Source organism: Streptomyces sp. NPDC127129 (genome assembly GCF_042671585.1).
In the GTDB taxonomy this organism is placed as follows: domain Bacteria; phylum Actinomycetota; class Actinomycetes; order Streptomycetales; family Streptomycetaceae; genus Streptomyces.
This window is the reverse complement of record NZ_JBHXTV010000025.1, coordinates 1-57,274: the sequence shown is the minus strand read 5'-3', so window position 1 is coordinate 57,274 and position 57,274 is coordinate 1. Positions and strand designations below refer to the sequence as shown.

At 73.7% G+C, this 57,274-nt stretch carries 47 protein-coding genes and 1 riboswitch (1 of these 48 cut by a window edge); of the genes, 21 read left to right on the top strand and 26 right to left on the bottom strand.

Annotated elements, in window-relative coordinates; translation table 11 throughout:
- From ACFVGW_RS34395 to ACFVGW_RS34380, 4 genes are all read right to left on the bottom strand, one after another.
- On the bottom strand, positions 1-316 hold the 5' portion of the coding sequence (locus tag ACFVGW_RS34395; RefSeq protein WP_385854752.1) for a transglycosylase SLT domain-containing protein. The gene continues 548 nt to the left of window position 1, outside the view; only the first 316 of its 864 coding nucleotides appear in the window; its start codon is at positions 314-316; its stop codon lies beyond the left edge, outside the window.
- Between the two features lie 4 nt (positions 317-320).
- A riboswitch (cyclic di-AMP (ydaO/yuaA leader) is annotated at positions 321-507 on the bottom strand.
- A 285-nt stretch (positions 508-792) separates the two neighbouring features.
- Positions 793-2,817: a phosphocholine-specific phospholipase C gene (locus ACFVGW_RS34390; protein WP_385854751.1), complete on the bottom strand. Its 2,025-nt coding sequence runs from the start codon at positions 2,815-2,817 to the stop codon at positions 793-795.
- Between the two features lie 184 nt (positions 2,818-3,001).
- Positions 3,002-4,648, bottom strand: a complete 1,647-nt coding sequence (locus tag ACFVGW_RS34385; protein WP_385854750.1) for a SpoIIE family protein phosphatase — start codon at positions 4,646-4,648, stop codon at positions 3,002-3,004.
- 11 nt (positions 4,649-4,659) lie between these two features.
- Positions 4,660-4,914, bottom strand: a complete 255-nt coding sequence (locus ACFVGW_RS34380) for a LapA family protein (protein ID WP_385854749.1) — start codon at positions 4,912-4,914, stop codon at positions 4,660-4,662.
- Positions 4,915-5,078: 164 nt separating this feature from the next.
- Between ACFVGW_RS34380 and ACFVGW_RS34375 the strand changes: the two genes are divergently transcribed.
- Both ACFVGW_RS34375 and ACFVGW_RS34370 read left to right on the top strand, forming a co-directional pair.
- Positions 5,079-6,695: a PAS domain-containing protein gene (locus ACFVGW_RS34375; protein ID WP_385854748.1), complete on the top strand. Its 1,617-nt coding sequence runs from the start codon at positions 5,079-5,081 to the stop codon at positions 6,693-6,695.
- A 93-nt stretch (positions 6,696-6,788) separates the two neighbouring features.
- Positions 6,789-7,331, top strand: a complete 543-nt coding sequence (locus ACFVGW_RS34370; RefSeq protein ID WP_385854747.1) for an ATP-binding protein — start codon at positions 6,789-6,791, stop codon at positions 7,329-7,331.
- 52 nt (positions 7,332-7,383) lie between these two features.
- Here the strand turns inward: ACFVGW_RS34370 and ACFVGW_RS34365 are convergent, their stop codons facing one another.
- From ACFVGW_RS34365 to ACFVGW_RS34330, 8 genes are all read right to left on the bottom strand, one after another.
- A complete protein-coding gene (locus tag ACFVGW_RS34365) occupies positions 7,384-8,112 on the bottom strand; it encodes a GntR family transcriptional regulator (RefSeq protein WP_385854762.1) in 729 nt (242 codons plus the stop codon).
- 125 nt (positions 8,113-8,237) lie between these two features.
- The gene (locus tag ACFVGW_RS34360; RefSeq protein WP_385854746.1) at positions 8,238-9,665 is read right to left on the bottom strand and encodes an FAD-dependent oxidoreductase; all 1,428 of its coding nucleotides are present in this window, start codon (positions 9,663-9,665) and stop codon (positions 8,238-8,240) included.
- Between the two features lie 108 nt (positions 9,666-9,773).
- Entirely contained in the window at positions 9,774-10,916 is a 1,143-nt protein-coding gene (locus ACFVGW_RS34355) for a PP2C family protein-serine/threonine phosphatase (protein ID WP_385854745.1), read from the bottom strand.
- Between the two features lie 64 nt (positions 10,917-10,980).
- Positions 10,981-11,889 carry an NAD-dependent epimerase/dehydratase family protein gene (locus tag ACFVGW_RS34350; RefSeq protein ID WP_385854744.1) on the bottom strand — a complete coding sequence of 303 codons (909 nt, stop codon included), beginning with the start codon at positions 11,887-11,889 and terminating at the stop codon, positions 10,981-10,983.
- Positions 11,886-13,256, bottom strand: coding sequence for a cytochrome P450 (locus ACFVGW_RS34345; protein ID WP_385854743.1), 1,371 nt, complete (start codon positions 13,254-13,256; stop codon positions 11,886-11,888). Before ACFVGW_RS34345 ends, ACFVGW_RS34350 begins: the two co-directional genes overlap by 4 nt.
- Positions 13,253-14,734, bottom strand: coding sequence for a class I adenylate-forming enzyme family protein (locus ACFVGW_RS34340; RefSeq protein WP_385854742.1), 1,482 nt, complete (start codon positions 14,732-14,734; stop codon positions 13,253-13,255). The genes ACFVGW_RS34345 and ACFVGW_RS34340 overlap by 4 nt, the downstream gene beginning before the upstream one ends.
- Entirely contained in the window at positions 14,734-15,477 is a 744-nt protein-coding gene (locus ACFVGW_RS34335; RefSeq protein WP_385854741.1) for a glycosyltransferase, read from the bottom strand. The genes ACFVGW_RS34340 and ACFVGW_RS34335 overlap by 1 nt, the downstream gene beginning before the upstream one ends.
- Entirely contained in the window at positions 15,474-16,502 is a 1,029-nt protein-coding gene (locus ACFVGW_RS34330) for a 3-oxoacyl-ACP synthase III family protein (RefSeq protein ID WP_385854740.1), read from the bottom strand. Before ACFVGW_RS34330 ends, ACFVGW_RS34335 begins: the two co-directional genes overlap by 4 nt.
- 182 nt (positions 16,503-16,684) lie before the next feature.
- Between ACFVGW_RS34330 and ACFVGW_RS34325 the strand changes: the two genes are divergently transcribed.
- From ACFVGW_RS34325 to ACFVGW_RS34310, 4 genes are all read left to right on the top strand, one after another.
- Positions 16,685-17,770, top strand: a complete 1,086-nt coding sequence (locus ACFVGW_RS34325; protein ID WP_383221667.1) for an enoyl-CoA hydratase/isomerase family protein — start codon at positions 16,685-16,687, stop codon at positions 17,768-17,770.
- Positions 17,771-18,195: 425 nt separating this feature from the next.
- Positions 18,196-20,280 (top strand): elongation factor G, encoded by a 2,085-nt coding sequence (gene fusA, locus ACFVGW_RS34320; protein WP_385854739.1) that lies wholly within the window; start codon positions 18,196-18,198, stop codon positions 20,278-20,280.
- Between the two features lie 92 nt (positions 20,281-20,372).
- Positions 20,373-20,807: a membrane protein insertion efficiency factor YidD gene (yidD, locus tag ACFVGW_RS34315; protein ID WP_385854738.1), complete on the top strand. Its 435-nt coding sequence runs from the start codon at positions 20,373-20,375 to the stop codon at positions 20,805-20,807.
- Positions 20,808-21,082: 275 nt separating this feature from the next.
- The gene (locus ACFVGW_RS34310) at positions 21,083-23,245 is read left to right on the top strand and encodes a SpoIIE family protein phosphatase (RefSeq protein ID WP_385854737.1); all 2,163 of its coding nucleotides are present in this window, start codon (positions 21,083-21,085) and stop codon (positions 23,243-23,245) included.
- A gap of 27 nt (positions 23,246-23,272) precedes the next feature.
- Here ACFVGW_RS34310 and ACFVGW_RS34305 read toward each other — a convergent pair whose 3' ends face one another.
- Together ACFVGW_RS34305 and ACFVGW_RS34300 are read right to left on the bottom strand one after the other, a co-directional pair.
- A complete protein-coding gene (locus ACFVGW_RS34305) occupies positions 23,273-23,998 on the bottom strand; it encodes a transporter substrate-binding domain-containing protein (protein WP_385854736.1) in 726 nt (241 codons plus the stop codon).
- Positions 23,999-24,070: 72 nt separating this feature from the next.
- Complete coding sequence (locus ACFVGW_RS34300) at positions 24,071-24,526, bottom strand: MarR family winged helix-turn-helix transcriptional regulator (RefSeq protein WP_385854735.1); 456 nt, start codon at positions 24,524-24,526, stop codon at positions 24,071-24,073.
- A 145-nt stretch (positions 24,527-24,671) separates the two neighbouring features.
- Between ACFVGW_RS34300 and ACFVGW_RS34295 the strand changes: the two genes are divergently transcribed.
- Both ACFVGW_RS34295 and ACFVGW_RS34290 read left to right on the top strand, forming a co-directional pair.
- Positions 24,672-26,129, top strand: coding sequence for an MFS transporter (locus tag ACFVGW_RS34295; protein ID WP_385854734.1), 1,458 nt, complete (start codon positions 24,672-24,674; stop codon positions 26,127-26,129).
- 215 nt (positions 26,130-26,344) lie between these two features.
- Positions 26,345-27,112: an NPP1 family protein gene (locus ACFVGW_RS34290; RefSeq protein WP_352191333.1), complete on the top strand. Its 768-nt coding sequence runs from the start codon at positions 26,345-26,347 to the stop codon at positions 27,110-27,112.
- Between the two features lie 38 nt (positions 27,113-27,150).
- Here the strand turns inward: ACFVGW_RS34290 and ACFVGW_RS34285 are convergent, their stop codons facing one another.
- Positions 27,151-27,369 (bottom strand): DUF6296 family protein, encoded by a 219-nt coding sequence (locus tag ACFVGW_RS34285; RefSeq protein WP_352191332.1) that lies wholly within the window; start codon positions 27,367-27,369, stop codon positions 27,151-27,153.
- Between the two features lie 78 nt (positions 27,370-27,447).
- Entirely contained in the window at positions 27,448-28,425 is a 978-nt protein-coding gene (locus ACFVGW_RS34280; RefSeq protein WP_385854733.1) for an oxidoreductase, read from the bottom strand.
- Positions 28,426-28,486: 61 nt separating this feature from the next.
- On the opposite strand from ACFVGW_RS34280, the gene ACFVGW_RS34275 reads away from it, so the two are divergent.
- Positions 28,487-29,143: a TetR family transcriptional regulator gene (locus ACFVGW_RS34275; RefSeq protein WP_385854732.1), complete on the top strand. Its 657-nt coding sequence runs from the start codon at positions 28,487-28,489 to the stop codon at positions 29,141-29,143.
- Positions 29,144-29,150: 7 nt separating this feature from the next.
- Entirely contained in the window at positions 29,151-31,250 is a 2,100-nt protein-coding gene (locus ACFVGW_RS34270; RefSeq protein WP_385854731.1) for a hypothetical protein, read from the top strand.
- Here ACFVGW_RS34270 and ACFVGW_RS34265 read toward each other — a convergent pair.
- Positions 31,177-31,833 (bottom strand): TetR/AcrR family transcriptional regulator, encoded by a 657-nt coding sequence (locus tag ACFVGW_RS34265; protein ID WP_385854730.1) that lies wholly within the window; start codon positions 31,831-31,833, stop codon positions 31,177-31,179. The two genes, ACFVGW_RS34270 and ACFVGW_RS34265, sit on opposite strands and share 74 nt — an antisense overlap.
- A 92-nt stretch (positions 31,834-31,925) precedes the next feature.
- A complete protein-coding gene (locus tag ACFVGW_RS34260) occupies positions 31,926-34,004 on the bottom strand; it encodes a discoidin domain-containing protein (RefSeq protein ID WP_385854729.1) in 2,079 nt (692 codons plus the stop codon).
- A gap of 221 nt (positions 34,005-34,225) precedes the next feature.
- On the opposite strand from ACFVGW_RS34260, the gene ACFVGW_RS34255 reads away from it, so the two are divergent.
- The 3 genes from ACFVGW_RS34255 (at position 34,226) to ACFVGW_RS34245 (ending at position 37,521) form a co-directional block, all read left to right on the top strand.
- Positions 34,226-35,449, top strand: a complete 1,224-nt coding sequence (locus tag ACFVGW_RS34255) for a cytochrome P450 (protein ID WP_385854728.1) — start codon at positions 34,226-34,228, stop codon at positions 35,447-35,449.
- A gap of 177 nt (positions 35,450-35,626) precedes the next feature.
- Entirely contained in the window at positions 35,627-36,361 is a 735-nt protein-coding gene (locus ACFVGW_RS34250; protein WP_385854727.1) for a VOC family protein, read from the top strand.
- Positions 36,362-36,465: 104 nt separating this feature from the next.
- On the top strand, positions 36,466-37,521 hold the full coding sequence (locus ACFVGW_RS34245) for an NAD-dependent epimerase/dehydratase family protein (protein WP_385854726.1): 1,056 nt from the start codon (positions 36,466-36,468) through the stop codon (positions 37,519-37,521).
- Here the strand turns inward: ACFVGW_RS34245 and ACFVGW_RS34240 are convergent.
- Positions 37,496-38,608 (bottom strand): sensor histidine kinase, encoded by a 1,113-nt coding sequence (locus ACFVGW_RS34240; RefSeq protein WP_385854725.1) that lies wholly within the window; start codon positions 38,606-38,608, stop codon positions 37,496-37,498. The genes ACFVGW_RS34245 and ACFVGW_RS34240 overlap by 26 nt on opposite strands.
- A 3-nt stretch (positions 38,609-38,611) precedes the next feature.
- Positions 38,612-39,358 (bottom strand): response regulator transcription factor, encoded by a 747-nt coding sequence (locus ACFVGW_RS34235; RefSeq protein ID WP_385854724.1) that lies wholly within the window; start codon positions 39,356-39,358, stop codon positions 38,612-38,614.
- Positions 39,359-39,474: 116 nt separating this feature from the next.
- Between ACFVGW_RS34235 and ACFVGW_RS34230 the strand changes: the two genes are divergently transcribed.
- From ACFVGW_RS34230 to ACFVGW_RS34220, 3 genes are read left to right on the top strand one after another with little or no spacing between them, the layout of a single operon-like run.
- Positions 39,475-40,215: a glycosyltransferase family 2 protein gene (locus tag ACFVGW_RS34230; protein WP_385854723.1), complete on the top strand. Its 741-nt coding sequence runs from the start codon at positions 39,475-39,477 to the stop codon at positions 40,213-40,215.
- On the top strand, positions 40,212-40,853 hold the full coding sequence (locus tag ACFVGW_RS34225) for a DUF2064 domain-containing protein (protein WP_385854722.1): 642 nt from the start codon (positions 40,212-40,214) through the stop codon (positions 40,851-40,853). The genes ACFVGW_RS34230 and ACFVGW_RS34225 overlap by 4 nt, the downstream gene beginning before the upstream one ends.
- A complete protein-coding gene (locus ACFVGW_RS34220) occupies positions 40,850-41,677 on the top strand; it encodes a methyltransferase domain-containing protein (protein ID WP_385854721.1) in 828 nt (275 codons plus the stop codon). The genes ACFVGW_RS34225 and ACFVGW_RS34220 overlap by 4 nt, the downstream gene beginning before the upstream one ends.
- Here the strand turns inward: ACFVGW_RS34220 and ACFVGW_RS34215 are convergent.
- Positions 41,653-42,048, bottom strand: coding sequence for a hypothetical protein (locus ACFVGW_RS34215; RefSeq protein WP_385854720.1), 396 nt, complete (start codon positions 42,046-42,048; stop codon positions 41,653-41,655). The genes ACFVGW_RS34220 and ACFVGW_RS34215 overlap by 25 nt on opposite strands.
- Before the next feature lie 2 nt (positions 42,049-42,050).
- The gene (locus ACFVGW_RS34210) at positions 42,051-43,193 is read right to left on the bottom strand and encodes a molybdopterin-dependent oxidoreductase (protein ID WP_385854719.1); all 1,143 of its coding nucleotides are present in this window, start codon (positions 43,191-43,193) and stop codon (positions 42,051-42,053) included.
- A 113-nt stretch (positions 43,194-43,306) separates the two neighbouring features.
- On the opposite strand from ACFVGW_RS34210, the gene ACFVGW_RS34205 reads away from it, so the two are divergent.
- Both ACFVGW_RS34205 and ACFVGW_RS34200 read left to right on the top strand, forming a co-directional pair.
- Positions 43,307-44,848: a glycosyltransferase 87 family protein gene (locus tag ACFVGW_RS34205; RefSeq protein WP_385854718.1), complete on the top strand. Its 1,542-nt coding sequence runs from the start codon at positions 43,307-43,309 to the stop codon at positions 44,846-44,848.
- A complete protein-coding gene (locus tag ACFVGW_RS34200) occupies positions 44,832-45,374 on the top strand; it encodes a DM13 domain-containing protein (RefSeq protein WP_385854717.1) in 543 nt (180 codons plus the stop codon). The genes ACFVGW_RS34205 and ACFVGW_RS34200 overlap by 17 nt, the downstream gene beginning before the upstream one ends.
- A 40-nt stretch (positions 45,375-45,414) precedes the next feature.
- Here ACFVGW_RS34200 and ACFVGW_RS34195 read toward each other — a convergent pair whose 3' ends face one another.
- From ACFVGW_RS34195 to ACFVGW_RS34185, 3 genes are all read right to left on the bottom strand, one after another.
- A complete protein-coding gene (locus tag ACFVGW_RS34195) occupies positions 45,415-45,900 on the bottom strand; it encodes an SRPBCC family protein (RefSeq protein ID WP_385854716.1) in 486 nt (161 codons plus the stop codon).
- 83 nt (positions 45,901-45,983) lie between these two features.
- The gene (locus tag ACFVGW_RS34190; RefSeq protein ID WP_385854715.1) at positions 45,984-47,201 is read right to left on the bottom strand and encodes an MFS transporter; all 1,218 of its coding nucleotides are present in this window, start codon (positions 47,199-47,201) and stop codon (positions 45,984-45,986) included.
- Positions 47,198-48,631: a purine-cytosine permease family protein gene (locus tag ACFVGW_RS34185; protein WP_385854714.1), complete on the bottom strand. Its 1,434-nt coding sequence runs from the start codon at positions 48,629-48,631 to the stop codon at positions 47,198-47,200. Before ACFVGW_RS34185 ends, ACFVGW_RS34190 begins: the two co-directional genes overlap by 4 nt.
- Positions 48,632-48,700: 69 nt before the next feature.
- Here ACFVGW_RS34185 and ACFVGW_RS34180 point away from each other — a divergent pair, with 69 nt between their 5' ends.
- The gene (locus ACFVGW_RS34180; protein ID WP_385854713.1) at positions 48,701-49,444 is read left to right on the top strand and encodes a TetR/AcrR family transcriptional regulator; all 744 of its coding nucleotides are present in this window, start codon (positions 48,701-48,703) and stop codon (positions 49,442-49,444) included.
- 127 nt (positions 49,445-49,571) lie between these two features.
- Positions 49,572-51,197, top strand: a complete 1,626-nt coding sequence (locus ACFVGW_RS34175; RefSeq protein WP_385854712.1) for an amidohydrolase — start codon at positions 49,572-49,574, stop codon at positions 51,195-51,197.
- 3 nt (positions 51,198-51,200) lie between these two features.
- Here the strand turns inward: ACFVGW_RS34175 and bla are convergent, their stop codons facing one another.
- Positions 51,201-52,133 (bottom strand): class A beta-lactamase, encoded by a 933-nt coding sequence (gene bla, locus ACFVGW_RS34170; protein ID WP_385854711.1) that lies wholly within the window; start codon positions 52,131-52,133, stop codon positions 51,201-51,203.
- 191 nt (positions 52,134-52,324) lie between these two features.
- On the opposite strand from bla, the gene ACFVGW_RS34165 reads away from it, so the two are divergent.
- Entirely contained in the window at positions 52,325-57,148 is a 4,824-nt protein-coding gene (locus ACFVGW_RS34165; RefSeq protein ID WP_385854710.1) for a hypothetical protein, read from the top strand.
- The last annotated feature ends 126 nt before the right edge of the window (positions 57,149-57,274 follow it).

Genomic DNA, 57,274 nt, shown 5'->3' with positions numbered 1-57,274 from the left:
GATTCGCCTTGTACAGGGCCTTCCAGCCGCCCCGCACACCCTGTTCGTGCGCGATCACGGAAAGGGAGTCACCACGGACGACGGTATAGATCTTGGCGGAATTCCCGGCGGTGGGAACGGATTCCGCGATCTTCGCCGGGCTGTTGAAGACGGTCTTCTCGATGGGTGCGACCGTGGGCGCGGCGTTCGGCGCCGCGTGCGCGGTGGCCGTGGCGACGAGGGGGAGAGCCAGTGCGGCTCCACCCGTGCTCGCCAGGGCGATACCGCGGCTGAGGGGACGTCGCTTGGGGCGCCGGTGCTTACCGTGAGCGGACATGCAGGATTCCTCTCCGGCGCCTGCGGGGTGAGCTGTCGGGTTCGGGCTGGAGCTGCCCGGCCGCACACGTGCGGCTTCACCCCAAGCCGCTCCGGAAATCCGGGCCGGCGAAAAAACTGGGTCCCCCGCTCCTGCCGACGGGTGAATGGCTGGTCTTTTCGGACGGTGGCAGGATTCGGCGATCCGTCCGGGTCGAGGTGACCGTAGGCGAGGAATGTCGGAGGGAACAAGGTGGGGCATGGATGCGAAATGAACAGGAAATTCAGAAATGCGTTCCCGGTGATCACGGCCGCGCCGAACTGCCGTGCGGCGTAAGGGGAGGGGCTCGTTCCGCGGAGGTTGCCTCCCGCTCGCGTGATTCATGTCACCCGGGCCCCCAAAACGGTCATACGGGCAATTTCGATCCAGCCGAGAAAAGGGACACAAGGGCATGAAATTGCCCTTGTGTCCCTTTTGGTCGGAAGTGGTGGTGCGCGTCAGCCCGTGACGCTGGGGGCGCCGGTCTCGATGTGGCCGGTGTACCGGCGCGACCAGGTGCCGTCGACGTCTGCCGTGATCGTGAAGTCGTACCAGCCGTTGCTGTACGCCACCGCGTTGAAGAAGTCCTCACGCGAGGAGTTCGCCGGGACCGTGTACGTCCACGGCCCGTCCGTGCGGTAGGCGTTCGAGCGGATCGTGAAGGTGACCGGACCGGCGGAGGCGTTGGTCATCCTGAGGTAGAGCGCCGTCTTCCCGGTGCCCGGCTCGGTCGCGTACCGCGCCGCCACCTCGATCGCCTTGCCGGCCTTCGACGCGTCCCCGATGAAGCGCCGCAGGAAGCGGTTCGGGCCCATCATCGAGATGTCGTACTTGCCCGACCCGGACCCGAGCCCGATGTTGAAGTAGTCCGTGGCGGTCGCGCCCGGGTCCACGGTGTACTGCCAGGCCGCGGTGTCCCGGTGCTGGTGCGGGTGGATCGTGAAGTGGGCGGCCCGCTTCGCCTCCGCGCCCTGGTTCGTCATCGAGAACCAGGCGAGGATCTTGCCCGCAGCGCCGAACTCGAACCGGTCGAGGTTCCCGTTGACCTGGTACGGCACGGCGCGCGCCGGACGGGTGCCGGCCTCCTGTGCCGGCAGGGCGTTGTCCTGCGGCACCGGGTTCGGCAGCGGGCCGCAGGTGGACTGCCCGATGACCTTGGCGGTGGAGGGGAGGCCCGTGGGGACTCCGTACACCGGGCGCGCGAAGTCGAACACGCCCGTCAGGTCGCCCGTGACCTTCCGGCGCCAGGCGCTGATGTTCGGGCAGGTCGCCGGGGTGCCGAGGGCGGCCGTCCAGGTCTCCATGAAGCGCAGGACCGAGGTGTGGTCGAAGACCTCGGAGCTGACCCAGCCGCCGCGCGTCCAGGGCGACATGACGAGCATCGGGACGCGGAAACCCAGGCCGATCGGCACGCCGTCGATGTATTCGCCCGGGGTGCCGGGCGGGGCGACCGGCGGCGGCACGTGGTCGAAGAACCCGTCGTTCTCGTCGTAGTTGAGGAACAGCACGGTCGAGTCGAAGACCTCGGGGTTCGCGGCCAGCGCGCGGTGGACCAGGTCGACGAAGTGCGCGCCGTCGCCCGGAGGGGCGTAGGGGTGCTCGGAGAACGCCTCGCTCGCCACCACCCAGGAGACCTGCGGGAGCGTCCCGGCGACCGCGTCGGCGCGGATCGCGGCGGCGATGTCGTCCGGGGTGGACCCGGTGACCTTCGGCACGGAGTCCATGCCGCGGTCGTACAACGGGTCACCCGGCCGCGCGTCGGTGAACTTCTTGAAGTACGCGAGGCCGTTGTCGCCGTAGTTGTCCTGGGCGTTCTGGTAGACCTTCCAGCTCACCCCGGCCCGCTGGAGCGCCTCGGCGTACGTCTCCCAGGTGAGCCCGGACTCCTCGCCGCCGTCCTTGCTGGAGGGGTCGATCCTGCCGCTCCAGAGGAAGGTGCGGTTCGGTCCCGTGGCGCTGAGCGCCGAGCAGAAGTACGCGTCGCAGACGGTGTAGTTGTCGGCGAGGGCGTAGTGGAACGGGATGTCGCCGCGGTCGAGGTAGCCGAGGGTGCGGGTGTTGCCGACACCCATGACCCAGTTGTCCATCCGGCCCTTGTTCCACGCCGCGTGCTGCGAGGTCCAGCTGTGCGGCAGGTCTCCGTTGCACTGCGCCAGGGTCTCCCCGTCGACGCCGCCCGCCGGCGGGGTGGCGCTCAGCTTCCAGGGGTACTGCCGGCCGCCCCAGTTGGGCTGGTTGAACATGCCCCAGCCGCCCGGGATGTTTCCCGCCGCCCGGTCGGCGAAGCCGCGGACGCCGCGGAGCCTGCCGAAGTAGTGGTCGAAGCTGCGGTTCTCCTGCATGAGGATCACGACGTGCTTGACGTCGGTGATGGTGCCGGTCGCGCCGGTGGCGGCGGCCGACGCCGTTCCCGCGGGCAGCGTCGCACCCGCCACGAGCCCTGCCCCGATCCCGACGAATCCCCTGCGGCTGATGGGAGTCATGCCCCGCCTCTCGTGTCACCGCGTGCCCGCTTGGCACACGGTGGACAGGATGAGGGAGGTGAACCTAAAGGTATACATCCGCGCAGTAATTCTTTGGTGAACTTCAGAAGGTCAGCGGTTCGTGCGGATTTGATTGGTCCCGAATCGAACCAAAGAGGTGGGGCGCGGGTCTGGGGCGGGCCGTCTAGGTGAGGATGTCGGTGCCGTCCCGGCGCAGCATCAGCAGCGCCGCGTCGTCCTCCGCGAGCGGTCCGCCCGCGAGGGAGCCGAGGAGGTGGTCGGCCAGCTCCTCCAGGTCGGGCGGTCCGGCGGAGAAGGCGGCGGCCAGCCGCGAGAGCCCGACGTCGAAGTCCTCACCCGGCTTCTCGACCAGCCCGTCGGAGTAGAGCAGCAGTGTCTCGCCCGGCGCCAGATGAGCCGTCGTGTACGGATACGCGGCGAGCCCCCAGGCCGAGGGGAGTCCCAGCGGCGGGCCGCCCGCGAGGCGCAGGCATTCGACGGTGCCGTCCGCGTGGCGGAGCAGCGGCGGCGGATGGCCCGCGTTCGCCGCGCGCACCTCGCCCGTGGCGAGCGCGACCCGGAGATAGGCGCAGGTCGCGAAGCGGTCGGCGTCCAGGTCGGCGAGGAACGCCGACGCCTTCCCCAGGACGCTGTCGCACCCGTGGCCCTCCGCCGCGTACGCGGTCATCGCGACGCGCACCTGGCCCATGAGCGCCGCGGCCTCGATGTCGTGCCCCTGCACGTCACCGATCGCGAGCCCCAGGCCCCCGTCGGGCAGCACCACCGCGTCGTACCAGTCGCCACCGACCCGTACCCCCTGGCGCGCGGTCCGGTAGCGCACCGCGATCCGGCCCCCGGGCGTCACCGGGATCCGGCGGGGCAGCATGGAGTTCTGCAGACCCGAAGCGATCTCCCGCGACCGGTCGAGCGCCAGCACGCGGTGCACCGCCCGGGCGACCGCCTTCGCCCAGGCCTTCATCAGGGTGTGGTCCGCGAGGGTGAAGACGGACCGGTCGTCGTAGAAGATGCCCAGGGCGCCGAGCGGATCCCCGTCGTCGACCAGCGGCAGGAACGCGCCGGCCGTCGCCTCGAAACCGTGCCGATGGCGGGCCAGCCGTGGATAGCGGTCGAGGAAGGCGTGGACCGAGGTGAAGAAGAGCGGACTGCTCGTGCGTACGGCGTCGTTCAACGGCCAGGAGTCCGCGAGCCGCGACTTCCGCGGGAACCCGGCCGCGTCCGGGGCGAGGACGGTGCGGACCATCTGAAGGCGCCCCTGCTCCAGCACCCCGAGCGACATCGCCTTCGCGCCGAGCGGGCGCAGACCCACCTCGTCGCCGAGGACCGCGGAGACCTCGCGCACGCTCATGGCCCGGGCGAGCGCGAGCGCGCCCTCGCCCAGAGCGCGCAGCGGATCCTGAGCCTCCTCGCCCGGCAGCCGCAACGCGGAGTGCGCCAGGTCCGGCGTGGCGTCCCCGACCACCCCCACGACCCGGATCCCGCCGCCCCGGGGCTCCCGGACGACGCTGCCCCGGGCGTGCGTCCAGCGGCTGCGCCCGTCCCGGGGAAGCACGCGGAAGAAGGCGCTGTACGTGTCGCGCCGGCCGGCCAGGAGATCCGCCGAGAGGCCGGAGAGCAGCGCCCAGTCCGCCGGGTGGATCCGCGGGCGCAGATCGTCGGCGCGGCCGGTGAGCTCTTCCGGGAGCAGATCGAACACCGTCCGGGCGACCGCGTCCAGGGCCAGGCGCCCGCTGGCCGGATCCCATGCGAAACAGCCCACGCCGTTCGCCGTGAGCGCCTCGCCGGGCTCCAGCCTCGGGCCCCTGCCGCCCATGCGGGTGCCGGTCAGCGCCGGGCGCGCCGACGGGCGATGAACAGGCCGAGGACGATCCCCACGAGCAGCGTGACCGTGAGGACGCTCCAGAGCGGCAGTGTGACCTCCGGGATCCACAGGCGGATCGTGACCGAGCCGGTGTTCGCGGCGATGAACCAGATGGCGAGCGCCGCGAGTACCAGGAAACCGATCGTGCGCAGCCGCATGTCCCGGCCCTTGACGGTCACGGTCGGGGGCGGATGAGGCGCTGATTCCTTACGGGCCATGAGGCCTATTATCGGACGTTTCGGTCGAATGTGCTGGCTGTCGTGGGCCCGCCGCGGCCGGGATGCCCCGGTCCGCGCCGAGGGTTAGGCTGCCTCGACGACCGCGGATGTCCGCCGGCGCATGCCCGCCGGCCGACGTCAGTCGACGCCGAGTGCGAGGCGCGATGGCAGAGCGTGAGGAACGAGCCGGGCAGCAACCCCACGAGGTGACCGCGGGCCCCGAGGGACGGGAAGCCTCCGGGCTGCGTGGTGTGCCCGATCGGGAAGCCGTCGCCGTCTTCGACGAGTCCGGTCTGGTCGTCGTCTGGACCCGGGCGGCCGAACGCCTCCTGGGCGTCGAGCGGGCCGCCATCCTCGGCCGCTCCGTGACCGAACTGCTCGCGCTCGTCGACGTCAAGGACCTGACCGAGGGGGTGACGGTCGGCCCCGTGGGGGAGGGGGACCCTCCCGGCCGCTGGGGTCTGTGGCCCGCCGGTCCGCTCCCCGGGGGGATCCGGTCCGGGGTCCTCGACGCCGTCTTCACCCAGTCCCCGGTCGGCCTGCACGTGCTCGACGCCGACATGCGCGTCCTCCGGATCAACTCGGCGGCCGCCGGGATGCGCGGGACCTCCGAGCGGGACATCGTCGGCCGGCCGTTCTCCGAGGTCTACTCCCGCTTCGGCTCGGGAGGGATGGAGGACGCCCTCCGTGAGGTCTTGGCCTCGGGTGTGCCCCTCTTCGAACAGCGGGTCGCGGGCTACCCCCTCGTGGATCCCGCACGCGAGCACGTCTTCTCCGTCTCCGTCTTCCGGCTCGAGGACGACCTCGGCCGCCCTCTCGGCCTCGTCGCCTCCTCCGTCGACGTCACCGCTCGCGACCGGGCCCGCGACCGCCTGGCCGTGCTGCACCGCGTCCACGCACGGATGGGGCTCCGTCTGGACCCCGTACAGTGCGCCCGGGAACTCGTCCGGGCCGTCGTGCCCACCTTCGCCGATGTCGCCACCGTTGCCCTCACCTCCGCGGAGCTCCAGAGCCCCGGCACGGACGCGGCATCGGGGGACGCGACGCTGCGCTGCGTCGCCGGGTGGCCTCCCGAGAACGACGAGGCGCCCGAGGTGGGTTCCGCCCAGGACCCGCCCGACTGCGACGCACGAGGGTCCGCTCCGTACGTCGAGGAGCCGGACGGGGCCGGGCCCACCCTCGTCGTGCCCCTCACCGCGCGCGGCGTCCTCCTCGGCGTCGCCCGTCTCTCCCGGCCGCGCAGGCCCGACCCCTTCGAGGAGGACGATCTGCGGCTCGCGGCGGATCTCGCCGCGCACACCGCCGTCTGCGTCGACAACGCGCGGCGCTACGAACACGACCACGCGGTGGCTCTCGCCCTCAAGGGCAACCTCGTCCGGGGCGGCCGCACCGGGCGAGGCGCGATGGAGACGGCACACCGCTACCTCCCCACCGGCCTCGGCACCGGCGCCTGGTTCGACGTCATCCCGCTGTCCGCCAGCCGAGTCGCCCTGACGGTCGGCCATGTCGCCGGCGTCGGACCGGAGGCCATGGCGGCCATGGTCCAGCTCCGGTCGGCCGTCCAGGTGTTGTCCACCCTCGACCTCGATCCGCACGACCTGCTCGCACGACTGGACGACACCACCCGCCGCCTCGGCGAGGAACGCTCGGCCGCCGGTACGGGCGGACCGCTGACGGCCCGATGCGTGTACGCGGTGCACGATCCGGTCACCGAGACCTGCGCGATCGCCCGCGCCGGTGATCAGACCGTCCTCGTCGGCCACCCCGGCGGAAGCGGGTAGAGCGGTCTCCTGGAGGAGGCCACCGCGCTGGGCGGGGAAGGGCCGCCGTTCACCGCCGACGAGATCCCCGCGCCACCGGGCAGCACCTTCGTCATGCTCTCCGGCCGGGCCGATCCCGACGACCCGGAGCTGGCCGCGCTGCGCGCCCGGCTGGCCGGTGCGGACCCGCCCCGGCCGCTCAGCGCATCGGACCTCCACGACCTGCCGCTCGACCAGGCGGCCGTCCTCGTCGCCCGTACCCGGGCCCTCGACGCGGAGGACGTCGCGAGCTGGGAGATCACCCCCGCGCTGAACGCCGTCTCCGACGCCCGCCGCCGGGCCGTCCGCCTGCTCCGGGAATGGGGACTGCGGGAGACGGCCTTCGCCGTCGAACTCATCGTCAGCGAACTCGTGACCAACGCGATCCGCCACGGCATCCCACCGATCCACCTGCGGATCATCCGCAACTCCGCGGATCACACGGTGACCTGCGAGATCTCCGACACGGGGACGGCCGCGCCGCATCTGCGCCGGGCCCGCGCGGCCGACGAGGGCGGTCGCGGCATCTTCATCTCCGGGGAGCTGTCCGACCGCTGGGGCGTCCGCTGGACGGAGCGGGGCAAGACGGTCTGGACCGAGACCTCCTACACGCCCTGACCTCCTCCGGGGACCGGCCCCGGACGCCCTCGCCGCGACTCCCTCGCCGCGGTCAGCGTCGTCCGGCGCGCGGCCCGCCGGCTCGCGCGTCCGCGCCGCAAGCGCTCCCCGCGCCGGACTCGTCCCGCGCCCACAGCGAGCGCACATGGCTGAGATGCCGGACCATGCACCCCTCCGCCCCCTTCGCGTCCCCCGCCAGCATCAGGTCGAGCAGCTCCAGATGCTCCTCGGCGGACGGCAGCAGCTCACCGCGCTCGTCCAGCGCCGTCAGCCCGTAGAGCCGGGACCGCTTGCGCAGGTCGCCGACGGTCTCCACCAGGCGCGCGTTGCCCGAGAGCCCGAGCAGGGTGAGATGGAAACGGCGGTCCGACTCCAGGTAGCCGATGAGGTCGTGGGCACGGGCCGCCGCCACGATCTCCTCGGCGATGGGACGGAGCGCCCGCAACTCCTCGCGGTCGGCCGTGAGCGTCACCCGGCCCACGGTCGGCACCTCGATGAGCAGACGGATGTCCGTGTACTGGTCGAGGTCGCGCTCGTCGACCTCCGTGACCCGGAAGCCCTTGTTGCGTACCGGCTCGACCAGGCCCTCGCGGGCGAGGTCGAGCATCGCCTCGCGCACCGGCGTCGCGGAGATGCCGAAGTCCTCGGCCAGGCCCGGCGCCGAGTACACCGCGCCCGGCTGCAGCTCGCCGGAGATCAGAGCCGCCCGCAGAGCGTGCGCCACCTGGTCGCGCAGCCGCTCGCGGGTGGTGATCAGCCGGCTCTGCTTCAGATGCCCCATGTGCCGCTCTCCGATGTCCATGTGACGCGCCGCCCGGCCGCCGGGCGTGGCGCCGCGCCCCCGTACGATTTCACACCGGGAAGCGTCCCGGGAACGGGTCGTCACGCTCACGGAGCGCGGGGCGGTCAGGGCCGGTCCCCGCGCTCCGGAATCTCCAGGGGGCCGGTCGCCGGCCCCTGCAGCACGCGGCCGTCGGACGCCGCGAAGCGAGAGCCGTGGCAGGGGCACTCCCAGGTGTCCTCCAGCTCGTTGAACCCGAGTTCACAGCCCATGTGGGTACAGCGAGGGGGACGGGCGACGAGGTAGTGGCGGGCGACCGAGGCCTGAGCCCTGACGACGTCGGGGTACTCCCTCAGCGGCAGCGTGCGGCGCGGGTCGAAGAGCTCGGTCCAGTCCGGACGCGGCCCCCCGGTCACATGGGCGGCGAGCAGTCGTCCCGCCATCACCCCGTTGCTCATCCCCCAGCCGCCGAACCCCGTGGCCACGAAGACGTGCTGCGTGTCCGGGTGCTCATGGCCGACGTACGGGAGGTGGTCCGCCGACCGCACGTCCTGCGCGGCCCACCGGTACACCGTCCCGGCCCCGCCGAACCCCGGGAAGATCCGGCGCGCCCAGCCCGCGAGCCGTTCGAGACGCTCGCCGGTGTGATCCGTGCCGGGTTCGAAGGCCTCTCCGGTCACGATCAGCAGCCGGTGGCCGTCGTCGTACGGCGCGGTGCGCACCGAGCGGGTGCGGTCCTCCGGCGTGAGATACATGCCATGCGGAGCCTGGGCCGTCGGCACCGGGGCCGCCACCACGAGTTCGCGCCGCACCGTCAGCCTGGTCAGCAGCGAGCTGTGCACCGTCAGCGGGAAATGGGTCGCCACGACGACGTCCCGCGCGTGGACCGTGTGACCGGCCTCGGTGGTGATCCGGCAGTCCGCGTGCTCCCGCAGCTCGGTGACGCGCGTGTGCTCGTGGACCCTGCCGCCGCGGGCGACGAGATCCTCGGCGAGCGCGAGCAGGAAGCGGCGGGGGTGGAAGAGCAGCTGGTCGTCGAGACGTACCGCCGCGGCCACCGGGAAGGGGAGTTCGGTCTCCGTCACGTACGCCGTGTCGAGACCCGCCTCCAGGGCGGCCGCCGCCTCGGAGCGGATCTCGTCGGCGCGCCGGGCGTCGGTGACGTACGTGTAGGCGGGTGCCCGCTCCAGCTCGGCGTCGGCGCCCGTCTCCTCGCAGAGGCGGACGACGTGCTCCAGGGCCTCCTGTTGGGCGCGGGCGTACCGGGCGGCGGCGAGGAAGCCGTGGGTGTCGCGGATCCGGGCGTAGGTGAGGCCGTGCAGCGCGGTCAGCTTCCCGGTGGTGTGACCGGTGACGCCGCCTCCGATGCGGTCGGCCTCCAGGAGCACGACCTCGCGCCCCGCGCGGACGAGCTCGTGCGCGGTGCAGACGCCCGCGATGCCGCCGCCGATGACGACGACGTCGGCCGTGAGGTCCTCGGCGAGAGCAGGACGGTCCGGAGGGGCGGTGCCCCGCATCCAGTACGACGTGCCGAAACTCGCGTCCGCCGGCATCGCGCGCTCCTTCGGGCGGGGGCGGGGACCGTCGGCCCGCGTCTGCCCGCCAGGTTCCGGATCACGCGCGGCCTGGAGCTGCTGCCGGGGGCTACGACTACGACCAGGCTACGGCTTCGGGGCGAGACGCTCGACCGCGACGAGCGCCGCGTCGTCGCCGAGATGGCCGCCCGCGTACGTGCGGAGGTCGTCCCGCAGGCGGCCGAGCAGAGTCGGCGGGTCGTCCCCGACCCAGGCCGCGAGCCGCTCCGTGAGCGGGTAGAAGGCCCGCGACCGGTCGCGGGCCTCGATGACCCCGTCGGTGTAGAGCAGGAGCACGTCGCCGACGTCGAAGGGGAAGGTCGCCACGGTGACGTCGGGGGAGAGCACGTCCGCGAGTCCCAGGGGCGGGCTCGCGTCGGGGGTGTCGAGGGAGACGACCCGCCCCTGCCGCAACAGCAGCGGCGGCGGGTGACCGCAGTTCACGAGCCGTACCACCGGCTCACGGTCGGGGATGTCGAGGACCAGCGCGGTGACGAAGGCCTCGTCGGCGTCGTCGGCCGGCTCGTCGGCGCCGGCCCCGGGCGCCGCCACGGCCTGCGGCGCCTCGGCCGACCCCACGCCCGCCTCCAGATGCCCGACCAGCGCCGGCAGCTCGGTCTCCTGCCGGGCCGTGACCCGGAACGCGCCCAGGACGAGCGACGCCTCGCTGATCGCGTCGAGCCCCTTTCCCCGGGCGTCCCCGATCAGCAGCCGGGTCCCCGTGGCCGTCCGGGCGGCCGCGTAGAGGTCACCGCCCATCTGCGCCTCCTCCTCGGCCGCGAGGTAGACGGACGCGATGTGGAGCGGGCCCGCGCGGTGCGGCAGCGGGCGCAGGACGACGCTCTGCGCGGCCTGGGCGATCGACCGCAGCCGCGACACCCGGATCTCGTCCTGCTCGCGCAGGTAGGCGAAGAACGTGACGATGACCGTGATCAGCACCAGCGCCACGATCTGGTACGTGTGGTTCAGGTCCGTCAGGCTCGTCCGCAGGATCGCCACCAGCGACTGCGCGAGAACGGCGACAGCGCCGACGAACGCCGTCATGCGCGGCCCCGCGAACGAGGCCGTCACCGCCGGCGCGGCGATCAGGAACGGTCCCAGATGCACCTCGGGCGGAGCCAGGACGTCCACCACGGTGACCGCCGCGATCAGCGCGAACGACGCCGTGAGCAGCAGCCGGCCGCCGCGCCGGGAGAGGCGGGGTGCGGCGTCGCGTCGGCGGGCATCCATGGGAAAGGCATACCTCAGGTGATGGGGCATGTCCTGTTGCCGCGCTCCTGGCGCGGCGCGTGCCTCAGGCCCGGTGTGCCGCCGCGTAGTCGGCGAGGGTACGGGCGGCCCGCCAGCCCTGGCCCTCCGCCCTGGTGACGTCCAGGACGACGCGGTGCGCGAGCTGATCCACGGCATACCGGGTCAACGGAGGTTCGGCGCCCGGACGAAGGCGCGCCACGGCCTCGGCCGCCCTCGCGGCCCCGCGGGCCAGCGGCAGAGGCAGGTGATGGATCCGGGCGCGTACGCCGTGGGCCCGCAGGACCGTCCCGATCGCCTCGTCGCGGCGGTACGGCACGGGGTCGGCGATGTTGTACGCGCCCGGGAGCCAGCCGGCGGCGCTCAGGGCCGCGTCGGCCAGGTTCTCGACGGCCGTCAGGCTCAGGACGACGTCGGGACCGGGCAGCAGCACCCGGCCGCCGCGCACGCGCGCGAGGAGGCGGGGCACGAGGTGCGGGTCGCCGGGCCCGTAGACCGCGCGCGGCCGGAGGACCACCGCCCCGGCCGCGAGCGCGAGGGCCTCGCCCGCCGCCTTCGTCCGGCCGTAGGCGTTCAGCTGCCCGCGCACCGGATGGTCCTCGGTGATCCGGTCCCGGCCCGGACCCGGCGCGTACACACTGGCGCTGCTCACCCAGACCACCGGGCGGCCCGCCGCCGCCTCCATGAGCCGGGCGGTGCCGTCGACGTTCACGGCCCGCATCGTCGTCTCGGCCGCCGAACCGGGCACGGGGTCGCCGACCGCCGCCGCGCAGTGCACGACGACGTCGGCCCCGCCGAGGTCGGGCGGTCCGGCCTCGGCGTCCCACCGGACGTGCCGTCCGACCGGCCCGGGCCGGCGCCCCACGCAGAGGACGCCGGCGCCCCGCGCGGCGGCGAGGGTGGCGACATGGGAACCGCAGAAGCCGCTCGCTCCGGTGACGGCGATCGTGATCATGCGGGGTCCTCCGTGAGGGGGCGGGCGGCGGCCGTCGCGCGCACGGTCAGCCGGCGCCAGCCCGGCAGGGCCGCGCGCCGGTCCACACGGGCGTCGAGGACGGTCGGACGGTACGGGGCGAGGGCGGCCAGGACGTCGTCGAGCTGCGCCAGGGCGAGCCGCGCTCCGGGGCAGGCGTGCGGACCGGCACCGAAGACCAGCCGGGCGACGGCGGGCGGGGCGGGCCGGAGGGCGTCCGGTGGTTCGCGGTCGGCTCCCACGGCATGCCGCGCCACCAGCACGAGCCGGTCCCCGGCCTTCACCGGGCAGCCGTCGAGCACGGCGTCGGCGGCCGCCACGCGCGGCAGCAGCGGGGACGGCGCGGTGACGCGCAGCAGCTCGTCGACGAGCGCGGGCCGCAGCCGCTCGTCGGCCGCCTGCTCCCACAGACCGCCGTCGGCACACCACGCGACGGCCCGCGGCACCGCGGCGACGGTGGTGTTGACGGCCGCGACGGCGATCATGGCGCGCAGTGCCTGCGGGGCCGTCGGCTCCCCGGGCCCGTCGGCCAGGAGCGCCTCCAGCCGTGCCGTGGCCCTCGCTGCCGCGCGGGACGACCCCGGCGGCCGGGGGCCGGGCAGGTGGTCGCGGACGGCGGCGGCCGCGGCATCGGCCGCCGCTTCGGCGAGGACCGAGGCGTCGGCGCGGGACCCCAGGAGGGCCCGGACGGTCGCACCGGCGAGTTCCCGGGCCAGCGGGACGAGGTCCACGGGGCGCCCGGCCGCGAGCGGGGCGAGACGGCGGACGAGCACGGCCCGCCACACGGGGCGCAGCCGCTCCACACCGGCGGCGCCCAGGTCCCCGGCGACGGCGCGGCGGGTGTCGCGGTGGTCGCCGCCCTCCTGGTCGAACAGGGTTCCCCCACCGGAGAGTTCGCGTGCGGCGCCCCCGGTCGTGCCGGCGGCCGCACGGTCCAGCGGGATCCTGGTGAGGGCCTCGCGGTACGGCTCCGTACCGCTCACCAGCACCGCCCGCCCGAGCCGCGTCACCGCCCTCCGGCGGACCACCCCGAGCAGGGCGAACAGCAGAGGGTGCGCCCGCACGTACACCTGCCGGTCGCGCCGTCGCGCCCGCCGCAGAGCGGCAGTACCGCCCGACACCGGACAGCCTCCGGACTCCGCCCCGTCCGGCCTCGGACAGGCTCCGGACGCCGCCCCGCCGGACGCCCTGGCGAGCACGTCGCCCGGCGCGGCCTGCGGGGCAGTCGCCGGTCGGGGCGACGCGTCGGTCCCGGACGCCGCCCGCACCCCCGCCCGCCCGACCGCCGTCGCGCCGGTCCCGGGCGCCGCACCGGTGTCCGGACCGGCCGTACCCCTCGCCGCCGTCATCGGACCGGCTCCGCCGGACGTTCCGCCGCCAGCCTGGCCGTCGCCGCGCGGTCCGGCTTCAACGAGCGGCCGGACAGCGGAATGTCGGCGAGGAGGAGGGCGTCCGGGCGGGCGGTGCCCATGCGCCGCAGCGGTCCCGCCAGCGCCGCCCGGACATCGGCGCGGTCGGCCTCGCGGCGCGGCTGGACCACGGCGACCAGGCGCTCGTCGCCGTCACCGGCCGGGACGCCCACCAGGAGGGCGATTTCGACACCGGGCACGTGCAGCGCCGGCTCGTAGAGACCCGGGTAGATGTTCTCCGCCCCCCTCAGGACCATGTCCTTGCAGCGCCCCGCGAGCACGATCCGGCCTCGCGCGTCGAGCAGCCCCCGGTCGCCGGTACGGACCCAGGGGTCGGGCTCCTCGCCGAGGTAGCGGTCCCGGGCCCCCGGCCCGGACAGCAGCAGCTCGCCGTCCGGCCCGGTCCGCGCCGTCACTCCGGGCAGCGGCGCGCCCACCAGATCGCCGTCGTCAGGGAACGCCGCCTTCTCCGCCTGCTCGACGGCGGCGGCCGGGAACAGCTCGGTCAGCGCGTACACCCCCCACGCCTCGTCCGCCCCGGCGTGCCGTACCCGCGTGAGCAGCTCGGCGCTCGCCGGCGCGGAACCGGTGTACACGCGGCCGCCGAAGCGCGCGTCCGCGGCCAGCGCCGCCCTCAGCTGAGGTGGTGTCAGATAGGTGGCCTGCGGGGCGAGCCGGCGCATCTGGCGGGCCAGCACGCGCGGTGACCGCGCGGGCAGCGCGACCGGCGCGCCGCTCGCGAGCGACGGCACGAGGACGAAGAACGTACCGCCGAGCACGGGAAGCCCCGGCTTCGGACGGACGAGATCGGTGACCGTCGCCATGCCGGCGGCGAGCGACGCACGCGTGTGCACCACCGCGCGCGGGCGCGAGGTCGTGCCCGAGGTGAAGACGATCACCGCGTCCCCGTCCTCGTCCACCGGACGCGGCAGGACCGACGTCCCGGACACCGCCTCCAACGCCGGTGCGCACCCCGGCAGCCGGCGTCCGACCGTGGCCACCGGCCCGCCCAGCTCCGCGAGGTCCGGAAGCGCGAGCCGGGCCCGGCGGGCGATCGGCCGCGCCCAGCCGGCGACCGCCTGGGCGGCCGCGTCGGCGAGCACCACGGACGGGCGGGCCAGCGCGAGGCGGGCCCGCAGCACGTCGGGGCCGGCGCCCGGGTCGAGCACGGCCGCCCGCAGCCCGAGCCGGTGCACGGCCAGCATCACGGCGAGCGCGCGCGGCCCGGGCCGTACGGCGACCCCGACCGTGTCGCCGCGCCGCAGACCCCGCGCGTGCAGCGCGGAGGCGTACCGGTCAGCGAGGCCGGCGAGCTCCCCGCAGGTGGCCTTCGTCCGGACGGCGCCGGACCGGGTCGTGCCGAGCACGGCCGGGCGGCCGGGGTCCGACCGCAGCGAGTGGGCGAGAGCGTCGAGCATCAGCGAGGGTCCTCCCCGTGCCGCCCGGGTCCTCTGTCCAGGTACCAGCGGGCGGTTCCGACGATTCCGTACGCGCGCAGGCGACGGGTGGAGTTCTCCACGACCATGTCGCGGGCGTGCACGATGGCCGTGGTGCGCCGCCGCACCCGGTTCAGGAAGAGCCGGTCGGTGGGGGAGGGGCGGCGCGGCATCCCTCCGACGGCCTCGTACAGCCGCGCGGTGATGGCCATGTTGTTGCCCGCGTGCATCCGGTACGGCGCGAGAAAGCCGTGCCGCCGCCGGTGGGCGGGCCGTATCCGGCCGAAGAACGCGGCGACGCGGACGAGGGTACGGAACAGGGCGCGCCCCACCGGCCCGTGTTCGTCCCTGCGGGCGTCGATCCGGCCGCACACCAGCCCCGCGCCTCCGCGCAGCGCGGCCCGGGCGGCGGCCGTCCAGCCGGGGTGGGGAAGGCAGTCGGCGTCCGTACGGGCCAGCAGCGCGGCCCCGTGCCCGATCGCGTACCGGAACCCGGTGTCCACGGCGCACCCCACGCCCTTGTCCCGCTCGTCGAGCACATGGACGGGGAACGGCGCCCGCCGCGCGAACGCGCGGGCGATGGCCGCGGTCTCGTCCTCCGACGCGTTGTCCACCACGACCAGCTGGAAGTCGCGGTCGGACTGGGCCGCGAGCGCGTCGAGCGTGGCGCCGATGCGCGCGGCCTCCTGGTGGGCGGGCACCACGACCCACAGTGCGTCGTTCACGCCTTCTCCCAGACCATCGTCATGATGCTGACGCCGCCGCCGAGGCCGACGAACAGCACCCGGTCGCCGCTGCGCAGCCCGTCCTGGACCCGGTCGAGCTGGACCCCCAGCGTCGCGCTCGCGATGTTCCCGAGCTCGGGGACGGTGACGACGAGCCGGTCCTCCGGAACGCCGGTGATCTCCACGAACCGCTCCAGGTACGGCACGGTGACCTGGTGGACCAGGACGTACCGGAAGTGGCGCCACTCGAGCCCCGTACGGTGCAGCACCCTATCGACGACCGAGGTGCCCACCTTCTCGAACACCTCGCGCAGCTCGCTGCCGTCTCCCCGGAAGTAGGTGTGCTCGTCGCCGCGCGGATGCTGCGAGCCGCCGCCGAATATCCCGCCCACCGGCCAGTGTTCGGAGTGCGTCTCGGTGTCCACGTCGAGGATCCCGCCGCGGTCCACCGCCTCCAGGACCACCGCGGCGCCCGCGTCGCCGAACGTGTAGCCGGCGAACCCGTCCCGGAACTGGGCCGGGTCCGACGGGTCGTGGCGCACGGCACGGCTCGGCGTCTCACCGGTGACGACGAGGGCCCGCCGGGCCCGCCCGGCCAGGATCATGCCCCGGGCCAGGTCGATGCCGTTGACGAAGCTGTTGCAGGCGTTGGTGACGTCCAACGCATGGGCCCTGGAGCCCAGTTCGGCCTGAACGATGTGCGCGGTGGCCGGTTCGACCATGTCACGCGTGGCGGAGGCGAAGACCAGCAGATCGATGTCCTGCGGCTCGGCCCCGGCCCGCGCGAGGGCCTGCCGGGCGGCCCCCACCGCCAGCGTGGAGGCGTACTCGCCCGGCCCCGCCACACGCCGGGTCACGATCCCGGTGGCCCGCTCGAACACCCCGGCGGGCAGCGCCATCCCACTGCCGGCCATGACCCGCTGCCGCAGCCGCTCCGAATCCATGACCCGATCGGGCAGGCACGCGCCGACCCCGGTGATCCCGATACGGAGGGGGCCGTCCGCGACGGCCTGATGACTGTTCATACGCCGGAGGCTACGAAGGACGGCGGCCCCCCGGCCTGAGTGTCCGTACTCAACCTTCCTGAGGCAAAGACCCGTCCCGGGGGCGGGCCGGCCCTGCCGATACGGTGGGCGGAAGATCGTCCGGCGGAAGGTGACGGGAACATGCGACTCATTCAGGCCCCCGGCGTGACGGAGCCCCCGCGATGACGGCGGGGTCCTCCGGGGCGCCCGGCGGAACCCCGGCGACGGACGCGGCCGGCGCTCCGCACGTTCTGGTACGCACGGAGGGGCGGGCCGGGTTCCTCACCCTGAACCGGCCCCGGGCCATCAACGCGCTCACCCACCCGATGGTGCTCCGCATGGAGGAGGCGCTGACCGCCTGGGAGCACGATCCTGCCGTCGAGACCGTCGTCGTCCAGGGGGCCGGAGAGCGCGGGCTGTGCGCGGGCGGCGACATCCGGGCCATCCACGAGGACGCCCGCTCGGGCGGCACCGCCACCCTCGGCTTCTGGCGCGACGAGTACCGGCTCAACGCCCTCATCGCCCGCTACCCCAAGCCCTACGTCGCCTTCATGGACGGCATCGTGATGGGCGGCGGAGTCGGCGTCTCGGCCCACGGCTCCGTCCGCGTCGTCACCGAACGGTCCCGTGTCGCGATGCCCGAGACGGGCATCGGCTTCGCCCCCGACGTCGGCGGCACCCACCTGCTGGGCCGGGCGCCCGGCGAGCTGGGCACGCACCTCGCCCTGACCGGCGCACAGGCCGACGCCGCCGACGCCCTCCTCACCGGCCTCGCCGACCATTTCGTACCCTCCCAGGACCTGCCCCGCCTGGCCGACGAGCTCACCAGGGCGCCGGCGCACGAGGTGGTGCCCCGGTTCGCGCGGACGGCCCCGCCCGGCCGACTGGCCGCCGCACGCGACTGGATCGACGCCTGTTACGCGGCCGACACCGTGGAGGAGATCGTCGACCGGCTCCTCGACCACGGGACCCCCGAGGCGAAGGAGACCGCCACCGTCCTCCTCACCAGGTCGCCGACCGCTCTGAAGGTCACCCTCGCGGCGGTCCGCCGAGCCCGGACCCTGGACTCCCTGGAGGCCGTCCTCGACATGGAGTTCGGGCTCTCCCGCACCGCCCTCTCCTCCGCCGACCTCGTCGAGGGCATCCGCGCCCAGGTCGTCGACAAGGACCGCGACCCGCGCTGGACACCGCCCACGCTCGCCGAGGTGACGGACGCCGACGTGGCACGGTACTTCGCCCGGCCGGGCGACCCGCGAAAACTCCGGTGACGCGACCGGGCTCCCTTCCCTAGACTCACCGCACGGCCGCCGGGATCACGGCGCGCGCCGACGACCGAAGAGGGGAGCCCGACCGTGTGTCGCCACACCGCTGTCGTCGTGCCCCGGTCCCGGTACGACGTGATCCTGATGTCTCCCCCTGCCCGGTGCCGGCTGCGCGGCCGCCACCGGAAGCCCGTGACGAACGCCTGACCCCTCCTCACCTCCGAGGAGCCTCCGGGCCACTCGGCCGGCACACCCGCGAACGCCTGGCACGGACCTCTCACGACGCCCTCGGGACCCAAGAGCCCCGGGACGTGAAGTCCGTCCGCCCGCACGCCTCGTGCCGTCCTGTGGGGTCATGCTCCGCCCGCCTCCGGGCCGCTTCGTCCGGGAATCGCGCCGCCCTTTCTCGTACCCACCGAAAGGTCCGGGCCGTGCGTACCCACCTTCCCCGCCACCTCACCACCTCCCTGAACCGCGTCCGCAACCTGGGCATCCTCGCCCACGTCGACGCCGGCAAGACCACGGTCACCGAGCGGATGCTCTACCTCACCGGCGCCACCCACAAGCGCGGCGAGGTCCACGACGGCACCACCGTCACCGACTTCGACGCGCAGGAACGCGACCGCGGCATCACCATCTTCGCGGCGGCGGTCAGCTGTGACTGGGACGACCATCGGATCAACCTCATCGACACACCCGGACACGTCGACTTCTCCGACGAGGTGGAACGCTCGCTGCGCGTCCTCGACGGCGCGATCGCGGTCTTCGACGCCGTCGCCGGGGTCGAACCGCAGAGCGAGACCGTCTGGCGCCAGGCCGACCGGCACGGCGTCCCGCGGATCGCCTTCGTCAACAAGCTGGACCGCGCGGGTGCCGACCTCGACACGGCCGTGGCGTCGATCCGGGACCGCCTGCACACCGTGCCGCTCGTCGTCCAGCTGCCGATCGGCCGCGAGGACGCGTTCACCGGCGTGGTCGACCTCGTGCGCATGCGCGCCCTCGTCTGGGCCGCCGGCGCCGACACGTACACCGAGGGCCCCGTGCCCGAGGCGCTCGTGGACGAGGCACGGCGCCGGCGTCGCGCGCTCGAAGAGGCGGTCGCGGAACTCCACCCGGCCGCGCTCGAGGAGTTCTGCGCCGTGTCCTCGCTCGGCGCGGAGACCCTCACGGCCGCGCTGCGCGACCTGACCCGGACCGGGGACGCCGTGGTCGTGCTGTGCGGCTCGGCGTACCGCAACCGCGGGACGGAGCCGCTGCTCGACGCCGTCGTCTCCTACCTTCCCTCTCCCCTGGACGTACCGCCCGTACGCGGCACGGCGGACGGCGCGGAGCAGGAGCGGGCCGCCGACCCGGAGGAACCGTTCGCCGCGCTCGTCTTCAAGGTCAACTCCACCGCCACCGGGCGGCTCACCTACCTCCGCGTCTACGCGGGGACCATCGGAAAGGGGGATGTCGTGCTCGATGTCGCGGCCCGGCGCACGGAGCGGATCGGCCGGATCCTGCGCGTGCAGGCCGACCGGAACACGGAGGTGGACCGGGCCGTGGCCGGGGACATCGTCGCGGTCGTCGGCGTGAAGGAGGCGCGCGCGGGCGCGACGCTCTGCGCGCCCTCGGCCCCGCTGCTCCTCGAACCGCCCACGGTGGCGGACCCCGTCGTCTCCGTCGCGGTCGAGGCGCGCCGGAGCCTCGACACCGACCGGCTGGCGACGGCACTGGCCCGGCTCGTCGAGGAGGACCCCTCGCTGACCGTCAGGACCGACCCCGAGACCGGGCAGACCGTGCTCTCGGGCATGGGAGAACTCCATCTGGAGGTGGCCGTGGAGAAGATCCGCCTGGCCCAGGGCCTGGAGATCGCCGTCGGCAGACCGCAGGTGGCCTACCGGGAGACGGTCGTCCGCGGGGTCTCCGGACTGGTGTACAGGCACGTCAAGCAGGACGGCGGCGCGGGGCAGTTCGCCCACGTCGTCCTCGACGTCGAACCACTCGACGCCGAGGAGCCGGGCACGGGGGAGTTGGCCTTCACCTCCACCGTGACCGGCGGCCGCTTGCCGCAGGAGTACGTCCGCGCGGTCGAGGCCGGCTGTCGGGACGCCCTCGCGGAGGGCCCCCTCGGCGGCCATCCGGTCACCGGTGTGCGGGTGACGCTCACGGACGGCGCGACCCACTCCAAGGACTCCTCGGAGATGGCGTTCCGTACGGCGGGCCGCTTCGCGCTCCGTGAGGCGCTGCGGTCCAGTGCGATGACGCTCCTGGAGCCGGTGGTCGAGGTGACGGTCACGGTGCCCGACAGCGCCGTGGGCGGCGTGCTCGGTGACCTGGCGGCCCGCCGGGGCCGGGTCTCCGGCTCGACGGCGCGCGCCGGGACGGCGGTCCTCACGGCGACGGTGCCGCTGGCCGAGCTGTTCGGCTACGCGTCCCGGCTGCGCAGCCGAACCCAGGGCCGGGGCACGTTCACCACCCGGCCCACGGGTTACGCACCCGCACCGGCCACGGTGGCCGGCACGAGGACCCGATAGCGGCCGACGGGCCCGCCCCCGGCCGGGGGCGGGCCCGTCCGGCTCGCTCACCGTGCCGCACCTATGATCATTCCGGTGAACGGAGGGGTGGGATGACGACATCGAACGGGTCCGCGCGGTCGCGCCGCAGGCAGCAGCGCCAGGACAAGGAAGAGGGCTGCTGCGCAGGGGCCTTCGACTACTGCACCTCCTGGTGCGCGATGCACTGCCCCCAGATGGCGCTGGTGCTGCTGCCGACCCTGATCGCGGCGCTGCTGCGCCCCGCGTCCGGTCGGCGTGCGACGGCCGACCGGCCGCAGGGCCGGGTGGCCGGAGCGCTGCACGCGGGCGTCCAGCACTACCGGGAGGAGATCAGTCCGACCCACCCGCCGTGCTGCCCGTACACGCCGAGCTGTTCCACGTACGCGGTCACGGCACTGCGCCGTCACGGCGCGCTCCGGGGCGGGCGGCTGACGGTGGCGCGACTGCTCCGCTGTCGCCCGGCGGCGGCCCGTCGCCGCGGCTTCACGGATCCCGTCCCCGACTGAGAACCCGGGCCCGCGGCCCACGCCGAGCGGAACCACCCGCCAACCGGACCGAACCGCGGGTGCGGGTCCACGCGCCAACCGGACCGACCCGCGCGTGCGGGTCCACGCGCCTGCGGAACCCCCGGGCCGCCCGCATGCCGCCCGCCCGCAGGCCTCGGTGCCGCCGGGTGGCGCAGTCACGCGGACCCCGGTGCCGCCGGGTGGCGCAGATCCCGCAGGCCTCCGCCCCGCCGGGTGGCGCAGTCCCGCGTCCCCCGGGCGGGGCCCGCGGGATAATGGGGGCTGCGACGCTGGAGGTGTCTGTGACCAGCACGGTCGGTCCGGCCCGGGGCGCCGGAGCTGTGGACACCGCACTCACCGAGACGGTCCGCCGCACCGGGGCCTCCGTCGGCGGCGTCTACCTCCTCGGCCCGGACCCCCAGGTCCTCTGCCTGGACGCGCTCTGCGGCGCCCCGGCCGAGTTCGCCGCCCCCTGGACGAGGGTGCCGCTCGCCTCGCCCGCCCCGGTGGCCGACGCGGTACGCGAGGACCGCCTGGTCTGGGTCGCCGGCCAGCAGGAGATGGCCCGCTCCTATCCACGGACGGCGATGGCCCTCCCGTACCCCCTCGCCCTCGCCGCCGCACCGATCACCGGCACACGGCGCTGGGGCACGCTGCTGCTGTTGTGGCCCGCCGCCCGCCCGCCGCGGCTGACCCGGCGGGAACACGGTTACGTCTTCTCCTGCTGCCGTCGCCTGGCCCGCCTCATGGACGAGGCCGCCGGGTCGGGAAAGCCCTACGTCCCGGATGACCGGCCCCGCGAAGTACCGCTCGACACCCGCCGCCCCGCCACGACGCCCGCCCAGGTGGCCGCCGACTTCGCCGAGCGCCTGCCCGGCGGCAGCTGCGCCCTGGACCTGGAAGGACACATCACCTTCCTCAGCTCGGGCGGCGCCGAACTGCTCGGCCGCGATGCCGCCACCGTGCTCGGCACGCTGCCGTGGGTCTCCCTGCCCTGGCTCGACGACCCCACCTACGAGGACCGCTACCGCGCCGCCGTGATCAGCCGCGAACCCGTCTCCTTCACGGCCTGCCGTCCGCCCGACACCTGGCTGGACTTCCACCTCTACCCCGACGCCGGCGGCGTCAGCGTCCGGATCGTCCCCACCGGCGCCCCCTATCCGCCCGTTCCCGCGCCCGGGGCGGCCCCCGGCGCGTCCTCCCCCGCCCGCGCGGGGGAGCTCTACCAGCTCATGCACCTGGCCGCCGCCCTGACCGAGGTCGTCGGGGTGCAGGACGTCGTCGATCTGATCGCCGACCAGATCATGCCCGCCTTCGGAGCCCAGGGCCTGATCCTGTCCACGGTCGACTCCGGCCGCCTGCGGATCACGGGACACCGCGGCTACTCCGGCGCGTTCGTCGAACGTTTCGACGCGCTGCCGCTCGGCACCGCGCTCACCCCCGCGGGCCAGGCGCTCGCCAGCGGTATCCCCTCGTTCTTCGCCGACCTGGAGGAGCTGCGGCGGATCTACCCCGAAGGACTGCCGAACAGCACCAAGCAGGCCTGGGCCTTCCTGCCCCTGATCATCTCCGGCCGGTCCGTCGGCCTCTGTCTGTTCTCCTACGACCAGCCCCACACGTTCCCGCGCGAGGAACGCGCGGTCATGACCTCGCTCGCCGGACTCATCGCGCAGGCCCTCGACCGGGCGCGTCTCTACGACACGAAGAAGCAGCTCGCACACGGCCTCCAGGAGGCCCTCCTGCCCCACGGCCTCCCCACCGTGCCCGGACTGGACGTCGCCGCCCGCTATCTGCCCGCCACCCGCGGCATGGACATCGGCGGCGACTTCTACGACCTGATCCGGCTCGGCGACACCGCCGTCGCGGCCGTCATCGGCGACGTCCAGGGCCACAACGTCGCCGCCGCCGCGCTGATGGGCCAGGTCCGCACCGGGGTCCACGCCCACGCGACCCTCGGCGAGGCGCCCGACCAGGTCCTCTCCGCCACCAACCGGCTGCTCGTCGACCTCGACCCCGGCCTCTTCACCAGCTGCCTGTACGTCCACGTCGACTTCGTCGGCCGCCGGGTGCGCCTCGCAAGCGCGGGACATCCGCCGCCCCTGCTGCGCCACCCCGACGGCCGGACCGCGCCGCTGGACATGTCACCGGGCCCGCTGCTCGGCATCGACCCGGAGGCCACCTACCCCGTCACCGAGTTCCCGCTCGTCGCCGGGCAGTTGCTCCTCCTCTACACCGACGGACTCGTCGAGACACCGGGAACCGACGTCGACGACTCCCTCGCCGAGCTCGCCGGCCATCTCGCCGACGCCGACGACCGGGACCTGAGCCTCCTCATCGACACTCTCCTGGCGCGGATCCGCCCCGCCGCCCGGCGTACGGACGACATCGCCCTGCTCGCGCTGAGGAGTTCGGAGACCGAAGGCCGGACCTCCGTGTAGCGCGCCGGATCCGCGGGACCGGTCGCTTCAGTCCCGGGGCGGGGCCACGAGGGTGGGGGACTGGTTCGCGCGCCGCAGGGCGTCGGCGACGAAGCCGTCGGCCTTCAGCTCCTCGACGAGGTCCGTGAGGAAGCGCACCGTGCCGGGGCGCCGCGCCGGAGTCGTCCCGACGGCCTGGCGGATCTCCATGAACCTGTCCTCGACCAGCCGGACGTCGGGGTGCGCGGCGACGTACGCGGTCATCGGCTGCCGGATCCCGGCCGCGACCTCCAGGCCCTGCGCGCGGAAGGTGTCGACGCCCTCCTCGCCGCGTACGACCGTCGCGTGCCGCAGCGTGCGCGTGAGGTACAGGTCGTACGCGGAGCCGCGCTTCACACCGATCCGTACCCCCTCCCGGTCGACGTCGGCGGACGTGGCGAACCCGGAGCCCGTGGGCACGGCGAAGACCCCCTCGATCAGGACGTACGGGGAGGTGAAGGCGACCTCGGCCTCGCGCGCCGGCTCGACGGCGAGGAAGCAGACGTCCGCGCGGCCCGTGGTCATCGCCTCGTACGAACTGCGGGCCGCGTCGAAGCAGACGAACTCGACGGGCAGGCCCAGGCGCCCGGCGATCTCCCGGGCGATGTCGACGGTGACCCCGCCTGGGGCGTCGGGAGTGCCGTGCGCCAGGACCGGATTGCCGAGGTTGATCGAGGCCCGCAGCGCGCCGGTCGGCGCGAGATCCCGGGCGATGTCCGCGGTCGCAGTCGTCATGCGCCGGAGTCTAGGACAGCCGTTCGGCCGACGTCGGTCCTCCGCTCGGGGCCCGGGACCTGCGCACCATGGCTAGGGGCGCGGCCAGGGGCGTCCCTCCAGGTGCTCGATGTCGCTGTTGAAGCGCCGGAGGTACGCGGCGAAGTCGGCGACCTCGTCGGCCGTCCAGTTCTCCAGGACCCGCTCCAGGCCCTGGACGTTCGCGCCGCGGTCGGCCTCCAGCCGCCGCCGGCCCTCGGCGGTGATGCTGAACTTGCGGGCGATGCCGCCGTCGGGGTCCGGGATGCGCTCGACGACCCCGGCCTTCAGCATCGCGGTGGTCTGCCGGTGGAGCGTGGAGGCGTCCAGGCCGAAGGCCTCGCTGAGCTGCCCGATGGACAGCGGCCCGTCGATCTCGATGCGGCTGAGCAGCACATAGGCGCTCCGGTCGAGCCGCCCCTCGGCGCCGCGCGCCCGGGGGTCGAACAGATGCGAGTGGCGCCCGACGAGCATGGTCTCGAACTCGATCAGGTGCGTGGGCTTTTCCATGTGCCCCATCCTCCCAATCCCGCGCCGCGCCCGTTCGCGGGGGAGCAGGCGCATGCATCGTACAGTCAATGTGTATGCTGCAATTCTTATGCATCATGCAATTCGCTGATGCGCGGCACCCGCCCCCGCCCCCAGGGAGAACCTCGTGACCAGCTCCAAGACCGACGCGCGCCCCCGCGGCGTCGTCGGCGTCCTCGCCTTCGCGGGCATCGTGGCCGCGCTCACGCAGACGCTGGTGGTGCCGCTCCTGGGCGACCTGCCCAAGCTCTTCGAGACCACCGCGTCCAATGCCTCCTGGGTGGTCACGGCCACTCTGCTCTCGGCGGCGGTGGCCACGCCGGTCGCCGGACGGCTGGGCGACATGTACGGCAAGCGGCGCATGCTGCTTCTGTCCCTCGCGCCCCTGGTGGTGGGCTCGGTGGTCTGCGCCCTGTCCTCCTCGGTCGTGCCGATGATCGTGGGCCGCGGTCTCCAGGGCCTCGGCATGGGCGTGGTACCGCTCGGCATCAGCCTGCTGCGCGATGTGCTGCCGGCCGACCGGCTGGGCGCCTCCATCGCCCTGATCAGCGCCTCCATGGGCGTGGGCGGCGCTCTCGGGCTGCCCTTCTCCGCCGCCGTCGCCGAGAACGCCAGCTGGCGCGTGCTGTTCTGGGTCGTGGCGGCGCTGGCCGCCGTGGTCGGCGTCCTCGTCCGGCTGCGTGTTCCCGCGGGCCGCACCGCGCCGGACGCGGGCCGGTTCGACGTGCCCGGCGCGGTCGGCCTCGGCGGCGCCCTGGTCTGTCTGCTGCTCGCCGTCTCCAAGGGCTCCGACTGGGGCTGGACGAGCGGCACGACGCTCGGGCTCTTCGGCGCCTCGGCCGCCGCGGTGCTGCTGTGGGGCTGGTGGGAACTGCGCACCGCGGAACCTCTGGTGGACCTCCGCGTCACCGCCCGTCCGCTCGTCCTGATGACCAACGCGGCCTCGGTGCTGGTCGGTTTCGCGATGTACGCCCAGTCCCTCGTCGTGCCCCAGCTGCTCCAGCTCCCCGAGGCCACCGGGTACGGACTCGGGCAGTCCATGCTCGCGATGGGGCTCTGGATGGCCCCGGCCGGACTGATGATGATGGTCCTCGCGCCCCTCGGCGCCAAGCTCACCGCCGCTCGCGGCCCCAAGATCACCCTCGGCGTCGGCAGTCTCGTCATCGCCCTCGGGTACGGGTCCGCCCTGCCGCTCATGGGCTCGACCGTCGGCCTGCTCGTCGTGACCCTCGTCTGCAACACGGGCGTGGGCCTGGCGTACGGTGCGATGCCCGCCCTCATCATGGGGGCCGTGCCCCGGTCCGAGACCGCGTCGGCCAACAGCTTCAACACGCTGATGCGTTCGATCGGCAGCTCCGTCTCCGCGGCGGTGACGGGCGTGGTCCTGGCCCAGATGACCACGGACTTCGCCGGCCATCTCCTGCCCTCCGAGGGTGCCTTCCGTGCCGCCCTCCTCATCGGCAGCGGCGTGGCGCTCGCCGCCGCGGTCGTCGCCTTCCTCATCCCTGCCGGACCGGCGGCCGAGTCCGAAGGGGCCGGCGAGGCCGAGGCCTCGCCGCACGTCCCGTCCGGGGCGCCCGCCTGACGGACGGCCTGACTGACGGTCTGCCTGCCTGACGGACGGACGGACGGGCGGACGGCCTGCCTGACGGACCGCCGACCGCCACCCTTCACCGCGCCGTCATCGGCCGGTCCTCCTCGCGACAGCGGGGTTCGAGAGAACTGATCTGGGCATGCCAATCGAGCAACCCCTCACATCACCTCTCGCGCCCCGCACGGCGGTCCCTCAGGAGGACGCAGTTGAAGACGAGTTCGTGGACCCGCAGGGTCACGGTCACCCTCGGCAGCAGCATCGCGCTGGTCGTCGCGGTCTCGGGCAGCGCGTTCGCCGCGCCGCCCCCGCCGCTGCCCGCCAACGCCGACGGGCTCGACCGGACGTTCCAGCCCGCGTACGACTACGACACGGACGGCTGCTACTCCTCGGCGGCCATCGGCCCCGACGGCACGGTCAACCCGGGACTCAAGCCCACGGGCGCCCTCAACGGCTCGTGCCGGGACGCCTGGGACCTGGACAACACCAACGGCTACTCCCGCTCCAAGTGCAACAACGGCTGGTGCGCCGTCCTCTACGGGCTCTACTTCGAGAAGGACCAGGCGATCCCCGGCATCTCCCTCGGCGGCCACCGCCACGACTGGGAGCACGTCGTGGTCTGGATCCAGGACAACCAGGCCAAGTACGTCTCCACCTCCGCGCACGGGGATTTCAACACGTACGGCCGCGACCAGATCCGCTGGGACGGGACGCACCCCAAGATCGTGTACCACAAGGACGGTGTGAGCACCCACTGCTTCCGCCCCGCCAACTCGAACGACGAGCCGCCGGAGAACCACAAGGGACAGTGGCAGTTCCCGGCCCTCGTCGGCTGGAACGGCTACCCCGCGGGCGTCCGCGACAAGCTGGTCCAGACGGACTTCGGCAGCGCCCACTTCGGCCTGAAGGACGGAAGCTTCGCCCCGCACCTGGCCGAGGCGAAGCCGGCCGGCATCCCGTTCGACCCGTACGCCTGAGCGGAGCCCCCGCCCGCCGCGCCGCCCCCGACGACGCCTCAGTCCACGGGGACGGCGCGGGTGGGCACGTCCAGACTCTGGTGCCCGCCGCTGGCGAGCATGCGGACGTTGCCGTCCTCGTCGATCTCGGCCTGCACGATGCCCGTCTCGTCGGAGTACACGGGGTGCCCGCCCGCCCCCTTACGGTCCGTGCGGGTGACGACGATGGAGTCACCCGACGTCGGGAAGGTCAGCTCGAACCGCTCGGCATGCTGCATGCGCCTGTTTATACCGACACCTGACGCCGAATCGGCGGTCCACGGGGCGCCGGGGACCGGACCGGCGGCGGAATCCGATCATTCGGCGGCGCGCACGCCCAGGTCGAACCGTACGCCGGTCAGCCTCTCCGACACCTCCCACAGCCGACGGCCGATCGCGGGATCGGCCGCTTCGGGGGAGAGCCGTACGAGGGCCGGCCCGCCGCGCATCTCGCCCCGTCCGTCCGGCCCGAAGAACTGTCCGCCCTCGACCCCGGGGGCGGTCGCCGCGTAGAGCTGGGGCAGCGCGCCGCGGTCGGGCGCCTGGGCGAAGGGCTTGAGCAGATGGCCGAAGAGCAGGCGCACCATGGCCACCGGCGCCCCCGTCTGCAGGTTGGTCGCGCTGTAGCCGGGATGGGCGAGCAGGCTGCGGACCGGGCTGCCTGCCGCGGTCAGCCGACGGTGCAGCTCGTGCCCGAAGACCGCGTTGGCCAGCTTCGACTGGTCGTAGAAGGGCATCGGCGCGTAACCCCGCTCGCCGTCCAGGTCGTCGAAGCGGAGCCGGCCCTTGCGGTGGTTGAGTGAACTCACCGTGACCACGCGCGGGTCGTCCCCGGCGGACAGCAGGTCGAACAGCAGCCCGGTCAGCGCGAAGTGGCCGAGATGGTTGGCGGCGAACTGCAGCTCGTGCCCCTGAGCGCTCAGTGTGCGGGGTGGTGCCATCACGCCCGCGTTGTTGATGAGCACGTCGACGCGTGCGTGCTCCGAGCGCAGCCCCTCGGCGAAGGCGCGGACCGAGTCGAGATCGGCCAGGTCCAGGTGGCGTACGTCGAGTCGGGCCTCCGGATGCCGGGCGGTGATCTCCTCGGCGGCCCTGCGGCCCCTGGCCTCGTCGCGTACCGCGAGGACCACGCGCCCGCCCCGGCGGGCGAGCGCCCGCGAAGTCGCCAGACCCAAGCCGCTGTTGGCTCCGGTGACGACGTACACCCAACCCGTCCCGTCCGGAATCCGCTCCGCGGTCCACTCCCGCATCGCCTGCCGGGTCCCCTGCCGCGTCTTCCTCTGATTGTCCGTCATGCGGCACACGTTGCCCCTCGTGGCACCAAGTGTCAAGGCGCGCCTGAATGTCATGAGGGGCATGAGGTGTAGGCTGGGTTCCGTGAGTCCGAGCCCTGAACTGACCCTGGCCGAGCGCAAACGACTGCTCGTCTCGAACGAGTTGACCGAAGCCGCCCTGCAACTCCTCGCCGTGAAGGGGTTCGACGCGGTCACCGTCGACGAGATCGTGGCCACCGCCGGCGTGTCCAAGCGGACGTTCTTCCGCTACTTCGCGTCCAAGGAGGACGTCGTCGTACAGTTCCTGGCCGACATGGGGACGGGCATCCGCGACGAACTGGCCGCCCGTCCCGCAGGCGAACCGCCCTCGGTCGCCCTCCGCCACGCCATGCGCGTGCCCATCGACGCCTGCACCGACCACCCCGACCACACCGAAAGGGCCCTGCGCGTCGTACGGCTGATCCTGCGCACGCCCGCCCTGCACGCCCGCTTCCTGGAGCGACGGCTGCGCTGGAGCGACGCTCTCGCGGCGGAGCTGACACGCCGTCTGAAGCTCGACCCCGCCGACCTGTACCCGCGACTCGCCGCCGGAATGGCGCTCACCGCCTTCGACGCGACCCTCGACCGCTGGAGCGCCGGGGACGGCGCCGAAGGCGGCACGGACGACCCTGCCGAGCTCATCGAGCAGGCCTTCGCCCTCCTCGCCCCGGCCTTGGACGGTCATACCCCCTTGGCATAATCCAGTCATGCGCAAGGGTGAGCCGATCCGTTACGTTCCCGACCGGGCGATGGTCGTGATCCCCCCGGGTGACCCGGAGACATCGACGGCCGTCGCGGTCTTCGACGACTCCGTGACAGCGCTGCGCACCTTCGTCCTCGGCCACCTCGAGCAGCGCGACGCCCGCGTCCCGGCTTCCGGGGGCGGCGTAAAGGCCGACGCCCTGATACCCGTCGTCGTGAACCTCGTTCCGCGCCCCGACAACACCCACAACTCCCGTGCGATCTCCGTGGCGGCGCCCGAGTCCCAGGGAGGCTCGGCCGTCGAGCGGCACATGGGCTATCTGTACGACAGCTTCCTCCACTTCCAGGGGGAGGACCTGCACCGTCTCGCCGAAGCCTCGCCCGCGCCGGTCGGCTGCCACGGCTGGATAGCCCTCCACCCCATGGACGAGGACGAGCGCGCCTCCGTGGCCGATGCTCAGGGCTGGACCCCCGATCGCCATGAGCCGTTCAGCGCCGCCGAGCAGCGGGACCTGGGCCACTGGGTCGGCGACCTCCGCCTGAATCTCCCCGGCCGCGACGAACTACGCGCCTTGGTCGCCGGGTTCGACCCGTCGGCCGTTCCCACGGCCGCCTGCGCGCCCCGCCCGGCGCCGCCGGTCCCCGTCCCTCCCACCACGCGGGCGGACAAGGAGGCCGCGACCCGCCTCCGGACCTGGGAGCGATGGCGCCGTCACCGTCACGACTACGAGGACCTCCGCGCCGTCAGCCGCACCGTCCACGGCCGCCCCGACGTGCGCGTGGTCGACGGAGCGGGGCTCCAGGTGGGGGAGTACCACCTGCCGGACGGGCCGCTGACCCTCATCGACGAACGCGCCCGCCCCGAGGCCCTGGACGCCCTGAGACGCCACGGCGTCGAGCCGCCCACGGCCGTGGACCTTCCGCGCCTCGACTCTTTCCCCGACGCGTACGTCGTCCCCGGCGGCGCCTGGTCGATCCGGCTCGTCGAGGAGTCGGTGGCCCTGCGCGACCTTCCGGAGGCCGGATCCTACGACCCCGGCACGGGCACTCTGACCGTCTACGCCCACCCGTACGCGCGGCCCATGACCACGCTCCTGCGCCGCCACGGCGTCGAACCCGAAACGACGCTGTGCGCGGCCCCCGACCGGGCCACCGAGGAGCACAACCGGCGGGCCGCCTCAGCCGCCACGAACGCGGGACCGTTCCGGAGCCCCTCCCGGCTCACGGCGAGGGCCCTGGCACTCGTCCCCGAGCGCCACCGGTCGTGGCTCAACGCTCAGGAGGTGAGCCCCGCTCCGGGCCGTGCCGGCAAGGTCGCAGACACTCCGTACTACCGGCGCGAACGGGAGACGATGTTCGGCGCGCCGGTCGCTGCGGAGCGTGTCTCGCCGTGTCGGCTCTGCGGGACGCCCGCCCTCGAGGCGCGCCCCGGTCTCGCCTACTGCTTCGGCTGCTGCCGCCTCGCCCGGCGCGGTGTGCTCCGGGACAACGGCACCGACGGCCCCTGGACCGACGCGATCCTCCACGCCGTCCGCCGCCTCGCCGAGATCGAGTTCTCCGGTCCGCCCTCACTCGTCCAGCTGGACCGGATCACCGTCACGGACCCCGGTCTCGCCGACGAGGCGATGCTCTGCCGCTTCCTGATCCCGCGTCCCGTCGCCAAGCTCGTGACGGCCCGGCCGGCCAGGCGGCTGCGGTCATGGGCCGAATGGCTCCGGCTCGCGGGCGTCCTGACGGACGGTGTGCGGCAGGCGCGCGGCACGCTCACCGTCGCCACCGACGGGCACCTGTGCCGGTCCATGCTGGAACGGCACATCGACGACTTCTTCCACCACCGGGGCATCGGGCACGACCCGGAGCCGCACTACCCGCGCCACCCCGAGCTGAACACCACCGGTCTGCGCGCCGACTGGCTGCTCGCCGACGGCACGTTCGTCGAGGCCCTGGGGCTGATGGAGCAGGAGCGGTACGCCGAGAAGGCGCGGCGCAAGGCCGAGTTGGCGGAGCTGACGGGCATCCGTCTGGTGACGGTCACGGCAGCAGATCTGGACCGGCTTCCGGAGGTCTTCGCGTACTGGCTGCGGGAGCGCCGGACCCGTCCCTGACGAGTGCCGCGACCTGGTCGGTGACCAGATCGAGCAGCGCCGCCGACTCCTCGTCGTGACCCAGGACGAGGATGTTCAGCGTCAGCCCGTCGGTGACCGACGCGAGATAGCGGGCCAGCACCGGCACGGGGACGAGGATGTCGAGCATCATGCTCGCGTCCAGCTCCTCGATGAGCTCCTGGTAGATCTCGGCGTACCGCTCGTGCTGACGGCGCGCCAGCGGCTCGAACCCCGGGGTGCGCAGTGCGTGCTGGGTGAGCTCGTAGGTCAGCATGTGCTCGCCCGGATGGGCGAGCACATGCTCCCAGTACGCCTCGAAACCGGCGCGCATGGTCTCCCTGAACGTCGCGCGCGGTCGCAGCGCCTTCTTCACCGTGCCGACGTAGTGGTCGGTGATCGCCGTGATCACGGACTCCAGCAGGGCCTGCTTGGAGTCGAAGCAGTAGTGGAAGACGCTCAGCGACACGCCCGCCTCCGCCGCGATGGACCGGGTCGTCGTACGCGGCACGCCGTCCCGGGTCATGGCGCGGATGGCCGCCTCGGTCAACTGCCGGCGCCGTTCGGCGAGCGGCATACGGGACATGCGGTGGTTCCTTTCTGGTACGGCCCGGGTCCGGACGGCCCCGGGCGGGGCGACGAGGCGTCCAGCCCCCGCCACCCCGCCCGGGCCGGCCCTCAGCCGCTGTAGACGCCGACCTCGCGGAGGGAGTACCCCCAGTCGGTGCCGCGTTGCAGACCGAAGACCCGGACGTACCGTGCGGTCGTCCCGGAGAACGTGACGGTGTCCAGACCGCCGTCACCGCTCGTGGTCGACCAGGCGGTGCGCCACGCGGCGCCGTCGTCGGAGACCTCGATACGGTACGCCTTGCCGTACGCCCGCTCCCAGTCGAGCGTGACCTTCTTGACCAGCTGCGGCGAACCGAGATCGATCCGGAGCCACTGACCGTCCTTCCACTCGCTCGCCCAGCGGGTCCCCGGGTCGCCGTCGACGGCCCTGCTCGCCGCGAACGTGGTGAAGGGGTTCCACCACTCCGTGGTGGACGCCGCCGCCGGCTTCGCCGAGGCGAGGTTCACGCCGGCCCGGTGCCGCTCGGAGGCGCCCCAGGTGTCGAGATAGGACTCGGCGCCCCGGAACAGGTCGCTCACCACGTCCTGGCCGCCGACCACCCGGATGTCCTCGATCCAGTCCGGCACCATGCCGTTGTGCGCGGCGCCGTCGGTGTTGAGGTCCCAGGTCCGCTGCCCGGTCGTCTGCCGGTCGATGACCGAGCCGCCGTCGGTGCTGCGGAACGGGTACTTCACCGGGTTGGGAGTGCCGGCGCCACGCGGGCCGGGCCAGCCTCCGACCCCGTTCATGTCGGTGCCGTAGCCGTACCCCACGCCGTACTTGTCGCGCAGAGCCTCGGTCCTCTTCGCCTCCGCGATGAAGCCCTCGGAGCCGTTCATGTACTGGGCGATGAAGCCGCCAAGCCCGTAGACGCGCTCGGTCCAGTTCAGGTCCATCCAGCTGTGCGAGGAGATGACGCCCGGGTAGGCCGCGGACTCCATGATGTCCAGTGCGCGGCCCGTGGCCTTGACGCTCATGTGGTCGATCTCGAGCATCATCTTGCGCTGCATCATGCCGCGCACGGCGTACTCGCCGAGTTCGGTGAGACCCCGTGTGTTGCATTGCGCGTCGGCCGCGTATCCGGGAACCGTCACGCCCGCCGGAAGCTGCTTCTCCGCCTGCGGCGCCGCGGCGAGCCCGATCGGGTTGTCGTGCTGGGGGCCGGTGCACTTCTCGGTCTTCCAGAAGGTGCCGGTCGACAGGAACTGGCCGACGTTGATCGCGGTCCCCAGCGCGCCGCCGTCGAACCGCACCCCGCACAGGGCGTTGTCGAACTTGTGGCAGAGGAACATGCTCCGCACGCCCAGCTGGTGGAGTTCGTCGAGGCCGCGGTCGATGTCGGCCCGGCTGCACTGCGCGACGTCGAGGATCATCTTGCAGCCGAACGGCTCGGAGGTCTCGACGCCGAGGACGACCGCGAGCTTGCCCTGCTGGATGACGTCCCGGGCCTGCTCGGAGTCGGTGACGATCCGGAACCAGCCCTTGCCCGGGCCGCCGAACATCTTGTCGATGTAGTCCTGCATCTCGTACGTCTTGCGCGCCTGCAGTCGGATGGAGGTCATCTCGTCGCAGCTGCGGTCCTTGAAGAAGTAGACCGAGCAGATGACACCGTTGGTGACGAGGTCGTTGACGAGGACCCGCTGACCGCCGCGCCAGGCCCGCTCCACCCAGGCGTAGTAGTTCTGCTGGTGGGTGAGCGAGTCGTGGGCGGGCCAGTCCTTGAACGTCGGCCAGCCGTTCGGGTCGTGCTTGCCGTCTCCGCCCTTGGTGATGAAGTCGAAGATCGCGAGCGAGCCGTCGGGGTAGTGCTCGGGGCAGTCCTTGAGCGCGTCGGCCACGCCCTGCTCCGAGAAGTTCTTGCCGCAGATGAGGCGGCCGCCGAAGGCCTCGTTGGACATCAGGTGGTTGTGCGCGTCGACGAAGCCGCGCACCTCGCCCCGCTCGTTCGTGCCCTTGAACGGCGCGCCCGTGACGTTGATCTCGGAGTCGGGGGCGGGACGGGCTACGGGGTCCCACCAGGAGCTGTCGGCGGCCGAACCGGGCGCGGGCCCGAGCAGCATGGCCACCGTGGCGAGCAGCAGCGACAGCACGGCCAGCGGCCCGCGCCTGCCGGACGTACGGCTGTGCGTGGGGGGTCTCATGGACATCACTCACGTCTTCGGTCGGGGAATTGTCATGTTCCGCGCGAAAGGTGTGGTGAAGGATCCCGACTCCGGGTAAGGGAGTCAAGAGTCCGGGACAGATGACCTGATGCGAGAGAGTAGCGTCTCGAATCGGCCATCGGGGCGGCTTTCTGATCTTCCGTCAGGAGCCTGGGACCCCCACGCTGGGAACCGCTCGCTCCACGCGCCGCCCGAGAGGACTCCCCGTGAACCGGCCGAACACCCCGATCGTCCTCGACCCCACCGGGGCCGACCGCCACGCCGAACACCGGCTGCTGCGCGCCCACGGCGCCGCGACCCTGGTGGACGTCCTCGGCGTCCAGGCATGGTCCGTCAGCGACCCGGCCCTGCTCAGGAAGCTCCTGACCGGCCCGGACGTCTCCAAGGACGGCCGCCGCCACTGGCCGGCCTTCGACGAGGTGGTCCGCGACTGGCCGCTCGCCCTCTGGGTCGCGGTCACGAACATGTTCACCGCCTACGGCGCCGACCACGCGCGCCTCCGCCGCCTGGTCGCCCCCGCCTTCAGCGCCCGCCGCGTAGCCGCCCTGCAACCGGTCGTCGAGACCCTCGTGACCGGGCTCCTCGACGACCTCGCGGCCGAGCCGCACGGAGAAGTCGTCGACCTTCGCGAACGCCTCGCCTACCCGCTGCCCATCGCCCTCATCGGCCACATGACGGGGGTCCCCGAAGCCCGCAGGGCCGGCTTCCGCGCGCTCGTGGACGGCGTCTTCGACACCACGCTCACGGCCGAGGAGGCCACGGCCAACGCCGTACGCCTCTACGGCCTCCTCGACGACCTCATCGCCGCCAGACGGGCCGAGCCGGGCGACGACATGACCTCGCTCCTCATCGCCACGCACGACGAGGAGGGCTCCACCCTCTCCGAGACCGAACTGCGCGACACGCTCCTCCTGGTGATCAGCGCCGGGTACGAGACGACCGTCAACGTCATCGACCAGGCGGTCACCTCCCTGCTGACCCACCCGGACCAGCTCGCCCACGTCCGCGCCGGCCGGTCAGGCTGGAACGACGTGGTGGAGGAGACCCTCCGCCTCGAACCGGCGGTCGCGCACCTCCCGCTGCGCTACGCCGTCACCGACATCGCGCTCCCCGACGGCCGGACCATCGCCCGCGGCGACGCCGTCCTCGCCTCGTACGCGGCGGCCAACCGCCATCCCGACTGGCACGGCCCGACGGCCGACGCCTTCGACGTCACCCGGCCCACCAAGGACCACCTCACCTTCGGTCACGGCATCCATTACTGCCTGGGCGCCCCCCTCGCCCGGCTGGAGGTGGCCACGACACTGGAGCACCTCTTCACCCGCTTCCCCCACCTCGCTCTTGCCGTCGAACCCGCCGACCTGCGTCCCCTGCCCTCGCTGATCAGCAACGGCCACCAGTCCCTGCCCGTCCGCCTCCACCCGAAGTAGCCCCGGCAGCCGCGTGGACGCGTGGACGCGAGGCGTGGACGCGTGGGCACCGTAAATGAGTTGACCGGCCCGACCGTCCCCGGTCAGGCTGCGCCAGGACTGGCCGCACACGTGTCCGGTGACGGCCCGACGCGATCGACGTCTCGGGCGACGAGCCGGCGGATCGGAGACCGAGGGATGACGTCCCACCTCCATGCCCTCTGTTACGACGCCGACGACCCGGAGCGTCTCTCCCGCTTCTGGTCCGAGTTCCTCGGCTGGAAGATCACCGACGACCCGGACGACGGCATCGTCCTCGTACCGAGCGACGACACGGGATTCCTGATCCGGTTCCTCCCGGCCCCGGAGCCCAAGGCGAGCCAGAACCTCCTGCACTTCGACCTGACGAGCACTTCGGAGGAGAACCAGCGGGAGACCGTGGCGAAGGCTCTCGAACTCGGCGCCCGCCACATCGACATCGGCCAGAGCCCCGACGACGGGCACGTGGTCCTCGCGGACCCCGAGGGCAACGAGTTCTGCGTCATCGAGCCGGGCAACTCCTTCCTCGCCGACTGCGGCTTCATCGGAGCGCTCGCCTGCGACGGTTCCCAGGCGGTCGGATACTTCTGGAGCCGGGCACTGGGCTGGCCGCTGGTGTGGGACCAGGACCAGGAGACCGCGATCCGCTCGCCCCACGGCGGACCGAAGGTCACCTGGGGCGGCCCGCCCCACATGCCGATGACCGGGAGGGCCCGCCTGCGCTTCGACCTCGCCCCGCCGGCGGACGGCGATCAGCAGGCCGAGGTCGAACGTCTCCTCTCCCTCGGAGCCACGCGCCGCGGCCCCGCCACGGGAACGGCCACGGGCGAGCCCGAGCCGGTGCTGCTCGCGGACCCCGACGGCCAGGAGTTCCGCGTCCTGCCTCCCCGCTGAGGCCGGTACACCGTCCGGGCGACGCGGCGGCCGTGGACCTTACGAAGCCCTGACGTCGGCGCGCACGACCGCTGTGGCCCCCGCCCGCTCCGTACGGTGATCCCATGCGTGTACTCGTCACCGGCGGCGCGGGGTTCGTCGGCTCCCACGTCGTCGACGCCCTCGCGGCCCGCGGCCACGACCCCGTCGTCCTGGACGCCCTCCTCCCGGCCGCCCACTCCGGACCGCCGCCGTCGCCACCCGGGGCGGCCGAGTGGCTGCACGGGGACGTGCGCGACCGGGAGACCGTCGCGCGCGCTCTCGACGGTGTCGGCGCGGTCTGCCACCAGGCCGCCATGGTCGGCCTCGGCAAGGACTTCTCGGACGCCCACGAATACGTCGCCTGCAACGACCTCGGCACCGCCGTCCTCCTCGCCGCCATGGCCGAGGCCCGGATCGACCGCCTCGTCCTGGCCGGCTCCATGGTCGTCTACGGCGAGGGCCGCTACGACTGCCCCGCCCACGGACCCGTGCGCCCCGGCCCCCGTGCCGAGGACGACCTCGCGGCCGGCCGGTTCGAGCCCCGCTGCCCGCGGTGCGGCGCCGCACTCACGCCCGGCCTCGTCGGCGAGGAGGCGCCGGCCGACCCCCGCAACGTGTACGCCACCACCAAACTCGCCCAGGAACACCTCGCCGCCTCCTGGGCCCGCACCACCGGCGGGAGGGCCGTCTCCCTGAGGTACCACAACGTCTACGGGCCCCGCATGCCCCGCGACACCCCGTACGCCGGAGTCGCCTCCCTCTTCCGCTCCGCCCTGGCGCGCGGCCTGGCCCCCAGGGTCTTCGAGGACGGCGGACAGCGGCGGGACTTCGTCCACGTACGCGACGTGGCCGCCGCCAACGCCCTGGCCCTGGAAGCCATCGACGACCGGGCGCCCGCCACGCTCACTCCGTACAACACCGGCAGCGGCGACCCCCGCACGGTCGGCGAGATGGCGAGCGCGCTCGCCACCGCCCACGGTGGACCTGCGCCGCTGGTGACGGGGGAGTACCGCCTCGGCGACGTACGCCACATCACCGCCGACCCCTCCCGCCTCCGCGCCGACCTGGGCTGGCGTCCCGCCGTCGGCTTCGCCGAGGGCATGGCTGAGTTCGCTACGAGCGAGCTGCGGGGAGCGTGACCTCGAAGCAGCAGCCGCCCTCCACGTTGCGCACATCGGCACGCCCCGAGTGGGCCTCCACGATGCCCTGCACGATGGCGAGCCCGAGACCCGCCCCACCCGGCGGGGTGCGCGCCTCTGTGCCGCGCCAGCCCGTGTCGAAGACGCGCGACAGCTCGTCCACGGGGATGCCGCCGCAGCCGTCCGTCACCGACAGGACCACGGATTCGGCGCGGCGCTCCGCGGCCACGGCGACCGTGCCGTCGGCCGGGGTGTGACGGATCGCGTTCACCAGCAGGTTCGCCAGAACCCGGGTCATCTCGCGGCCGTCCACCTCCACCGGCTCCGACGCGACCCGCTCGCCCACCAGCCGTACCCCATGCTCACGCGCGAGCGGCACCGCGCCGGCCAGCGCGTCGCCCACGAGGTCGTGGACCGAGACCCGGACCGGGCTCAGCGTCAACGCCCCCGCGTGGATACGGGAGAGCTCGAACAGATCGCCCACCATGCTGTTGAGCCGCTCGACCTCCGTCCGGATCTGCCGGTGGTAGCGGACCGGATCCGCGACCACCCCGTCCTCCAGAGCCTCGGACATCGCCCGCAGCCCGGCGAGCGGCGTGCGGAGATCGTGCGAGATCCAGGCGACGAGCTCACGCCGGGACGCCTCCAGGGCGTGCTCGCGCTCCCGGGACGCGGCGAGCCGCGCACTGGTCGCCGACAGCTCCCGGCTGAGCGCCGCCAGCTCGGCGGGGGCCGGCGCACCCGGTGCGGCGAAGACCCCGCCCTCCCCGAAATCCCGTGCCGCGACGGCGAGTTCCCGGCAGCTGACGACGACATGGCGGCCCAGCAGGAGCGCGGTGCCGAGCGAGACGGCCGCGGCCATCGCGACGACCGTGGTGACCACGAACAGGTCGTGTGCCGAAAGGAACATGGCCCACGCCACAGCGAGGGTTCCGGACAGCATCGCCGTCACGGCGACGCTCGCGACGACGGTGAGCGACACGGCGACGGAGCGGCTCCGCAGCACCCGCAGCAGCCCGGCCCCCAGCAGCCCGGCCGCGGCGGCGCCGACGAAGGCGTAGAGGGCGATGAGGAGTATGTCGCGCACGGGTCAGCCCTCCGTCGGGGGTACGGGCGTGGCCGACCGGTCGGCAGCCGCCTCGAAGCGATAGCCGACGCCCCAGACCGTCTGGATCAGCGTCGGACGCGCCGGATCCTCCTCGATCTTCCCCCGAAGCCGGCGCACATGGACCGTGACCGTCGACAGATCACCGAAGTCCCACCCCCACACCTCCCGCATCAGCCGCTCACGGTCGCACACCTCGCCCGCGTGCAGCAGGAAGTAGCTCAGCAGGTCGAACTCACGCAGCGTCAGCGCCAGCGGCCGCCCCTCCCGCGTCGCGCGCCGCGCCGCCGGGTCGACCTCCAGGCCGCCCGCCCGCAGCAGCGCTCCGGGCCGCCGGACCGTGCGGTGCCGTCGGAGCACGGCCTCCACCCGCAGGACCAGTTCACGCGGGCTGAACGGCTTCGTGACGTAGTCGTCGGCGCCGATCTCCAGACCGAGGATGCGATCCTCCTCGTCGGTGCGCGCCGTCAGCATGATCACCGGGACCGGACCGGCGCACCGCAGCCGCCGGCAGACCTCCAGGCCGTCCATGCCCGGAAGCATCAGATCGAGTACCACGAGATCCGGCCACCGTGCCTCCGCCGCCGCCAGTGCGGACGTCCCGTCGGCCACCCGGTCGACGGTGAAGCCGGCCCGCTCCAGGTAGCCGGCGACCACCTCGGCGACGGTCGGATCGTCGTCCACCACCAGGACGCGCTGCGCTGTCCCCACGGACTGTTCGGGCTGCTGCATGGGTGCCAGCCTCGCACCGGTCCGTGCCGTTCGCGCACCTCGGGGGTGGGGCAGCGGAGCGACGTCCGCGTTTCGTAAGGTCCACGGATCCCTTTTGTCCCGTCCGGATTCGTACGGTGAAATCCGTGACCGAATCGCCTTCCGCGCCCTCGTACGCGGTGAACGTCGTCCTGCCCTGTCTCGACGAGGCCCGGGCGCTGCCCTGGGTCCTGGAGCGCGTGCCGCCCGGCTGGCGGGCCATCGTCGTCGACAACGGCTCGACCGACGGCTCCGCGGACATCGCCCGTGACCTCGGCGCGACCGTCGTGACCGAGCCGCGCCGCGGCTTCGGCGCCGCCTGCCACGCCGGACTGCTCGCCGCCGACGCCGACATCGTCTGTTTCTGCGACTGCGACGGCTCGCTGGACCCCGGCCTGCTCGTCCCCTTCGCCGCCCAGGTGGCCACGGGCGAGGCCGACCTCGTCCTCGGCCGCCGGCGCCCCCGGTCACGCGACGCCTGGCCGCCGCACGCCCGGGCCGGCAACTTCGCCCTCGCCCGGATGCTGCGCCGCCGCACCGGACTCCGTCTCCACGACCTCGGCCCCCTGCGGGCCGCGCGCCGCGAGGCGCTGCTCGCCCTGGACCTCACCGACCGGCGCAACGGGTACCCCCTTCAGATGGTGGTGCGCGCCGCCGACGCGGGCTGGCGGGTGCGCGAGCGGGACGTCCCGTACCTGCCCCGTACCGGAAAGTCCAAGGTCACCGGCACCTGGCGCGGGACCTGGCACGCCGTCCGCGACATGCGCAGGGTTCTGCGCGAAGTACCTCCGACCGCCCGGGAGACCACCCCGGCGGCGCGAGGGGAGGCGAACCGGTGAGCACCCTCCTCGTCATCGCCAAGGAGCCCGTACCGGGCCGGGTCAAGACCCGCCTCACCCCGCCCTTCAGCCCGCAGGAGGCGGCCCGCCTCGCCGCGGCCGCGCTCGCCGACACCCTGACCACGGTGCTCGGCACCCCGGCCGACCGCCGCGTCCTCGTCCTCGAAGGCACGCCGGGCGACTGGCTTCCGCACGGCTTCGAGACCCTGCCGCAGAGCTCCGGCGGCCTGGACGGACGCCTCGCCGCCGCCTTCGCCTGCTGTGAGGGCCCCGCCCTGCTGGTCGGCATGGACACCCCCCAGGTGACCCCGGAACTCCTCTGTCAGGGACTTGACTTCACCGGCTGCGACGCATGGTTCGGCCCGGCGGAGGACGGCGGCTTCTGGGCGCTGGGCCTCGCGACCCCGGACCCCGAGCTGCTGCACGGCGTCCCCATGTCCGTACCGGAGACCGGGGCGGTGCAGCGCCGGCGCCTCACGGAGGCCGGGCTGCGCGTGCGCGATCTGCCGTGGCTCCGGGACGTCGACACGGCCGCCGACGCCCGTGCGGTCGCCGAGGCCGCCCCCGGCACGCGCTTCGCCGCCACCCACCGCGCGCTGACCACGACCCCGACGGCGACCGCGATGGGTGCCTCATGAGCGCGCTGCAATCGGAGCGCGGTACGACGGACACGCTCGGGACCGGGGGGAAGCACCCCGCCGACGCGGTCCGCACGTCACCGCCCGCCCAGGCCGCGGGAGCGCGACGCACCCCGGCCCGTACCCCGGCCGCCCGTACCCCGGAACCCGCCCGCGCCCCGTCGGCCCGCGGCACCGGCCCCGTCGACGCCTGGCTCGCCGACCCCTGGGCGGACGCCCTGCGTTCAGGTCAGGGACCGGTCTTCCTCCGGCGCGACGACGGCTGGCTGCTGCCCCTGGAGGTCGAACGCTGGTGCGCGGCCGCCGATCCGGCCGACGCCACGGTGCTCGACCGCTGCGAGGGCGTGGTCCTGGACGTCGGCTGCGGACCCGGACGCCTGGTGCACGCGCTGACCGCGGTCGGCCGGCCCGTCCTCGGCATCGACGTGTGCCAGGAGGCCGTCGACCGTACGGTCACCGGCGGCGGCACCGCCCTGCGCCGGTCCGTCTTCGACCCGCTGCCCGGCGAGGGCCGCTGGGGCACCGTCCTGCTCATGGACGGCAACGTCGGCATCGGTGGCGACCCCGGACTGCTTCTCGAACGCGCCGCCGAACTGGTCGAACCCGAGGGACAGCTCCTGGTGGAGGCGGCCACCCCCGACGTCGACGAACGGGTCGCCGTCCAGGTCGTCGACGGCCGCGGCGCGCGCGGCGCCGGCTTCCGCTGGGCCCGGGTCGGCGCCCTGGCCCTGCCCACGTACGCCGACGCGACGGGGTGGCGGGTCGAACGCCGCTGGCGGGCCGGGGACCGGAGCTTCCTTCAGCTCCGGCGACGCCGCCGCTGAGCCAGCCGCCGTACGCCGAGCACCGCGCCCGTACCGATCGCCACCACCCCCATCAGGACCAGCCAGTTGCGGACGTAGTCGAGGGGAAGGGCGGTCGGGTTGGGCGGGGTGCCGGGCCGCACCATGAGCGGAAGCGCGACCAGCGTCAGACTCCCCGCGACGATCAGGCCAGCACGCACCGGGCCCCGCGCGGGCACGGCGGCGATCAGCAGCCCGACGCCGAGCACGAGCGGCGCGATCACCCCGTCGTGCAGCACGATCGCCCCCGCCAGCCAGAGTGTCACCTCTCCGACCGTCCCCGTCCGCACCACCAGAACCGCCCCGAGCCCCATGAGCGCGACCCCCAGCGCACCGCACGTATACCGGATCACCCTCACAACACCTCCAGCCCGGCGACCCACTTGGTCTGCAGCACACCCGGCCGGTTCGGCGCGATGATCCGTGCCGGAAAACCGTGGTCCAGCGACAGCACCCGACCGTTCAGCCGCAGCGCCAGCAGGGTCGCCGGATCCTCCGTGTAGGACGCTCCCATCTCCATGACGCGGTACGCGCCCCGGCGTTCCAGGGACACCACCCGTACCCGTGTCCGCGGCGAGGCCCCCGCACGCTCCAGCAGATCCCGGACCCGTACGCCCGACCAACGCGCCTCCACGCTCCACCCCTCCACGCAGGCGATCGGCAGCCGCACGTCGGTCTGCGGCAGCGCTCGCAGCTCTGCCAGGCTCAGCGCGTACGGCCGGGGCCCGGTGACGGTCAGACGCCAGTCGAGGGTGGCCGCCGCGGTCACCCCCGCGGCGGCGGCGGTCCGGTTGACGGGCAGTCCCTGCGTCCCGTGGTCCGGATGACGCGGCGCGAGCAGGTCCAGCCGCTTCAGCGGAGTGAACGACTGGCCCACCGTCGTCAGCGTGACCGCGGCGACGCCCGCCCCGACGCCCGCCAGGAGGGACCGCCGGTCCGGCTCGTCCCCGGACGGGAGCGTCAGTGTGCCGGAGGAGCGTCGCCCCCAATGAGAGCTGATGCCGGGCCACTTGACGGCGATGTGCAGCAGCAGCCCGCCCGCGAGCAGCCACGCGACGGCGAAGTGCACGGGGACGAAGGAGAACGGCCACGGGTACCACTCGACGATGTTCAGCAGACCGGTGAACAGCTGGAACACACCGGCCGCGACCAGGGCGGCCACGGACAGGCGCTCCAGCGCGTGCCGCACCGACCGCACCGGCGGCCGGACGAACAGCCTCGGATAGACGGCCCACAGCTTCGCCATGAGAAGGGGGATCGCCGCGATGCCGCTCGCCACGTGCAACCCCTGGCTGAAGCGGTAGCCCCAGCTCGGCCGGCTGGGCAGGATGTCGGCGAGCCAGTCCGGCGGCCGCTGCAGGTAGTGGCTCGTGACGCCGGTGACGAAACAGACCGCGAGGGCGAGCCCGAGCCAGCGGCCGATCGACGTGGCCGTTCTCGCGTCATGGAGACGGCCGCGGAAGGTGGGCAGGGGTGGTGTCGCGAGGCGCGGTTTCATGCCTCCATCTCACCGCTCACAGGGCGCCGAAGGGCGGATCGACCCCTTACGGAACACGGACGGCCGGGGCGGCGGCCGACTCGAGGTGGCGTTCGGCTGCGACCCTGCGGGATGTGATCTCTCCTCGTACCGCGACGGCCGGCGGTCTCCTGGCCGTTCTCATCACGGTCCTGGTGTGCACCGTCCGTCAGGACGTCTACTACGCCGACCCGGGCCGCCTGTCGTGGTGGTACGCCGCCTCCTGGGCACTCTTCGCCGCGGCGGCCCTCGCCCTGCGCACGGTGCCGCCCCGACAGGCGGTCGTTCTCCTCCTGGCGGGATCCGCGCTGGTCGCCGCCACCGGCCTGGTCGCCCCGCCGCGCACGAGCACCGACGCGTACCGCTACGCCTGGGACGGCCGGGTGCAGGCGGCGGGCATCCCGCCCTACGACCACGCTCCCGCGGACCCCGAACTGGCCCCGCTCCGCGACGACTGGCTGTTCCCGAGAGGCGCCGCCGCCTGCCGGCGCCCGGACGTCGCACGGGTCGCGGCCCCCGACACCGCTTCGTCGTCCACCTCGGCCACACCACACTGCACCCGCATCAACCGCCCCACCGTGCACACCATCTACCCGCCGATCGCCGAGGGGTACTTCCTCGGAGTCCACCTGCTCGCGCCTGACGGCGTCCGCCTGAAGGCGCTTCAGATCGGTGGCGCGCTCCTGTCCGTCGGCATCACCGGCCTTCTGCTGCTGATCCTGCGCCGGCGCGGCGATCCCCGTACCGCCGTCTTCTGGGCCTGGTGCCCGGCCGTCCCGCTCGAAGCCGTGAACAACGCCCATGTCGACGCGCTCGGTGTGCTGTTCGCCGTCGCCGGACTCGGCCTCGTCGCCCGTCACCGGGTGACGGGCGGGGCGCTCATGGGGGCCGCCGTAGCCGTGAAGCTGATGCCCGCGATCCTGTTGCCCGGGGCGCTGTCCGGCGTACGGCGCACACGTGAGGCGGCCGCGATCCTGGTGCCGGCCGGAGCCGTGACGGTCCTGGCCTACCTGCCGTACGTGCTCATCTCCGACGGCTCGGTCCTCGGCTACCTCGGCGGCTACGTCGAGGAAGAGGGGTACGGCGACGCCGGCGCGGGCAATCGCTACGCCCTGCTCCGGCTCGTGCTGCCCCCGTCGTGGGCCGTGCCGGCGCTGGTCGCCGCCCTTCTCGTCTGCTGCGCCCACGTCGTTCGGCGCGGCGATCCCGAACGTCCGTGGAGCGGCGCGCTCCTGGTCACCGGAACCGCCTTCCTGCTCGTGACCCCGGGATACTCCTGGTACGCGCTGTTCCTCGTCGCCCTGGTCGCCCTGGACGGCCGGTGGGAGTGGCTGCTCGTCGCGGTGGCGGGGGCGGCGACGTATGTGGCCGGCAGGGCGTTCGACGACTCGAACGCGGTGGTAACGCTCGCGTACGCCGTTGCGGCCGTCGTGGTCCTCGCGGGTGCGTGGCTGCGCCGCGGAAGGGGAACCGCGACCCCGCGCGGACGGCGTGCGGCCGAGGCCGTGGATCCCCGGAGCGACGTAAGACTTTCGTCATCGGGCCGTAGGTGGCGCGCCCCCCGCACGGTGGGATGGAATGCCCAGGACCGACGTACGACAGCACGGAACGAGGACGATCGTGGCACGTGGGGGTAAGAAGTCGCTGCTCTGGGGTGCGACGGCGGTGGCGGTGGCGCTGGGCGTCCTGGGGCTCTACTGGTTCCAGCCCTGGAAGCTGTGGCAGGACCAGACGGTCGACGAGGCACTGCCGACGGCGGTGCCCGGGTCCGCCTCCTCGCCCGGTGGCTCCGGCGCGAACCCCGCCGCCGGCCCGCAGACGGTCGCCCAGGGCGACCTGATCAGCCACGAGCACCGGACCACCGGTACGGCCAAGCTCATCCGCCTCGCCGACGGCAGCCTGACCCTGCGTCTGGAGGACCTGAACACCAGCAACGGCCCGGACCTGCGCGTGTGGCTGACCGACGCCCCGGTCAAGGAGGGCGTGGCGGGCTGGCGGGTCTTCGACGACGGCACGTACGTCAGCCTCGGCAAGCTGAAGGGCAACAAGGGAGACCAGAACTACCCGCTCCCGCCCGGCACCGACCCGTCCGCCTTCACGAGTGTCACCATCTGGTGCGACCGCTTCGACGTCTCCTTCGGTGCGGCCGGTCTGACGGTGTGACGGCTCGCCCCGGGGCCCGCGCGGGCCCCGGGGCGACGAGCTACGAGGCCGGGGCGGTCGCGGCGCGGGCGATCCGGTCGAGCGTGGTGCGCATGCCGTCGCGGTTGACCGCGATCCGGCGCTCGGGGTTCGTGCCCGCGAAGACGGTGCCGAGGATCTCCGCGAGGCGCGAACCCCGGCCGGTCCGCAGGTCCTGCCAGGTCTCCGTCACGCGCGTCCCGTTCCCCTCGGCGGCGAATCGGTAGCCCCAGCGGGCGATCGGCAGACCGAAGGCGCCGACGTCGAACGTGAACTCCTCGCCCTCGCGCGCCACCGAGACCCGTCCGGTCGTGAACCAGACGAATAGCCCCCGCCGGTTGAAGCCCACGAACCGGCTGCCCGTTCGCACGGGAGGGCGCGGCACCCAGACCCCCCGGCACTCGGGACTCCACCGGCCCATGTCGCGAAGGTTCGCCACCAGCCGGTACACGACCTCCGGCGCGGCGTCCACCACCACGGACTCCTCAAGACTCCACTGGCGCCCCATCGACGACCTCCCTGTCGCTGCGTCGGACTTACCGGCGGGTAGGGTAGCGGACCCGGGGCGCCGCGGCGACGGCGACGAGCAGGTCACCGAAGGGTGCCGTACCGTCCGGCTCGGTTTCCGCCGACCGGCACCTTCTGCGTGACGGCCGGCGGCGGCGTGACGGCCGGTGGCGGTGTGACGGCCGTCCGGCCGGGGTCCTGCTGGAGGCGCTGCGCCCAGCGGACCGCCAGGGGCGCGGCGAGCCCGGTGAGGGCGAAGAGCGCTCCGACGACGTACCAGCCGGGCCGCCCCCACGTGATGCAGAGCGAGATGAGCAGACTCGGACCGACCGCGTCGGCGAGTCCGGTGCCGAGGCCGAAGACCCCCAGGTACTGGCCGGTGGCATGCGGCGGGGCGAGCGCGAAGGAGACCTCGAACCCCGCGGCGGAGTGCCACAGTTCGCCGACCGTGTGGACCACGACGGCGGTGATCAGCAGTACGGTGACGGCCCATGCCGCCGCTCCGGCGCAGAGCGAGACCAGCACGCACGAGACGAGGAAGGCCGCGCCCGCACGGCGGTACGCCGCTCCGCCGGCCGTGGGGGAGTCGATCCTGCGGCTCGCCGGCACCTGGAGCGCGATCACGATCATCGTGTTGACGAGCATCGAGCCGGAGATCAGCCAGCGTGGTCCGTCGACGACCTCGACCAGCCAGAGCGGAACGGCCACCGTGAGCACCTTGAACTGGATGGCCATGATGCCGTCGAGCGCCGTGAGCAACAGGTAGGGCCGGTCCCGCAGAGCCACACGGCGCGGGCCCCCGGTGGGTGGTGCGGGTGTGACCGGCGGCAGCAGGACCAGGAACGCGGCGGAGGCGGCGAAGGCGACCGCGTTGCCGATCACGAGCAGCTGGTACGCGGAGTGGGTGCCGACCTGGACGACCCAGCCCGCCAGCAGGGCGCCCAGTGAGATCCCGATGTTGGTCACCGACCGGAGGTACGCGCGGAACTCCTGCGGCCGGTCCCCTCCGTGACACCTGATGATCGGGCTCCGCGCCGCCAGTCCCGCCACCTGGGCCGCGGTGGCGGTGCTGACCGCGAGGACGAACAGCCAGAAGGTGTCGGCCAGGACGAATCCGGCCGTCGCCGCCGCCCGCACGACGAGGGTGATCGCGTACACGCCCCGCGCGCCGCGCGTGTCGGCCGATCGGCCGGCGGCGATCCCGACGGCGAGCGAGGCGAACCCGGCGACACCCAACCCGAGGCCGACCTGTCCGGCCGACAGGCGCTCCGCCTGGGTGAAGTACAGAACTCCGGCGGTCAAGTAGAGGCGGACGTACGCGTCAGGAGCGTGTAGCAGGCCGCGGTGACGACGATGCCCACGGGCAGGGCGAGGTCCACTCCGCCCAGGGCGGCGGCGATCGGGCCGGTGTAGAGGGTGTTGACGCACAGGGCGGCCGCGGCGACGCCCGCGCCCAGTGCCGACGCGCCGGCCCGGTTGACCCCGGCCGTGTACCAGAACGGACTCTCCGGGGTCTCGTCCATCAGGGCGAGACCGTCGTAGCGGTTGCGGCGCAGCGCGATGTCCGTGGCGTAGAGGGTCATCGCGGGCCCGAGGAGCACGACGGTCAGCTGGAGGACGTTGCTGACCGTGTCGAGGAAGTTGGAGACGAGCAGGGCGTACAGCGTCAGGGCCGAGGCGACGGCGCCGTCGACGATGACGCTGAGCGAGCGGCGGATACGGATGCCGACCGCCTGGAGGGCCAGGCCGGCGCTGTACGCGGTCAGGGCGTTGATGGAGATCGTGCCGAGGACCAGGGCGAGCAGGAAGACCGGGGTGAACCAGCCGGGCAGGATCTGCTCCAGCGCGGTCTGCGGATCGGTCATGTCGACGGCCGTCGCGGCCAGCGCGCCCAGCGAGCAGACGGCGACGCTGGGCAGGAAGCCCCCGAGCGCGGTCCAGCCGGCGATCGCCCGGGGTGATGCCGAGCGCGGCAGGTAGCGGGAGAAGTCGGCGCTGGTGGTGTACGACAGCGGACCCGAGGCGATGACCGTGACGCCCGCGAGAAGCGTCGCCCAGAGGTCCACGCCGCTCAGTGACGCCTCGGGGGCGTAGCCGAATTCGGCGTTCCGCAGCACCGCGTACGCCACCACGCCGAACGCCGCGGTGAGGGCGACGGTGATCGGGAGGTAGAGCTTCACGATCAGCGCGTGTCCGTAGACGCTGATGGTGAGCGTGGCCGCCGCGATGGCCAGCACGACGGCGATCTTCACGACCGTGTTCGTGGGGAGGCCCGTCCTGGCGACGAGGGCGAAGGCGGCGGACGCGGCGGCGGCCAGGTTGAGCGCGAAGTAGCAGACGGAGATCATCCAGCCGGTGACCGCGTTGTTCACGCGGTTCCCGCGGACCCCGTACATCGCCCGGGTGATCACCTCGCTGGGCGCGCCGGCCGCGGGCCCGGAGATCGCGAGCACTCCGGTGAGCAGCCAGAACAGGTTGCCCACGACGATCACCGCGAGGGCCTGCGGCAGGCTCAGGCCCATGAGGACCAGGGCGCCGCCGATGACCAGGCTGAGGTAGTTGACATTGGCTGCGGCCCACACGGCGAACAGCTCGCGGGGGCGTCCATGGCGCTCGCTGTCGGGGATGTGGTCGATGCCGTGGGCCTCGATCCGGCCCGCCCGGTCGGTGGCGGGCGGCGTGCTGTGCGCGCCCTGAGCGCCGGGGCGGGGGTCGGGAAGGGGGGAAGCCATGAGGCCCTCCGGATACGTGTCGTGCGCACCTGCTTGCTTATTGGTCGCACACTCAATAGCATCGCCGGTATGTCGTCAAGCGTCCAGCGCAAGCGAATCCGCAAATCTCCGGAGGCCCGGCGTGCGGAGATCGTCGAGTCCGCCGCCCGCGTAGCCCTGACGGAGGGGCTCGAATGCGTCACCCTCCGGCGCATCGCCGAGGAACTCGACGTACGCCCGGGACTGATCAGCCACTACTTCCCCTCGGCCGAAGAACTGGTCGCCGAGGCCTTCGCCACCGCCGCCACGGGCGAGCTCGACGCACTCCTTCCCGCCGACCGGCGCGACGGGACGCCGACGGAGTACCTCGCGCGCTACTTCGCGCTCTCGGCGGGAGAGGCGTACGACGACATCAGCCGGCTCTGGATCAACGCCCGCCACCTGAGCCGCTACCGGCCCCTGTTGCGTGACCGCGTCGCGGAGCAGGAACTCGCCTCCGACGACCGGCTGGAGGGCCTCATCCGTGACGGGGTGGCCCGGGGTGAGTTCCGTACGGACGATCCGCGCGCGACGGCCATCCAGATCCTGGTCGTCCTCGACGGCCTCGGCGCCCACGCCAACACCGACCGGAGCAACCGCCCCGAGGCGGTGACGCGGATGGCCCTCACCACGGCGGAGCGCGAACTCGCCCTGCCGAGCGGCACGCTCGACGCGAAGCCGCCCGCGGCGGCGGCCGAATCGGACGCGGACGGCGACGCAGGCACCGACGCAGGCACCGACGCAGGCACCGACGCAGGCACCGACGCAGGCACCGGCACCGACCCCGGGGCCTAGGTCGACACCGAGGCCACCCCCGGCCTCGACGCGTCACCGGAAGCCGACGGCACCCCACCCGGCACCGGTTCGACCGTCGATCCCACCCACAACCGACCTTTCCCCACCCGTACTTCCTGGAGCCGTTGTGCGCCCCTCCCTCGTCCTGCTCTCCGCCCGTCTGCTCGACCCGGTCACGGGCCGCCTCCTGCCGGAGACCGCCCTCGCCGTGTCCGGCGGCCGGATCTCCGCCCTGGGCGGCGACCGCGAGATGCGCGCGCTCGCCGGTTCCGCGACGACGGTCCTCGACCTCAAGGGCGCCGTCGTCACGCCCGGCCTGACCGACGGCCACCTCCACCCCGTCTCGGGCGCCGAGCTCACCCACGGGCTCGACCTGTCGGGCTGCGCCGACCTCGCCTCGCTGCGCGAGGCCCTCGCGCGCGAGATCCGGACGCTCGCCCCCGGAGCCTGGCTGTTCGGCTGGGGCCTGGACCCGAACGTGTTCGGCGACCGGCCCGTCGAGTCCGCCGCACTCGCCCCCGTGCTGGACGGCGTACCCGCCCTGCTCCAGCTCTTCGACGCCCACTCGATGCTGGCCAGCCCCCGCGCCCTCGAACTGGCCGGCATCGACGGGCCGCGGACCTTCGACCAGGCCGCCGAGATCGTCTGCGACGAGGCGGGCAGGCCCACCGGACTGCTCCTGGAGGACGCGGCCTGCGAACTCGTGGAACGCGCGGCGCCGCAGCCCACGCACGCGGAGCGTCGCGACCGTCTCGCCGTCGCGCTGCGCCGGATGGCCGCCGCGGGTCTCACCGGCGGACACGCCATGGACGCCAACGGCGACAGCCTCGCCCTGTACGCGGAGCTCGAGGCGGCCGGGGAACTCCCGCTACGGCTGCGCGTCGCACCCTGGTGCCAGCCCGGGATCGACGAGGAGGGGCTGCGATCCCTGATCGCGCTGCAGGGCACCGGCGGAGAGCTGTGGCGCGTCGCGGGGGTGAAGCTGTTCATGGACGGCACGATCGACAACGGCACGGCCTGGCTCGAACGTCCCGACTGCCACGGCGAGTCGACCCACGCCTTCTGGCCCGACCCCGAGGTCTACACCCGGATCGTCGGCGAACTGCACCGCGCCGGCGTGCCGACCGCCACCCACGCGATCGGCGACGCGGCCGTACGGCACGTCCTCGACGCGGTCGAGAAGGCGCAGGCCGGCGGCGTCGGCGGCGCGGTCCGGCACCGGATCGAGCACATCGAGAGCGTCCCCGACGACACACCTGCCCGGTTCGCGGAGCTCGGCGTCCTTGCGTCCATGCAACCCACCCACTGCTGCGACTTCACCCGCGCCGACCACACCGACAACTGGTCCCGCCGACTGGGCGAGGAGCGCGCCTCGCGCGCGTGGCGGTGCCGCGACCTGCGGGACGCCGGGGCCACGGTCGTCCTCGGCTCCGACTGGCCGATCGCCCCGTTCCCGCCGCTCGGTGTGATGGCGGGAGCCCGCCATCGCCGCCCGACCCGCGACCTCACCCAGCCCCCGCACGGCCCCGAGCAGGCGCTGACGGCCCTGGAGGCGCTCCAGGGGATGACGACGGGTCCCGCGTTCGCGGCGGGGGAGGAGCACGAGACGGGCCGTCTTTCCGTCGGCCACCGCGCCGACCTGACCGTCCTCGCCGACAACCCGCTCACCGTCGCGGCGACGGACCTCGCCGACCTCCCCGTGCTCCTCACGGTCCTCGACGGGCGCCCCACCCACCGCGACGCGAGCCTCTGAGTCTCAGGACAGCGCCTCGGTGGCGGCTGTGGCCGCCTCGGCGATCAGCCTGTTGTCGTACGCGGCGTCGGCGGTGAGACGGTTGGACAGGACGGCCAGGACGATGGGGGCCCGGCCGGGCGGCCAGAGGACGGCGATGTCGTTCCGGGTGCCGTAGGTGCTGCCGGCCCCTGTCTTGTCACCGACCGTCCAGTCCTCGGGGACACCGGCGCGGATCAGTTCCGCGCCGGTGACGTTGGTACGCAGCCAGGTGGTCAGCGCCTCGCGCTCGCGGGGCCGGAGCGCGTCGCCGAGGACGAACGTACGCAGGCTCCGCGCGAGCGCCCGTGGGGTGCTGGTGTCACGCGTGGCGCCGGGCGTCCACTCGTTGAGCCCGGGCTCGCGCCGTTCCATCCGGGTGACGCCGTCACCCAGCCCGGCCAGCGTCGCCTGCAGCCCCTCGGGACCGCCGATCCGGTCGAGGAGCAGGTTGGCGGCGGTGTTGTCGCTGTACCGTACGGCGGCGTCGCACAGCTCGGCGAGGGTCATCCCGGTGGCGACGTGCCGTTCGGTCACGGGGGAGTGGGCGACCAGGTCGTCCCGGGAGTACGTGACCACCCGTTTCATGCCGTCCCCGGGGTTCTCGCGCAACACGGCACCCGCGGCCAGGGCCTTGAAGGTGGAGGCGTAGGGGAACCGGGCGCCGTCGTTGTACGCGACCTCACGGCCGCTGCCGGTGTCGACGGCGTACACGCCCAGCCGGGCACCGTAGTTCCGCTCCAGCGCCCGGAACCGTGCCCGGGCCGCCGCCACGCCGTCCGGCGCGGCGGCCGCCGACTCGCGTGCCGGCGGGGCGCCGTCGGCCGGAGGACGGGTGTCGCCGCATCCGGTGAGCGGTACGAGCGCGAGCGCGGCCAGAACGGTGAGGAGTCGGTGCCGGGGGCGGTGGAGCCGCATGGGGGAGGCTTTCTGATCGGGTGTGGGACGTTCGGGTGCATCCGTTCCACTCTGCCACCGGGCCCTCCCCGTCGTGGCGTCCTGGTACGGCGGTCGGTGTGTCTCGCACCGGACGCCCGCCTCCGACGTGCCGCCCGTGCCAGGTGAACGCGCCCGCGGCGGTGTCAGTGGGCCATGCGACGATCCACGGCATGATCGTCTCGCTTGAGGGCCTGCTGCCCGCCTCCGGCACGCACGTCTCGACGACCTACGCCGACTGGGTTGCCGCACACGACCCGGACGCGGAGGCGATGGCGCGCGGCCTCGTCCAGGACATGGGCACGGAACTCAACCTGACCTGGACCAAGCCCGGTCGCTTCGTCGACACGATGGCGGCGCGGGCGCGGCGGCTGCCGCCGGCGCACCTGCCGTGGTTCTGGGACACCGTCGGTCACCGGCTCATCGGTTACGGGAGCCGGCCGGGCGCACGCGCCTTCGTGGCGGCGCGAGCGGCCGAGGCCCAGCACGGGCTCCCGGTCGATTCCGCCTACCGCCGGGCCAACGCACTGCTGTTCGCCAGGGGCGGGGCCATGCCGGCCAAGGAGTTCGGAGCCCATCAGCGGTTCCTCGCCGAGACGTTGGAGCCGGCCGACGCGCACGCCGCCCTGGACGCGTTCCTGACCGCATGGGCGGGCTCCGCCGCCGACCTCCCGGCGGATCTCGTGCGCCGGGTGCGGACGTCCGCGAAGGCGGCCTCGCACGGGAACGAGGAAGTCGCTCGCGTGGTCGGCACGATCCTGTCCGTCACCCGCAAGAAGTCGGTGCCGGACGCGCTGCTGACCGCCGCGGCCCCGGTCCTTCAGGCCCATCCTCCGACGGACACGGTCCTCGCCGGGCTCGTCGAGATCTTCCCGAACGGGACGACCGACGGCGGGGCGTGGCTGCGGATGCTGATCGCGAGCGGCGCGACGGAGGCGATGGAGTCCGGGCGGGTCGTTCCGGAGGGCGGCCTGCCGCAATGGGTCGGCAACTTCGTGCGCATGTACCAGTACGCGGCCCAGTCCGGCGGCGGTGTCGCGCGCCAGCCGCTGCCGGCCGAGTTCCTCGACCTGGTGGTCCGGTTGGGGCCGCGGCTGCGGGCCGCGGGCGACGCGGTGACGCTGCACACCACCCGCCACCACTACACGGGCTTCGACGCGGACGTGCTGGACGCCTGCCTGGCGGCCGGAGTCACGGTCGTCGACCCGGGCCCGGAGACGCGGATGCGCTTCTGGGGCGACCGGTCCCGGCGCGACCTCGTCGCGCTGGCCGCCGACCCGGTCTTCGGCCCCCGGCTGGAGGGAACCGTCCACGGGAATCTGCTGCCCGGCTGGTCCCACGCGCGCCGACGACAGCCCGGCTCGGCGGTGACGCTGCTGCCCGGCAACGAGGGCATCGCCCATGAGGTGGCCGGGCGGGCCGGCAAGCTGGTCGACACGGTCGCGGGCGGTGGCATGGGCGGGGCCGAGGAGGCCTTGACCGAGCTGGAGACCCTGCTGGACCGGCCGACGGTGGCGGCGCTCGGCGGGATCGCCGACGCCCTCGCGGATGCGGAGGGCGCGGGCGCGCTGCGGCGCTCGCTGGCGGCGGGCCTGCCGGAGGAACTGGCCTGGCCGGAGCTGGAGTCGGTGTACGCGGACTTCGCGGCCCATGCGCGCGAGACCGACCGCCGCGCAACCGCAGCCGCGGACACAGATCCAGACGCGGACGCACACGCGAGCACAGGCGCGGACGTGAAGGACGGTGCGGGGGCGGACGGGGCGCTGCCGGGCGTTGCCGGGGTGACCTGCACCTGGCCCGTCCTGACGGTCTTCGGAAAGGACCGCGCCGTTGCCGTCGCCCCCGACGGGGTGCGGGGCTCCTGCAGTTTCACGGTGCCGCACGAAGCGACCACCTTCGCGGTCCACTACGTGGGCGGCTCCTTCCTGGTGAGCTGGTCCCTCAAGACCAACCCGTACTTCTGCAACACCGCCGTCTGGGCCGACCGGCCCGAGGAGCCGTTCACACCGGACGAGTTGAGTGGTCTCGTTCCCTTCGGCGGCAGCCTGGACGGGGCGTACGGCTTCCAGTTCGAGACCGCCGACGGAGGCGGGCGGCACGGCGGCCGACGGGTGCTGCGCCCCGGCGGCACCGAAGGCATCGACGGGGACGAGCTGCTGCTCGGCGACGGCTCCCGCATCTGGACCAACGCCGTCTTCGGCCGACGGCCGTGGGAAGTGGTCGACCCGGTCACCGGAGAGCGGCAGGGCGCGACGGAGCTCCCCGACTTCCCGGGACGGGCCCCCGACGCCGACCCGGCGGCGGAGCCGTCCGAGACGGACATGACCCTGGCCCGCGAGGCCCTGCAACTCGCCCCGCTGCCCGCCGGTCTGACCGACTCCCCGCTCGGCAGCCGGGACGGACTCGTCGGGACGCGGGTCCTGTTCCGCACCCGGTACCGGCACAACGCGCCCGACCACTATCTGCTGGAGAGCGTGGACGGGCGCACGGCCCGGTTCGACATCGACCGGCAGGGACAGGAGCCCTGGGGCCTGTGGGCGCCGCCGGAGGGCGCGGTCGAGGACGTGGTCCTCGCCGAGGCGGAGACCCGGACGGGAGTGCGCGCGTACACCGTCGACGGCACCCTGCTGTGGGAGCTGGCGGGGCACCGCTCGCCCACGCACCCGCGGGCGAAGGCGGTCAGGAAGCTCACCGTGTCCGGAGGTGTGGCCCTCCCGCCCGCCTTCTGGTACCTCCTGCGTACGCGCGACGCGGCGGGCTCCCGGGCGCTGCGGACGGTGGAGCGGCAGACGGCGGACACGCTGCTCGCGGCCGCCCTCGACGGCACAGAGGCGCTGCGCGCGGCCGTGGCCCGGGAGTTGCCCGACGTCACCGATCCGGTCCTTGCCGACGCCGTCGTCGCGGTGGCTGTACGGGCCGCGCGGGTGGAGGAGCGCCGACGTGCCCTGCACCACCGCGTCACGCTGCTCGCCGAGGCGCCGCCCGCACTGCCGCGCCGGTCGGCGCCCGACACCGAGCTGATGCCCGCCCTGTTCGAGCTGGTCTCGGACGGCGAGCACGATTCCTGGCGGCGGACCCGGGACACGGCCCTTCCGGCGACGCTCGGCGCGCTCTCCGCCGATGGCGCCTGCCTGGAAGGAGCGATCGGGGAAGAGGTCCGGCGGCTCTCACCCCCCGCGCCCCCGCACGACTGGTCGCAGCTGCTCGGTGCCATCGACGCCGTGGCGTGGCGGGCCGCGGTCGCGTCCACCCCGGACAGCGAGCGGATCGCCCTCCTGGCGCTCCTCGACACCTGGGCCGACCAGCCGTTCGCCCGCGCGGGCAGCCGGTGGTGGACCGGCCGCGCGGCCGACCCCGGAGTCCTGGACGGCCTGCGCGAACGAGGCGTTCCGGTGGCGTCCGCCGGGCCGCGGCGCGGAGGCGCGAACCGCTGGTTCGTCGCACCCGCGTCCGAGGACGGGGACCCGGTACCGGCGGCGATCGCGGAGGCTCGGCTCGTACGGGTGGGGCGCGACGACGCGACCCGGCTCCGAGCCCTCGTGGCGGCGGTCGAGACGAACGGACCCGTCCCGGTTCCGGAAGCGGCGGCCGCGCGTTTCGCCGAACTGACGGGCGTGCGACGGTCCGTGGCCCGGCTCGTGGTGGCGGGCCTTGTCGGCCACCACGACCGGGACGAGGGTCGTGCGCTGGCGCGCAAGGCGCCGTACAAGGCGACCCCGAAGACGGCCGAGGCGTACGAGCAGCTGCGCCGGCGCCTCGGCGGCGACGGCCGGCGCGCCGTTCTGGCCGCCGCCCTCCCCGAGGACCCGGCCGAGCTGTGGCAGCCGGGCGGTGTGGACGCGGCGGTGGAGCGGATGGCGGCGGTGTGGCGGGAGCGGCTCGGGGTCCTGCCCGCCGTGCACGACGAGGCGGCCGACGCCCTGGAAGCCGGCCTCGGCCTCGCCGAGATCTGGGCCAGGCGCCTGGCCGGCGGCTACGAGGCCGCCGCCGACGCGACGGTGGACGCGGCCGGCTGGGAGCTGTCCGGGACCCCGTACGGAAGCGGGGTGGAGGTCCTGCCCGTACCGCCGGAGGGGCCCGCGCTGCCGTACGGAACCCCGGTGGGCCTCCCGCTCGTCCAGATCGCGGGCGCGCTGGTGTGGGCGTGGACGGACCGGCCCGTCGGCGACCCGGCGGTGGCCGGCGCGACAGCCCTGTACGAACGGCTGCGGGCCGAGTTGGAGCGTCCCGAACTCCTCCTGGAACTGAACGGCGGACGTGTCCAGGACACGCCGGAGGGGATCGCCGAGCGATTCGGGCCCGGGCGGTTGCCGGTGGCGAAGGGCCGCCGCAAGGAGGAGGGACCGGTGGTGACCGCGTACGACTCCGGGGCCCTGGTGGTGTGCGCGCCCGGCGGCGGCGCCTTCCTCCGGCCCGCGGCGTGCGCCGACCCCGAGGTGTGGCGGCGCGTACGCGAGGTCACGGACCTGACCGAGGAACTGAACCGGGTCGCGCCGCTGCTGGCCGGCGGCGGCCTGGAGCGCATGATGCACCGCGCCCGCTCCGGCGCGGTGCCGGCCGGCGCGTACGAGGCGGATCCGAGGCAGTCCTGCCCGGACCTGGTCGCGCAGGTGGCCGGGCAGCTCGGCGTCGGCCCGGACGCGGCGGCGCTGTACCTCCAGGTGGCGACACTGGCCGCGCCCACCGACCGCGACGTGCGACGGTGGAACGGCTGGTCGACCAAGCGCCACGCGGAGGTCCGGGCGGAGCTGGTCGCCACGGGCGCCGTGGTCGAGGCCAAGCGCGCGAGGGCGGGAAGGACGGTGTTCCTGCCGGGCGAGTGGACCGAACTGAAGGCCCCTCACCTGCCGCTGGAGACGGTGAAGCTGGCGACGCACGAGGTCCGCCCGAGGTGGGGCAACACGATCCACGGCCCCTTCGACCGCATTCTCCCGCCGGCACCGCTGCACGAGATGTTCGCGGAGGCCTGGGAACGCCTGGGCCGAGGGGACGGCTAGCCGGTCCCGGGGGGGGGGGGCCCCCCCCCCGGGCGGCCCCCCCCCCCCCCCGCCCCCCCCCCCCGGGCCCCCCCCCGCGCCCCCCCCCCCCCCCCCCCCCCCAGGGGTAACAGAAAAAAACAAAAA

Excerpts from the sequence above, each read along its gene's own strand:
- ACFVGW_RS34305 (WP_385854736.1), bottom strand. The coding sequence starts at position 23,998 with ATGACGACTGCGACCGCGGACATCGCCCGGGATCTCGCGCCGACCGGC.
- ACFVGW_RS34210 (WP_385854719.1), bottom strand. The coding sequence starts at position 43,193 with ATGAAACCGCGCCTCGCGACACCACCCCTGCCCACCTTCCGCGGCCGT.
- ACFVGW_RS34300 (WP_385854735.1), bottom strand. The coding sequence starts at position 24,526 with ATGGAAAAGCCCACGCACCTGATCGAGTTCGAGACCATGCTCGTCGGG.
- ACFVGW_RS34345 (WP_385854743.1), bottom strand. The coding sequence starts at position 13,256 with ATGACGGCGGCGAGGGGTACGGCCGGTCCGGACACCGGTGCGGCGCCC.
- ACFVGW_RS34265 (WP_385854730.1), bottom strand. The coding sequence starts at position 31,833 with ATGTCCCGTATGCCGCTCGCCGAACGGCGCCGGCAGTTGACCGAGGCG.
- ACFVGW_RS34185 (WP_385854714.1), bottom strand. The coding sequence starts at position 48,631 with ATGGCTTCCCCCCTTCCCGACCCCCGCCCCGGCGCTCAGGGCGCGCAC.
- ACFVGW_RS34355 (WP_385854745.1), bottom strand. The coding sequence starts at position 10,916 with ATGGATGCCCGCCGACGCGACGCCGCACCCCGCCTCTCCCGGCGCGGC.
- ACFVGW_RS34390 (WP_385854751.1), bottom strand. The coding sequence starts at position 2,817 with ATGACTCCCATCAGCCGCAGGGGATTCGTCGGGATCGGGGCAGGGCTC.
- ACFVGW_RS34260 (WP_385854729.1), bottom strand. The coding sequence starts at position 34,004 with ATGTCCATGAGACCCCCCACGCACAGCCGTACGTCCGGCAGGCGCGGG.
- ACFVGW_RS34280 (WP_385854733.1), bottom strand. The coding sequence starts at position 28,425 with ATGACGGACAATCAGAGGAAGACGCGGCAGGGGACCCGGCAGGCGATG.
- ACFVGW_RS34360 (WP_385854746.1), bottom strand. The coding sequence starts at position 9,665 with ATGCCGGCGGACGCGAGTTTCGGCACGTCGTACTGGATGCGGGGCACC.
- ACFVGW_RS34195 (WP_385854716.1), bottom strand. The coding sequence starts at position 45,900 with ATGGGGCGCCAGTGGAGTCTTGAGGAGTCCGTGGTGGTGGACGCCGCG.
- bla (WP_385854711.1), bottom strand. The coding sequence starts at position 52,133 with ATGCGGCTCCACCGCCCCCGGCACCGACTCCTCACCGTTCTGGCCGCG.
- ACFVGW_RS34285 (WP_352191332.1), bottom strand. The coding sequence starts at position 27,369 with ATGCAGCATGCCGAGCGGTTCGAGCTGACCTTCCCGACGTCGGGTGAC.
- ACFVGW_RS34340 (WP_385854742.1), bottom strand. The coding sequence starts at position 14,734 with ATGCTCGACGCTCTCGCCCACTCGCTGCGGTCGGACCCCGGCCGCCCG.
- ACFVGW_RS34180 (WP_385854713.1), top strand. The coding sequence starts at position 48,701 with ATGTCGTCAAGCGTCCAGCGCAAGCGAATCCGCAAATCTCCGGAGGCC.
- ACFVGW_RS34330 (WP_385854740.1), bottom strand. The coding sequence starts at position 16,502 with ATGAACAGTCATCAGGCCGTCGCGGACGGCCCCCTCCGTATCGGGATC.
- yidD (WP_385854738.1), top strand. The coding sequence starts at position 20,373 with ATGACGACATCGAACGGGTCCGCGCGGTCGCGCCGCAGGCAGCAGCGC.
- ACFVGW_RS34250 (WP_385854727.1), top strand. The coding sequence starts at position 35,627 with ATGACGTCCCACCTCCATGCCCTCTGTTACGACGCCGACGACCCGGAG.
- ACFVGW_RS34325 (WP_383221667.1), top strand. The coding sequence starts at position 16,685 with ATGACGGCGGGGTCCTCCGGGGCGCCCGGCGGAACCCCGGCGACGGAC.
- ACFVGW_RS34385 (WP_385854750.1), bottom strand. The coding sequence starts at position 4,648 with ATGGGCGGCAGGGGCCCGAGGCTGGAGCCCGGCGAGGCGCTCACGGCG.
- ACFVGW_RS34370 (WP_385854747.1), top strand. The coding sequence starts at position 6,789 with ATGCTCTCCGGCCGGGCCGATCCCGACGACCCGGAGCTGGCCGCGCTG.
- ACFVGW_RS34275 (WP_385854732.1), top strand. The coding sequence starts at position 28,487 with ATGAGGTGTAGGCTGGGTTCCGTGAGTCCGAGCCCTGAACTGACCCTG.
- ACFVGW_RS34220 (WP_385854721.1), top strand. The coding sequence starts at position 40,850 with ATGAGCGCGCTGCAATCGGAGCGCGGTACGACGGACACGCTCGGGACC.
- ACFVGW_RS34165 (WP_385854710.1), top strand. The coding sequence starts at position 52,325 with ATGATCGTCTCGCTTGAGGGCCTGCTGCCCGCCTCCGGCACGCACGTC.
- ACFVGW_RS34245 (WP_385854726.1), top strand. The coding sequence starts at position 36,466 with ATGCGTGTACTCGTCACCGGCGGCGCGGGGTTCGTCGGCTCCCACGTC.
- ACFVGW_RS34235 (WP_385854724.1), bottom strand. The coding sequence starts at position 39,358 with ATGCAGCAGCCCGAACAGTCCGTGGGGACAGCGCAGCGCGTCCTGGTG.
- ACFVGW_RS34375 (WP_385854748.1), top strand. The coding sequence starts at position 5,079 with ATGGCAGAGCGTGAGGAACGAGCCGGGCAGCAACCCCACGAGGTGACC.
- ACFVGW_RS34350 (WP_385854744.1), bottom strand. The coding sequence starts at position 11,889 with ATGATCACGATCGCCGTCACCGGAGCGAGCGGCTTCTGCGGTTCCCAT.
- ACFVGW_RS34310 (WP_385854737.1), top strand. The coding sequence starts at position 21,083 with ATGGGGGCTGCGACGCTGGAGGTGTCTGTGACCAGCACGGTCGGTCCG.
- ACFVGW_RS34380 (WP_385854749.1), bottom strand. The coding sequence starts at position 4,914 with ATGGCCCGTAAGGAATCAGCGCCTCATCCGCCCCCGACCGTGACCGTC.
- ACFVGW_RS34270 (WP_385854731.1), top strand. The coding sequence starts at position 29,151 with ATGCGCAAGGGTGAGCCGATCCGTTACGTTCCCGACCGGGCGATGGTC.
- ACFVGW_RS34365 (WP_385854762.1), bottom strand. The coding sequence starts at position 8,112 with ATGGGGCATCTGAAGCAGAGCCGGCTGATCACCACCCGCGAGCGGCTG.